Raw genomic sequence first — 56119 nt, 5'->3', positions numbered from 1 at the left:
ATCCGGCAAGTCCTCGCTGGCGGCCCGCTCGGGGCTGCCCGTGCTGCGCCTGGACGACTTCTACAAGGAGGGTGACGACCCGACCCTCCCGCTGGTCGAGGGCAGTTCGGACATCGACTGGGACTCGCCGCTGTCCTGGGACGCGGACACCGCCGTGGCGGCGATCGAGGAGCTGTGCGCGGCGGGCCGCACCGAGGTCCCGGTGTACGACATCGCGACGTCCTCGCGGACCGGGGCGGAGGCGCTGGACATCGCGCGCACGCCGCTGTTCATCGCGGAGGGGATCTTCGCGGCGGACATCGTCGCCCGCTGCCAGGAGCTGGGGCTGCTCGCGGACGCGATCTGTCTGCGCGGGCGGCCGTCCACCACCTTCCGCCGCCGGCTGGCGCGCGATCTGCGGGAGGGGCGCAAGTCGGTCCTGTTCCTGCTGCGGCGCGGCCTTCGGCTGATGCGGGCGGAGCGGGGCATCGTGGCGCGTCACATCGCGCTGGGCGCGCACGCGTGCGGCCGTGACGAGGCCCTCGGCCGCCTCGCCGCGGCCGCCGCCGGCCGCCACCGCCACACCCCCGCTCCCGCCTAGCCCCCGCCCGGCCCCCGGCTACTCCCCGCCTTCCGCGGCCAGGCGGCCGAGCAGGGCCACCGCCTCCTCGACCGGGACCGGCCCGAAGAACCGCGCGTCGACCTCCTCGACGGCCGCGATCGCGCGCGGGGCCAGCTCGGCGCCGAGGCCGGTGACGCGCAGCCGCTTGGCACGCGTGTCGGCCGGGTCCACCTCGCGTTCGATCAGGCCCTTCTTCTCCAGGGTGCGCAGCACCTGGGAGGTCATCTTCACGTCCGTGCCCGCCTGGCGGGCGACGGCCAGCTGGTTGGGCCGCTCGCCCTGGCCGTTCAGCCACCAGGTGCAGGCGAGCAGGACGAACTGCACGTGGGTCAGGTCGAGCGGGGTCAGGGCCGTGGCGATGTCGCGCTGCCAGCGCAGCGTGACGTGCCAGAGCAGGAACCCGGGGCTCTCGCCGGGCTTCAAGGCGCTCAGCCCCGCGCCGCGAGGCGTACGAGCGCGGCCATCGTCTCGGGCCAGTCCGCGGTGATGCCGGGACCGATCCCCGGCCCGGCCTCGGCGGCGCCCTCGCCGGTGATCTCCATCCGGTACACCACCCGGGTGCGCCCCTGTCCGAGCGGGACGAGCCGGTGCGTGGTGCGCAGGACGAGCGGCCCGAACCGGGCCTCGTCGGTGAAGTGCTCCCCCTCGCCGAGGTCGGTGACCGTCAGCTCCACCGGCTCCTCGCCGGGCGGGGTCATCGTGATCGCGGCGCCCTCGGCGAACGGGCCGCGGAGCTCGATCTTCTCGATCTCGCCGTTCCAGGCGCCCCAGTTCTCCACGTCGCTCCAGAGCCGCCAGATCGCCTCGGGTGCGGCGTCGGTCTCGATGTCGTGCTCGTACTCCCACATGACGGTCTCCTCGGTCCGGAATGTCTACGAGCAGATTATCTGTGCGCAGACTATCTGTCCAGAAGGTGGCCGTCGCATGCGCCGCGCCGGCGAGGGGCCCGGCTCCGGCGCGCACCGCCCCGCCCCGCACATGCGAAAAGGCGGGATCAGGCGGACCCCCCGGCCGCTTGATCCCGCCTCTTCCCCCCGCGGCCCCCGTCCCACCCCCGCGGGACGGGCCCCCCGGCCCGATGGTCTTGTGTGCCGCGTTACGCGACGAGATCCTCGAAGGACTCCGCCTCGTCACGGCCGAAGCTCAGCGCCTCGTCCTCCCGCAGGCGGCGCAGCGAGCGCCAGATGCTCGACTTCACCGTGCCGACGCTGATCCCGAGGATCTCCGCGATCTCCGGGTCCGTGCGGCCCTCGTAGTAGCGCAGCACCAGCATCGTGCGCTGCGGCTCCGGGATCCGGGTCAGCGCCTGCCACAGCACCGTGCGCAGCTCCGTACCGCGCATCGCGTCCGTGTCGGAGGCCGTCTCCGGCAGCTCCTCCGTCGGGTACTCGTTCAGCTTCCGCCGGCGCCACGCGCTGATGTGCAGGTTGGTCATGGTGCGGCGCAGGTAGCCGCCGACGGCCGCCTTGTCGCTGATCCGGTCCCAGGCGCGGTACGTGGAGAACAGCGCGCTCTGCAGCAGGTCCTCGGCCTCGTAGCGGTCGCCGGTGAGGTGGAAGGCCGTCGCGTACAGCGCGGCCCGCCGTTCCTGGACGTACGCCGTGAACTCGGCCTCCGAGGTGGAGGAGGGCGTCTGCTGGGCGGGAACCGCCTGGTACTGGTTTGCGTCAATGGCTACGACGTGGGCCGGCCGGGGACGGGCGACCGCCACCGTACGGACACCCGCCCGGCGGTTCACATCGTGCAGCCGCGTGACAACCGCGCTGGTGTTGGTGCTGTGCAGCGTGTTCATCTCGCGCCCCCCGTCGTGGAGTGTCTCTGCTTCGGTCCGTTGTGCGTTGATAGAAGACTGGCCCGCCGACTTAACCGGGGTGTCCGTCGACTGTCACAGCACTGTCACAGCGGCCTCCGCAGGATCACCTCGCTCCGACGGTCGAACTCCCGACTGTCGATGGGACAGAATGAGCCCGTGCCCTTCCTGTTGCTGATCGAGGACGACGACGCCATCCGCACGGCCCTCGAACTCTCCCTGTCTCGCCAGGGCCACCGTGTGGCCACTGCGGCGACGGGCGAGGACGGCCTGAAACTGCTGCGCGAGCAGCGGCCGGATCTGATCGTGCTGGACGTAATGCTGCCCGGGATCGACGGTTTCGAGGTGTGCCGTCGCATCCGGCGCACCGACCAGCTGCCGATCATCCTGCTCACCGCGCGCAGCGATGACATCGACGTGGTCGTCGGCCTGGAGTCCGGCGCCGACGACTACGTGGTCAAGCCCGTCCAGGGCCGGGTGCTCGACGCCCGCATCCGGGCGGTCCTGCGCCGAGGCGAGCGCGAGTCGAGCGACTCGGCGAGCTTCGGCTCCCTCGTCATCGACCGGGCCGCCATGACGGTCACCAAGAACGGCGAGGACCTCCAGCTCACCCCGACCGAGCTGCGGCTGCTGCTCGAACTGAGCCGCAGGCCCGGGCAGGCGCTGTCCCGCCAGCAGTTGCTGCGGCTGGTCTGGGAGCACGACTACCTCGGCGACTCGCGGCTCGTCGACGCCTGCGTCCAGCGACTGCGCGCCAAGGTCGAGGACGTGCCGTCCTCCCCCACCCTGATCCGTACGGTCCGCGGCGTCGGCTACCGCCTGGACTCCCCGCAGTGATCCGCGCGTTGCTCGCGGGCCGGCGCTGGACCAGCCTGCGGCTGCGGCTCCTCATCGTCTTCGCCCTGGTCGCCCTGACGGCCGCGGTCTCCGCGTCCGGGATCGCGTACTGGCTCAACCGGGAGGCCGTGCTCACCCGCGTCCAGGACGCCGCCCTCGGCGACTTCCGGCAGGAGATGCAGAACCGTGCCGCGGCCCTGCCCGCCGACCCGACGCCGGAGGAGATGCAGCGCACCGCCGAGCTGATGGCGGGCAGCAGCCCCGGCTACAGCGTGCTGCTCGTGCACGAGCGCAAGGACCGCCGTCAGGTGTTCGGTGCGGCCGGTCCCGACTCCTTCGGCCTGCAGGACGTACCGAAGTCCCTCCAGAACGCCGTGAACGACGAGCAGAAGACGACCGCGGCGAACGACGCCGAGTACCACATGTACTGGCAGCGGACGAAGCCGAACGGCAACCCGTACCTGGTCGGCGGCACCCGGATCGTGGGCGGCGGGCCGACCGGCTACATGTACAAGTCGCTCGCCCAGGAGCGGGACGACCTGAACGCGCTCGCCTGGTCGCTGACGATCGCCACCGGTCTGGCGCTGCTCGGCTCCGCACTGCTGGCGCAGGCGGCGGCCCGTACGGTGCTCAAGCCCGTGCAGCGACTGGGAGACGCGGCCCGGCGGCTCGGCGAGGGCGAGCTGGACCACCGCCTCGACGTGTCGGGTACGGACGAACTCGCCGACCTGTCGCACACCTTCAACAAGACGGCCGAGGCGCTGGAGAAGAAGGTCGCCGACATGAGCGCGCGGGAGGAGTCCAGCCGGCGCTTCGTCGCGGACATGTCCCACGAACTGCGCACGCCGCTGACCGCGTTGACGGCGGTGGCGGAGGTGCTGGAGGAAGAGGTCGACGACCTCGATCCGATGATCGCACCGGCGGTGGCGCTGGTCGTCAGCGAGACGCGGCGGCTGAACGACCTCGTGGAGAACCTCATGGAGGTCACCCGCTTCGACGCCGGAACGGCCCGCCTGGTGCTGGACGACGTGAACGTCGCCGACCAGGTCACGGCCTGCATCGACGCCCGGGCCTGGCTCGACGCGGTCGAACTCGACGCCGAACGGGACATCGTGGCCCGGCTCGACCCGCGCCGCCTCGACGTCATCCTGGCCAACCTGATCGGCAACGCGCTCAAGCACGGCGGCTCGCCGGTGCGGGTGTCGGTGACCGTGGACGGGGAGTGGCTGGTGATCGCGGTCCGCGACAACGGTCCGGGCATCCCCGAGGAGGTCCTGCCGCACGTCTTCGACCGGTTCTACAAGGCGAGCGCGTCGCGGCCGAAGTCGGACGGGAGCGGGCTGGGCCTGTCGATCGCCGTGGAGAACGCACACATCCACGGCGGCGACATCACCGCCGCCAACGCGGCGGGGGGCGGAGCGCTGTTCACCCTGCGGCTGCCGGTGGACGTGGGGAAGGTGATCGCGGGTGACCGGGATGCGTAGGGCTCTGCCGGTGGTGCCGGCCGTGGTGGTCCCGCTGGTGGCGGTCGCCCTGCTCGCGACGTCGGGCTGCGGGATCAGGGCGACGACCGTGCCGGTGGACGTGGGGCCGGCCCCGTCACGGGTGTCGTGCGACACCCCGGCGGCGCCCGCCGGGCAGAGCGGGGTGCAGGGCTTCCGGGCCACGATCGAACTGGTCTGCGGATCGCAGCTGGTGGGCGTGGACCGAGTGGTTCCGGTGCCCGAGAAGATGCCCGTACGGGAGCCAGTGGGCCTCGTCGCGCAGGCACTGCTGGAGGCGCTGGAGCAGACTCCGAGCGGGGACGAGCGGGACGCCGGCTTCACGACCGGGGTGCCGGCCGGGCTGTCGGTGTCCGCGCCGCGGGCGGGGGATCCGGCGGGCACGGTGCGGTTGAGCCGTAAGCCGGAGGATCTGCCGCCGGTGGCCCTGTCGCAGGTCGTGTGCACGCTGGCGGGCAACGAAGCGGTGTCGGCGGGGCCGGGGCCGGTGGTTCTGGGCGGGCCGGACGAGGATCCGCCGCGGGCGTGGGAGTGCACGGAGGCGGTGCGGTCGCGTCCGGAGTCGGTGCCGACCCTGGGCGAAATCGTCCGCCCGTCCTCCTCCCCGAAGGCCACCCCCCGCTGACCCCCGGGGCCCGGCCCCGCGGGTCCGGGCAGAGCCCTGGGGGCACCTCCCAGCGGTAGCTGGGGGAGAAACGGTGAAAAAGGCGGGGCGGGGGAGAGCCCCGGAGGGACCCCCGGAAACGGCGACGGCCCCCCGGGCCGGACGGGGCTCGGGGGGCCGTCGGACTGCTGGGGCGGGCTAAATGCCCGCCGCCGCTGCCAGGTCCTTCTTGATCGCGTCCAGGATCTCCTGGCCACGGGTGCGGGCCGAGGTGAGGTCGGAGGCCTCGGCGACCGGGACCACCACCTCCAGGTAGCACTTCAGCTTCGGCTCCGTGCCCGACGGCCGGACGATCACCCGGGCCTTGTAGTCGCCCTCCAGGTAGTAGCGCAGGCCGTCCGTGGGCGGGAGGGTCTCCGTGCCCTTGGTCAGGTCCTCCGCCGAGACGACCCGCAGCCCCGCCAGGGACACCGGCGGCTCCGCCCGCAGCGCGGCCATCGCCGAGGCGATGATCGACAGGTCCGAGACGCGGACCGACAGCTGGTCGGTGGCGTGCAGCCCGTGGGCCATCGCCAGGTCGTCCAGCAGGTCGGTCAGGGTGCGGCCCTGCTCCTTGAGCTCCGAGGCCAGCTCCGCCACCAGCAGCGCGGCGGTGACGCCGTCCTTGTCGCGGACGCCCTCGGGGTCCACGCAGTAGCCGAGCGCCTCCTCGTAGCCGTAGCGCAGGCCCTCGACGCGGGCGATCCACTTGAAGCCGGTGAGGGTCTCCTCGTAGCCGACGCCCGCCGCCTCCGCGATCCGGCCCAGGAGGGAGGAGGAGACGATCGACTCGGCGAAGACACCGCGCGCGCCCTTGTGCACCAGGTGCTCCGCCAGCAGCGCGCCGACCTCGTCGCCGCGCAGCATCCGCCAGCCGTCCGCGGTCGGCACGGCCACCGCGCAGCGGTCCGCGTCCGGGTCGTTGGCGATCACGATGTCGGGGTTGACCTCGGCGGCCTTCGCGAAGGCCAGGTCCATCGCGCCCGGCTCCTCCGGGTTGGGGAAGGCCACCGTCGGGAAGGCCGGGTCCGGCTCGGCCTGCTCGGCCACCAGTACCGGGGCCGGGAAGCCGGCCCGGGCGAAGGCCGCCATGACGACGTCCTTGCCGACGCCGTGCATGGCCGTGTAGACGGTCCGCACGCCCCGGGCGGACCCGGGGGTCAGGACGGCGTCCGTGCGGGCCAGGTAGGCCTCCAGGGCCCCGTCGCCGAGCTCCTCCCAGCCGGACTCCGGGCGGGGCACCGAGGCGAGGGTGCCGACGCGGGCGATCTCCGCCGCGATCTCCACGTCCGCCGGGGAGACGATCTGCGAGCCGTCGCCGAGGTAGACCTTGTAGCCGTTGTCCCGGGGAGGGTTGTGGCTCGCGGTCACCTCGACGCCGGCGACGGCCCCCAGGTGCCTTATGGCGTACGCGAGGACGGGCGTCGGCAGCGGGCGGGGCAGGACGGCGGCGCGCAGCCCGGCACCGGTCATGACGGCCGCGGTGTCGCGGGCGAAGTCCGCCGACTTGTAGCGGGCGTCGTAGCCGACGACGACCAGGCCGCCGGCGTGGCCCTGGGCCTTCAGGTAGGCCGCGAGGCCCGCCGCGGCCCGGATGACCACGCTGCGGTTCATCCGCATCGGGCCCGCGCCGATCTCACCGCGCAGTCCGGCGGTGCCGAACTGGAGGGTGCCGGCGAAGCGGTCCGCGAGCTCCGCGGTGTCGCCCGCGTCGATGAGCGCCGCGAGCTCGGCCGCCGTCTCCGGGTCCGGGTCCTCCGCCAGCCAGGCCTGGGCCCGGGTGATCAGGTCGTCCTGTTCCTGCACTACTTCCGCCTTACCTCTCGTACGGTCCCGTGCCTCAGATGCGGGCGAGGACCTGGGTCAGCAGCTTGCCCATGCGCGCGGCCGAGTCACGGCCGGCCTGGAGGACCTCTTCGTGGTTCAGCGGCTCGCCGGAGATGCCCGCCGCCAGGTTGGTGACCAGGGAGATGCCGAGCACCTCGGCGCCGGCCTCACGGGCGGCGATGGCCTCCAGCACGGTGGACATGCCGACGAGGTCGGCGCCCATGACGCGGATCATGTTGATCTCGGCCGGGGTCTCGTAGTGCGGGCCGGGGAACTGTACGTACACGCCCTCTTCGAGGGTCTCGTCGATCTCCTGGCACATCGCGCGCAGGCGCGGCGAGTACAGGTTGGTGAGGTCGACGAAGTTCGCGCCGATGATCGGCGAGGTGGCCGTCATGTTGATGTGGTCGCTGATCAGGACGGGCTGGCCGGGCTGCATGCCCGCGCGCAGACCGCCGCAGCCGTTGGTCAGCACGACGGTCTTGCAGCCGGCGGCGACGGCGGTGCGCACGCCGTGGGCGACGGCGGCGACGCCGCGGCCCTCGTAGTAGTGGGTCCGGCCGAGGAAGACCAGGGCGCGCTTGTCGCCGATCTTGTACGAGCGGACCTTGCCGCCGTGGCCCTCGACGGCGGCGGGCGGGAATCCGGGCAGCTCGGTGACGAGGAACTCGGCCTCGGGGGCGCCCAGGGCCTCGGCGGCCGGGGCCCAGCCGGAGCCCATGACGAGGGCGACATCGTGGGTCTCGGCGCCGGTGAGCTCACGCAGACGCGCGGCGGCGGCGTCGGCGGCAGCGGTGGGATCGGTAACAGTTGCGTTCACGCAGACGAGCGTAGCCGCTCCTGGCCTACGCGCGTAGATGGCACAGCTCACGGTGTTCGGATCGTTGCCTTGTCGTTTCCGCCGAATCGTCCCCGGCGGGGGCGGCGGGGGCCTGCGGGCCGGGTGCGGCGCCGCCGCCGGGGCTCCGGCCGGAGCCCGCGCCTCGGAGGAGCGGGGGCGGTGCCGGGCCGGCCGAGCGGCCCCGCAGGGGGTCAGCAGGGGCGCTTGCGGAGTTCCATCACGTAGTCGTGCGGGGCGCCCGCGGACTCGGCGGCGTCGGCGATCTCGCCCAGGTAGCGGGCCGAGGGCAGGCCGCCCTCGTAGCCGTTGAGCACGTAGCACCAGGCGGCCTCTTCGCCGTCCAGGGTGTGCACCCGGATCCGCATGCGGCGGTAGATGTCGAGCCCGACGCCCTCCCAGCGGTCCATCGAGTCCTCGTCCAGCGGCGCGATGTCGTACAGGGCGACGAAGACCTGGTGGCGCGGGGCCTCGACGACCGTGGCGAGGGCGCCCTCCCAGCCCATCTGCTCGCCGCCGAAGGTCAGCCGCCAGTCGTTGATCCAGCCCGTTCCGCGCAGCGGCGAATGGGGAGCGCGGCGCGTCATCAGCCGCGGGTCGAGGTTGCCGGCGTACGCGGCGTAGAGCGACATGACGTCGAGGGTACGGGAGGGGTGGCCGTGACCGCGTGCCCGGATGGCGCACGGATGACGGGACCGGGCGCGAAGCACCTCGAACCGTGCGGGACAATGGGGCACGGAATGCATCCCCCGGGGAGACCCCCCGGAACACCGGCCGGGGCGGCAGCCGGCCGGGTAGACGTGAGGCGGACTTTTCGTGACCCGGATCGTGATCATCGGCGGCGGACCCGGCGGGTATGAGGCTGCGCTGGTAGGGGCCCAGCTCGGCGCGGAGGTGACCGTCGTGGACTGCGACGGCCTGGGCGGGGCCTCGGTCCTGACCGACTGCGTACCCTCCAAGACTCTGATCGCGACCGCCGAGGTGATGACCACCTTCGATTCGTCGTACGAAGAGCTCGGCATCGTCGTCGCGGACGACACCCCGCACATCGAGCAGGCCGCGCGCGTCGTCGGCGTGGACCTCGGCAAGGTGAACCGGCGCGTCAAGCGCCTCGCGCTCGCCCAGTCGCACGACATCACCGCCTCCGTCACCCGGGCCGGCGCCCGCGTGGTGCGCGGCCGCGGCAAGCTCGGCGGGCCGCAGGGCATCGACGGCACCCGGGACGTCATCGTCACCGCGGCCGACGGCTCGGAGACGATCCTGACGGCGGACGCCGTGCTGATCGCCACCGGCGGCACCCCGCGCGAGATCCCGGACGCCATGCCCGACGGCGAGCGGATCCTGAACTGGACCCAGGTCTACGACCTCGACGAGCTCCCGGAGGAGCTCATCGTGGTCGGCTCCGGTGTGACCGGCGCCGAGTTCGCCGGCGCCTACCAGGCCCTCGGCTCCCGGGTGACCCTGGTGTCCTCCCGCGACCGCGTGCTGCCGGGCGAGGACCCGGACGCCGCCGCCGTCCTGGAGGACGTCTTCCGGCGCCGCGGCATGAACGTGGTCGGCCGCTCGCGCGCCGAGTCCGCCAAGCGGGTCGGCGACCGGGTCGAGGTCACCCTCTCCGACGGCCGCGTCCTGACCGGTACGCACTGCCTGATGGCGGTCGGCGCGATCCCCAACACCCAGAACATGAACCTGGAGGAGTCCGGGGTCCGGCTCAAGGACTCGGGGCACATCTGGACCGACAAGGTGTCGCGCACCTCCGCGCCCGGCGTGTACGCGGCGGGCGACGTCACCGGGATCTTCGCGCTCGCGTCGGTCGCGGCGATGCAGGGCCGCATCGCGATGTACCACTTCCTCGGTGACGCGGTGGCCCCGCTGAACCTCAAGACGGTGTCCTCGAACGTCTTCACCGACCCCGAGATCGCGACCGTCGGCTACACCCAGGCGGACGTGGACGCCGGCAAGATCGACGCCCGCGTGGTGAAGCTCCCGCTGCTGCGCAACCCGCGCGCCAAGATGCAGGGGATCCGGGACGGCTTCGTGAAGATGTTCTGCCGTCCGGGCACCGGCATCGTCGTCGGCGGCGTGGTCGTCTCCCCGCGCGCGAGCGAGCTCATCCACCCCATCTCGATCGCCGTCGACAACAACCTGACGGTGGAGCAGATCGCAAACGCGTTCACCGTGTACCCCTCGCTGTCGGGCTCGATCGCCGAGGTGGCGCGCCAGCTGCACACCCGGAAGACCGCCGGGGAGGCGTAACCGTCCCCAACCGCCCCACGCCTCAAGGGCGTTGGGGCGGCGCGCCGCCGCGTGGCCGGACGTTCACCCAGACCTCGGGCCGCGTATACCACTAGTCGCCCTGCCATATGGACAACTTCGGTATTCCGGCGCAAAGAGCTGAAAGCAGACGGTCGTTGGGGTTACTGTCAGTTTCGTGTTCGCTGCAGAACGTCGCCAATTGATCCTCGAAATGGTGCGGGCCAACGGAGCGGTATCGCTCCGGGAGCTCGCCCGCGTCGTCCAGACCTCCGAAGTGACCGTACGGCGGGACGTGCGGGCACTGGAGGCAGAAGGACTCCTCGACCGCCGGCACGGCGGTGCGGTCTTGCCGGGCGGTTTCACGCGGGAGTCCGGCTTTCCGCAAAAGTCCCATCTCGCGACGGCGGAGAAGACCGCCATCGCCGATGTCGCGGCCTCCCTCGTGGAAGAGGGCGAGGCCGTCGTCGTAGGCGCGGGCACCACGACGCAGGAGCTGGCCCGCCGGCTCGCCCGCGTGCCCGGACTGACCGTCGTCACCAACTCGCTGCTCGTCGCCCAGGCGCTGGCGCATGCCAACCGGGTGGAGGTGGTGATGACCGGGGGCACCCTGCGCGGGTCCAACTACGCCCTCGTCGGCAGCGGGGCCGAACAGTCCCTCCAGGGGCTCCGGGTCTCCCGCGCCTTCCTCTCGGGCAGCGGCCTGACGGCGGAACGCGGCCTGTCCACGTCCAACATGCTCAGCGCGAGCGTGGACCGGGCGCTGGTGCAGGCGGCGGCGGAGGTGGTCGTCCTCGCGGACCACACGAAGCTCGGTACGGACACCATGTTCCAGACCGTGCCGACGGACGTGATGACCCGCCTGGTCACGGACGAGCCCCCGCCGCACGACGACCGCGCGGCGACGGAGCTCCAGGCCCTGGCGGACCAGGGCGTCCAGATCACGGTGGCGGGCGCGGCGGCCTCCGGCGGCGGCATGGACGGCATGCAGGGCCGCCGCCCCCGCCGCGACTCCCCCCTCCCGGTCCAGCGCCGGGGCGGCCCGACGGCCCAACTCCGCAGCACGTCCCCCCTGTCGGACCCGGGCGAACGGGAACGCGCGAGGGTCGCGGACATGCGGCGGCGGTAGTCGTGGAGACGCGTTGCCCTGTGCTCCGGTGGTGGAGTTGATGGATGCGTGCAGCAAACGAGGGTCCCATCGGCGTGCGATGAAACCCTCGTTCTATGCTACGAATTATTCAGATCAGCCGATCTCAGGTGGCACCTCGCATTCCCCCGGAGTGCTCTTGTACGAGCGACTGTAATTGGCCAGCCAGTGATCCACATCACGGGCAAGGGATGGATGCCGTTCCTTCACGGAGTCGGCGAGTTCGACGAGGTCTTTCCAGGAATCCGCCATGAAGGCCTCGTCCAGCCCCATTGCCACGGCGCTCAGGAATTCGTCGCCTGACGTCAGCCATTTCTTTCCGACTTGGAAGATGCGCCCCCCTTCTTGCGCGTCAAGAATCCACGAAAGTGAAAGGAGTTGCTCCGACAGGTAGCCCGGCGGAAGATTGGGTGCTCTATGTTCCGCCAGGTGATTCATTACGTCTTCGATGTCCAAGGAATCACTTCTTTCGGTAAATCCTGGTTTCGAATTTAGCGCCTGCCGGTATTTCTCCGCCGTCCGCGCGTTTCCATTTATTCGATCTTGCTGGAGTCGCCATCAGCATGCCACCGCTCTTCATGACGCGCGCGGTCTCTGCGGAGACGGCTTGGAAGCCGAACGGGTTGATGGCGTGCACGGTGCTGAAGCTGCCATCACGGAAGGGCATCGACTCGGCGCTCGCGATGACGTCCACTCAGGGGTTCGCCTTGATGTCCAGGTTGACAGCCCCTTCCATGGGGTTGTCTCCGGATCCCAGGTTCAGATCGCAATTGTGGACCAGAACCGCTGCCGCCCCAGCCAGCACGTAGTACGTGTGCTCACTGGCGACGGTGAGGTTGCGCACCTGCTTCTGCTGGGTCCAGCGCCTGACGTCGGTGACCTGCACCCACGTGCCTGCCGACGTCTGCAGCCACTGACCAGCCGTGAGGTCGGTGGCCTTCAGCCACCTGTCCAGGGCCGGGGCCCAGAACGGGTGGCCGTCGGTCGCGGTGAGCTTTTCAGAGGCGTCACCATTGTCGCCGTCGGTGTCGATCGTGATCTCGACAAGGTTCTTCTGTCCCTCACCGATGATCTGCGCGACCACCGGCTGAGAGGAGGTAGCACCGGATTCCGCGTTGGTGGCTACGACGCGGTCGCCCAGCTGGACTTCCTCAATGGGCTTGGACGAGCCGTCCGCCATCAGGACCTTTGTGCCGGGGACGAAGCTGTTGCAGCGGTCCTTCTGCGCGGAGCCGCCACTGTCGTCGTCCTTGGCTGCAGACTTCTTGGGGCCATCGGATTTCTTGGTTTCCGAGGACTTCGAAGCCTTTCCGTCGCCGTCGGCCTTCTTGGCCTTCGTCGCCGAGGACTTGCCCTGCTTCGCCGCCATGGCCTTGGCCTCGTCGGCCTTCTTGGCGGCTGCGGCTGCCGCCTCTTGGGCTGCTCTTCTCGCCGCTGCGGCTTCCTCCTCCAGTTTTCTCGCGCGTTCGGCGGCTTCCTCTATCTGTCGTTTCCACTCGGCCAGGTCCTCGGCGTACTTGGCCATCGACTGTTGGTACTGCTCGACCCGGCGGAGGAAGTCGTGTGCCAGAGCGAGTTTTCTGTGACCAGCTGTTGAACGCTTCGCGGGAGGAGCGATCGACCGGCCACTTGGACCGCTGAAGGCCGCCGGCGAGTTGTTGGCGTAGGCGTACGGGTTCTGCTGCTTGGGCTCGTTGTAGTCGACCACGGGGTCGACCGAACAGGAACCGGCCTGTTGCCGGATCGTACTCGCGAGCGCCCAGGTGCACCGTGCCTATCGACTCGTCCAGTTCACCGCCGATGAAGCCCTTCTTGCCGGGCCACACGGTTGGAGCGGTGCCTCGGACTTCCCCGTACGGGGTGAACTTCCGACGAGTGACCGCCGAGGCTTTCGTGTCGACCGCGGTGGCGGCAGAGCCGTTCTTGTCACCCATCAGGTACGACGTGGTGACCACGCCGTCCTTCGCGGTCTTGGCCATCGTCGGACCGGCGGGGTGGGCGTAGTAGCGCGTGCCCTCCAGCTTGCCGACATCGTCGTACTTGTACGTCGTGTCGTTGATCGCGCTCAACTTCGCCACCGGCGCCAGCACGGCCTACACGTTCAAGTCCCGCACCGACGGAGGCTTCAACGCTCCTCTGAGGAGGTGGCAGGCGACGCCGGGCACCTGGTAGCGGCTCGCCCCGCACATGACAGCGGCCCCCAGGACCCGAACGGGTCCTGGGGGCCGCTTGCGTCGTGCGGGGTGCGGACGTCAGTCCTTGATCTCGCAGATCGCCGCGCCCGAGGTGACGGAGGCGCCGACCTCGGCCGTGAGGCCGACGATGGTGCCGGAGCGGTGCGCGTTGAGCGGCTGCTCCATCTTCATGGCCTCCAGTACGACGATCAGCTCGCCCTCGGTGACCTGCTGGCCCTCCTCGACCGCGACCTTGACGATCGTGCCCTGCATCGGGGAGGCGAGCGTGTCGCCGGAGGCGGCCGGGCCGGACTTCTTGGCCGCGCGGCGCTTCGGCTTGGCGCCGCCCGCGGCGGCCGTGCGGGCCAGGGTCATGCCCAGGGACGACGGCAGCGAGACCTCGAGGCGCTTGCCGCCGACCTCGACGACCACCGTCTCGCGGCCCGGCTCGTCCTCGGTGTCCTCCGCGGCCGGAGCCGTGAACGCCGGGATCTCGTTGACGAACTCGGTCTCGATCCACCGGGTGTAGACGGTGAAGGGGCTGCCGTCCGTGGGGGCGAACGCCGGGTCGACGACGACCGCACGGTGGAAGGGGATGGCGGTGGCCATGCCCTCGACCTCGAACTCGGCCAGGGCGCGCGCCGCGCGCTGGAGGGCCTGCTCGCGGGTGGCGCCGGTGACGATGAGCTTGGCCAGGAGCGAGTCCCAGGCCGGGCCGATCACGGAGCCGGACTCGACGCCCGCGTCCAGGCGGACACCGGGGCCGGTGGGGGCGTTGAACTTGGTGACCGTGCCGGGGGCCGGGAGGAAGCCGCGGCCCGGGTCCTCGCCGTTGATGCGGAACTCGATGGAGTGACCGCGCAGGACCGGGTCGCCGTAGCCGAGCGCCTCGCCGTCGGCGATGCGGAACATCTCGCGGACCAGGTCGATGCCGGCGACCTCTTCGGTGACCGGGTGCTCGACCTGCAGGCGGGTGTTGACCTCCAGGAAGGAGATCAGGCCGTCGGCGGAGACGAGGAACTCGACGGTGCCGGCGCCGACGTAGCCGGCTTCCTTCAGGATGGCCTTGGAGGCGGCGTACAGCTCCGCGTTCTGAGCCTCGGTCAGGAACGGCGCCGGGGCCTCCTCCACCAGCTTCTGGTGGCGGCGCTGCAGCGAGCAGTCACGGGTCGAGACGACGACCACGTTGCCGTGCGAGTCGGCCAGGCACTGGGTCTCGACGTGGCGCGGCTTGTCGAGGTAGCGCTCGACGAAGCACTCGCCGCGGCCGAAGGCGGCGACGGCCTCACGGACGGCGGAGTCGTAGAGCTCCGGCACCTCTTCGAGGGTGCGGGCGACCTTCAGACCGCGGCCGCCACCGCCGAAGGCGGCCTTGATGGCGATCGGCAGGCCGTGCTCCTTGGCGAAGGCGACGACCTCGTCGGCCCCGGAGACCGGGTCCGGCGTACCGGCGACCAGCGGGGCACCGGCGCGCTGGGCGATGTGACGGGCGGCCACCTTGTCGCCGAGGTCGCGGATGGCCTGCGGCGGCGGACCGATCCAGGTCAGGCCGGCGTCGATCACGGCCTGGGCGAAGTCGGCGTTCTCGGAGAGGAAGCCGTATCCGGGATGGATGGCGTCCGCACCGGAGTCGGCTGCGGCCTGGAGGACCTTGGAGAAGTCCAGGTAGCTGGCGGCCGGGGTGTCACCGCCCAACGCGAAAGCTTCGTCGGCCGCGCGGACGTGCAGAGCGTCCCGGTCCGGATCGGCGTAGACGGCTACGCTCGCGATCCCGGCGTCCCGGCAGGCCCGAGCAACGCGGACAGCGATTTCGCCACGGTTGGCGATGAGCACCTTGCGCACGATGGCTCCCTCCTTGAAACAAGCTGAGTTTAGGGACAGCCCACACGGCCTTTCGACCCTTTCCCGGTGGTGACCTTGCCCACACAGAGTGTGATGCGAGGCCCGAACCACCCGAGAACCCTTGTGGCGCCCCAGGTCAGGGGGATCCCCGACTGCACAGTAACCCCGTCATGTATCCAAGGTCTCTGTCCCCCCGGTCAGCGGCCCCGGGTGATTCTTTGTCGAGTCCCTACGAACGGCCCACATTTTCTTTGCCGGCGGAACCGGAGTTGTCCACTTGTTTACTGATTGGTAGACCCTGTGTCCCGCAGGACGAACCGGGACAACACCGTACCCACAGCGGTTCCCGTCCCCGCGGAGGAGCCGCGCTCCCGGCGGTGCGCCCCGGGCGGACGGCCCGGACGGCGAGCACCGGTGGCCCGGGGGCGCGTTGACGGCCCGTCGAACCCGGGTGGGCGGATGTCTTGCCCGCCGCTCTACCCGTTAGTAGCCTCCAGGCGTCGAACGGGCTTGTGACGCGTGGGGGGTGGGGACGTCGTGCTGCGAAGACTCGTGGCCGGACTGGCCGCGATCGTGCTTGTCGCGGAAGCGGCCGTGCTCGTGCTCGTCCACATCGTGCTGGGCCGGACCACGGCGAACCAGTCGATGTCCATCGCGGGCAGCGATCCGGACGTCATGGCCAAGGCGACCTACGCCATGGGGGCGGGCATGGGCGCCTTCCTCGTGCTGTGCGCCGTCCTCGCCGCCGTCGCCGCGCTCCGCGACCGCTCCCCGGGCCGCTTCGCCCGCATCGTGCTCATCTCCGCGGCCGTCACCCACGGGCTGCTCGGCGTCCTCGCCGTCGTCCTGATCGGCTGGGCCGCCTTCGCGGCGACGACGCTGATCCTGTGCCTCCTGGTCCTGACCCTGACGCTCTACGCCGCCCCGCGGGACGGCGGCGACGACGGCGGCGGCAACGGGAGCGCGCAGCCGCCGCAGCCGCCCGCGTTCGGGGAGCTCAAGCCCACAGGTCCGTGATGGACACGTCCAGTTCGCCCAGCAGGGAGCGCAGCAGCGGCAGCGACAGGCCGATCACGTTGCCGTGATCCCCGTCGATGCCGTCGATGAACGACGCCGACAGCCCGTCCAGGGTGAACGCCCCCGCCACGTGCAGCGGCTCGCCGCTCGCCACGTACGCCGCGACCTCGGCGTCCGTCGGCTCGCCGAACCGGACCGTCGTGGACGCCGTGGCCGAGACCTGGCGGCCGTCCGCCGTGTCGATCACGCAGTGCCCGGTGCGCAGTACGCCCGCCCGTCCGCGCATCGACTTCCAGCGCGCGGTGGCCTCCTCGGCGTCGGCGGGCTTGCCCAGCGCCTCGCCGTCCAGCTCCAGCACGGAGTCGCAGCCGATCACCAGGGCGCCCGCGGCCTCGTCCAGGCCCGCCACGACCGCCGCCTTCGCCTCGGCCAGCGCCAGGGCCAGCGCGGCGGGCTCGTCGTGGTTCAGGGTGTCCTCGTCGAAACCGCTGACGATGACGTGCGGGGCGAGCCCGGCCTGGCGCAGCAGGTTCAGCCGGGCGGGGGAGGCGGAGGCGAGGACGAGCTTGCGCGGGTTCGCGGGCTGGGGCGTGGCAGTCATGCCCGCCATCGTAGGCGCGCCGACGAGGCCCCGGAACACGCCCGGAGAGGGCCTAGAAGTGGCCCACGCCGAGGACGTAGACCACGACGAGCATGGCGAGGGCGAGCACCACGCTCAGCCGTCGGATCATCGCCTGCGCGTCGCGCATGTCCTTGGGCGGCTCGTTCTTCGGGTCGGACCAGAGCATGCTCCGATCCTGGCCCCGGGAACGGGTGCGGCGCCTGAGTACGGGTACTCAGGCGCCACCCTTCGTTCACATCATCTTCGGCTAACCCGGCCAGTACGTACGGCCCCACGCACGCGGCCCCGGCTGCGGCAGCCGCCGCCGTGCCACCCGGGCCGGCGTCGACCACTCGTCCGCGACCGGCGGGGCGCCCGACGGTGCCGAGGCCAGCACCACCGCGCGCGCTTGGACCACCGCCAGTGCGGCGGCCAGCTCCTCCGGGGTCGGATTGCCCTTGACGACCTTGATCACCACAGAGACCTCCTGGAGGGGCTAGAGGGGGATGTTGCCGTGCTTCTTCGGCGGCAGGGACTCCCGCTTGGTGCGCAGCTGCCGCAACCCCTTCACCACGTGCGCCCGGGTCTCGGACGGCATGGTCACCGCGTCGATGTAACCGCGCTCGGCGGCCGTGTACGGGTTGAGCAGCGCGTCCTCGTACTCGGCGATCAGCCGTGCCCGGGTCTCCTCCACATTGTCCGCCTCCGCGATGGTCCTGCGGTGCAGGATGTTCACCGCGCCCTGCGCGCCCATGACGGCGATCTGCGCCGTCGGCCACGCCAGGTTCAGGTCGGCACCCAGGTGCTTGGAGCCCATGACGTCGTACGCGCCGCCGAAGGCCTTGCGGGTGATGACGGTGATGAGGGGGACGGTGGCCTCGGCGTAGGCGTAGATCAGCTTCGCGCCGCGCCGGATGATTCCGTTGTACTCCTGGTCCGTGCCCGGCAGGAAGCCCGGGACGTCCACGAAGGTCAGCACCGGGATGTTGAAGGCGTCGCAGGTCCGGACGAACCGCGCCGCCTTCTCGGAGGCGTCGATGTCCAGGCAGCCGGCGAACTGCATCGGCTGGTTGGCGACGATGCCCACCGGGTGGCCCTCGACCCGGCCGAAACCGGTGAGGATGTTCGGCGCGAAGAGCGCCTGCGTCTCCAGGAACTCCGCGTCGTCCAGCACGTGCTCGATCACGGTGTGCATGTCGTACGGCTGGTTCGCGCTGTCCGGGATCAGCACGTCGAGCTCGCGGTCGGTGTCGGAGACCTCGGTGTCCGCCTCCTCCGGGAACGCGGGCGGCTCGGAGAGGTTGTTCGACGGCAGGTACGCGAGGAGCGACTTCACGTACTCGATGGCGTCCTTCTCGTCGCCCGCCATGTGGTGGGCCACGCCGGACGTGCTGTTGTGGGTGCGCGCCCCGCCCAGCTCCTCGAAGCCCACGTCCTCGCCGGTGACCGTCTTGATGACGTCCGGGCCGGTGATGAACATGTGCGAGGTCTGGTCGACCATGACCGTGAAGTCGGTGATGGCGGGGGAGTAGACGGCGCCGCCCGCGCAGGGCCCGACGATCAGGCTGATCTGCGGGATCACGCCGGAGGCGTGGACGTTGCGGCGGAAGATCTCGCCGTACATGCCCAGCGCGCTGACGCCCTCCTGGATGCGGGCGCCGCCGGAGTCGTTGATGCCGACGAGCGGGCAGCCCGTCTTCAGCGCGAAGTCCATGACCTTCATGATCTTCTGGCCGTAGGTCTCGCCGAGGGCACCGCCGAAGACGGTGAAGTCCTGCGAGAACACGGCCACCGGGCGGCCGTCGACCGTGCCGTAGCCGGTGACGACGCCGTCGCCGTAGGGGCGGGTCTTCTCCAGCCCGAAGCTGGTGGAACGGTGCCGGGCGAACTCGTCCAGCTCGACGAAGGACCCTTCGTCCAGCAGCAGGGCCACCCGCTCACGCGCCGTCAGCTTGCCCTTGGCGTGCTGCTTCTCCACGGCACGCGCGGACCCGGCGTGGGTGGCTTCGTCGATGCGGCGCTGCAGATCCGCGATCTTGCCCGCGGTGGTGTGCATGTCGATCGGCTCTGACGGATGTGACATCGGGGTCGCGGCTCCCTGCGTGGTGTCAACTGCCTGGTCAATTGATTGACTACTGCTGGCTACTGGTGCGTAGCGTATCGGCGGGCATGGCGCTCGGCAGTGCGGCGTTTGACACACCTACTGTGGGTTGCATGACGCCATCAGATGCATCAGCAGGAGCTTCCGCCGGTCGTTGGTCGAGTCTGGAGCGGCCGCCCCTGAACGCCGAGGGGCTGCGGCGGGCCCTCGTCACCGGGGGAGGCCTGTGGACCTCCCTTGACGTGGTCGCCACCACCGGTTCCACCAACACCGACCTCGCCGCCCGGGCCCCGGAGCTGCCCGAGGGGGCCGTGCTCGTCGCCGAGGAGCAGAGCGCCGGGCGCGGGCGGCTCGACCGGAGCTGGGTCGCGCCGGCCCGGTCCGGGCTCTTCTTCTCCGTCCTGTTCAAGCCGGGCGACGCGGTGCCGCAGGAGCGGTGGGGGTGGCTGACCCTGCTGGCCGGGGTGGCCACCGCGACCGGGCTGTCCCGTGCGGCGGGCGTGGACACCGCCCTCAAATGGCCCAACGACCTGCTGGTCAGCGTGGACGGCGAGGAGCGCAAGACCGGCGGGATCCTCGCCGAGCGCGTCGCCGACGGCGTGGTCGTCGGGATCGGGCTCAACGTCAGCCTCACCGAGGACGAGCTGCCCGTACCGGCCGCGGGCTCGCTGGCGCTGGCCAAGGCCGCCGTGACCGACCGGGACCCGCTGCTGAGGGCCGTCCTGCGGTCCCTGGAGGAGTGGTACGGGAACTGGCGCGCCGCGGGCGGAGACCCCGCCGCCAGCGGCCTCCAGGAGACCTACGCGGCGGGCTGCGCCACCCTGGGCCGCCACGTCCGCGCGGAGCTCCCGGGCGGACGCACTCTCACCGGAACGGCCGAAGCGGTGGACACCGATGGCCGCCTGGTGATCCGTACGGCCGAGGGACAGCACGAGGCGGTGGGGGCGGGGGACGTCGTCCACCTGCGCTCCGTGCACTGACGGGGCACGACGGGGATGAGGCCGGGCGCGCGGAGAAATGTGTGGAACCAGCATTTCGGGCGGGTACGGCCTCATGGGCCGCCCGGGCGCGCCGGAGGCGGACCGCGTCCCGAAAAGGGGAGGGGGAGTGAGCTACGGCACACCTGCCGTATGGTTTAGGCGATCCCGGTGCTCGTGGTGATCAACCGGTTCGCAGGGCAGTGCGCACGGAATGGACAGGAGGCGGCCCTTGACCGTCGACGACCCTACGTCCAGCGCGTCCGCCGGAGCCGGCGGCTCCGCGTCCGGCCCGGTCACCCCGATCGGCCGTGACCAGCACACCCCGCACCACGAGGTCGACCACACGGCCCAGCCGACGGCGGATCCCCTCGCCATCCGGCTGGAGCAGCTGATCCTCGGGGCCGAGCGCCGGTACACGCCGTTCCAGGCCGCCCGGAGCGCGGGCGTGTCCATGGAGCTCGCCTCCCGTTTCTGGCGGGCCATGGGCTTCGCCGACATCGGGCAGGCCAAGGCGCTGACCGAGGCCGACGTACTGGCCCTGCGCCGGCTCGCCGGTCTGGTGGAGGCCGGACTGCTGTCCGAGCCGATGGCGGTGCAGGTGGCCCGGTCCACCGGACAGACCACGGCCCGGCTGGCGGAGTGGCAGATCGACTCCTTCCTGGAAGGGCTGACGGAGCCGCCGGAGCCGGGGATGACCCGTACGGAGGTCACGTACCCCCTGGTGGAGCTGCTCCTGCCCGAGCTGGAGGAATTCCTCGTCTACGTGTGGCGGCGGCAGCTGGCGGCCGCCACCGGGCGCGTGGTGCAGGTCGCGGACGACGACGAGATGGTCGACCGGCGGCTCGCGGTGGGCTTCGCCGACCTGGTGGGCTTCACCCGCCTCACGCGGCGCCTGGAGGAGGAGGAGCTCGGCGAGCTCGTCGAGTCCTTCGAGACGACCGCGGCGGACCTGGTGGCCGCGCACGGCGGCCGGCTGATCAAGACGCTCGGCGATGAAGTGCTCTACTGCGCCGACGACGCGGCGACGGCGGCCGAGATCGCGCTGCGGCTGATCGAGACGATGGAGCTCGACGCGCAGATGCCCGAGCTGCGGGTCGGGATCGCCTTCGGCACGGTGACGACCAGGATGGGCGACGTCTTCGGGACCACGGTGAACCTGGCCAGCAGGCTGACCTCCATAGCCCCCAAGGACGCGGTGCTGGTGGACGGCGCGATGGCCGAGGAGCTCTCCCGGACCGGGGCCGCGCCGGTGTCGGAGAAGGAGGCGGAGGCCTCTCTCGGCGAGGTGTCCTACCGGTTCGCCCTCCAGCCGATGTGGCAGCGGCCGGTGCGCGGGCTCGGCGTGGTGGAGCCCTGGTCGCTGACCCGCAGGAAGCCCAAGAACCCCGCCTGACGCGCTCTCCCGGGCCCGGGCCCTTCCTCGACGGCCCGCCCGCTGGACGGGTCCGTCCGCGACCGGCGCGCACGGCCCGCCCGGCCCCCTTGCCTGCGGGCCGGAGCGCAGCCGTCCCCCGGACCCCCGCGGCCTTGACCCGGTGGCCTCCCCGCGCACTAGAGTGCGGCGATAACGCTCGTTAACCGGGAGGGTCGCAGGCATGTCTGAGCAGCGCTTCGGAGAGTTCGTCGCGGTACGTCGGGAGGGCGACGGGCACGTCGCGGAGCTGGCGATGGACCGCCCCAAGGCGATGAACGCGGTCTCGACGGAGATGGCCCGGTCGATCGGCGCGGCCTGCGCGGCGCTCGCCGCGGACCCGTCGGTACGCGTGGTCGTCCTCACCTCCACCGCCGAGCGGGCCTTCTGTGTCGGGGCGGACCTCAAGGAGCGGAACTCGCTGTCGGACGCCGAGCTGGTGCGGCAGCGGCCGACCACGCGGGGGGCGTACGGGGGCGTGCTGGAGCTTCCGGTGCCGACCATCGCGGCGGTGCACGGGTTCGCGCTGGGCGGCGGCTTCGAGCTGGCCCTGGCCTGCGACGTGATCGTGGCCGACGAGAGCGCGGTGGTCGGGCTGCCGGAGGTGTCGGTGGGCGTGATCCCGGGCGGCGGGGGCACGCAGCTGCTGCCGCGCCGGGTGGGTGCGGCGCGGGCGGCCGAGCTGATCTTCACGGCGCGCCGGGTGGAGGCGGCCGAGGCGCTGTCCCTGGGGCTGGTGGACTCGGTGGTCGCGGCGGGGCAGGACCGGGCCGAGGCCCTGGCCCTGGCGTCCCGGATGGCGGCGAACTCCCCGGTGGGTCTGCGGGCGGCCAAGCGGGCGCTGCGGCTGGGGCACGGGATGGACCTGGCGGCGGGTCTGGAGATCGAGGACGCGGCCTGGCGGACGGTGGCCTTCTCCGGTGACCGGGCGGAGGGCGTGGCGGCCTTCAACGAGAAGCGCAAGCCGAACTGGCCGGGGGAGTAGGCCGCCCGTCCGGCAGGGCCCGGGGGGTGTCCCCCCAGCAGCGTCACGCGTACCAAATCAGACAAAACTCCCTAACCTGGGGTGATGGGAGTCGACGGGCGGCTGCGGGCCGTGGTGAGCCTCGCGCAGGCGATGGCCGCGGCCTGCGCGCCGCGGGACAGTGTGCGGGCGGCGGCGCGGGGGGCGCGCACGGCGCTGGACGGCTCGTTCGCCGCGATCTCCGCGTGGGAGCGGGAGCGGGGGCGCCTGCGCGTGCTCGTGAACGAGGGCGAGCGGCGGGCCGGGGAGGAGGAGTTCCCCGAGGACGAGTCCTACCCCGTGCACGACTTCCCCGAGATCACCGAGTTCCTCCACGAACGGTGGGTGGGCGGCGGCGGACCGCACGCCTGGGTCGAGAGCGCCGTCGGCGACCGCCCGGGGCGGCGCGGGGAGGCCCTGCGCCACCGCGGCCGCGGGACCTGCGTGGTCGCACCCGTCGTGCTCAGCGGGCGGGCCTGGGGCGAGCTGTACGTCGCCCGGGACGAGGGGCTGCCCGACTTCGACGAGGACGACGCCGAGTTCGCCACCGTGCTGGCCGCCGTGATCGCGGCCGGCCTCGCGCAGAACGAGCGGCTGGAGGAGGCCCGGCGCCTGGCCTTCACCGACCCGCTGACCGGGCTCGCGAACCGCCGGGCCGTCGACATGCGGCTCGACGGGGCCCTGGAGGAGCACCGGCGCACCGGGGTGGTGGTCAGCCTCGTCGTCTGCGACCTGAACGGGCTGAAGAAGGTCAACGACACCCTGGGCCACGCCATGGGCGACCGGCTGCTGGAGCGGTTCGGGTCGGTCCTCAGCCTGTGCGGGGCCATGCTGCCCGGGGCGCTGGTCGCGCGCCTCGGCGGCGACGAGTTCTGCCTGGTCGGGGTCGGCCCGAGCGCCGACGAGGTGGTCCGGGTCACCGAGGAGGTGTGCACCCGGGCGGCCGGGCTGGAGCTGGGCGAGGGCGTGGCCTGCGGGGTGGCCTCCACCGGGGACCCGATCGGGCCGGTGAAGTCCTCCCGGCGGCTGTTCCGGCTGGCCGACGCCGCCCAGTACAAGGCGAAGGCGGCGCGCTCGGCCGGGCCGGTGGTGGCGGGGCGGGACACCGCGGTGGTCCGGCTCGCGGACGCCGCCGCCCAGGAGGCCCCGGGGGAGCGGCGCCGCTTCCGCGGGCGCCAGTAAGGGTTACTCGTCGGTCGCGATCGTGACAATTTCGCCTAGTGACATGAAGCGATTCAATCCGTAGGGTGCTGAATATGGATATGCACACTGTTGTGGTCGGGACCTCCGGGACCACTGCCGAGGACGTCATCGCCGTCGCCCGCGGCAACGCACGGGTCGAGCTGTCCGGCGAGGCGCTCGACGCACTCGCCCGCGCCCGCGAGATCGTCGACGCCCTCGCCGCCAAGCCCGAGCCCGTCTACGGGGTGTCCACCGGATTCGGCGCCCTCGCCTCCCGGCACATCAGTCCCGAGCTGCGCGCCCAGCTCCAGCGCAACATCGTCCGCTCGCACGCCGCCGGCATGGGCCCGCGCGTCGAGCGCGAGGTGGTCCGCGCGCTGATGTTCCTCCGGCTGAAGACCGTCGCCTCCGGTCACACCGGCGTACGCCCCTCCGTCGCCCAGACCATGGCCGACGTGCTCAACGCCGGGATCACCCCCGTCGTCCACGAGTACGGCTCCCTGGGCTGCTCCGGCGACCTCGCCCCGCTGTCCCACTGCGCGCTCGCGCTCATGGGCGAGGGCGACGCCGAGGGCCCGGACGGAACCGTCCGCCCCGCCGGCGAACTGCTCGCCGAAGCCGGGATCGCCCCCGTCGAGCTCCGCGAGAAGGAGGGCCTCGCCCTCCTCAACGGCACCGACGGCATGCTCGGCATGCTCGTCATGGCCCTCGCCGACCTCGGCAAGCTGTACACCTCCGCCGACATCACCGCGGCCCTCACCCTGGAAGCGCTGCTCGGCACGGAGAAGGTCCTGCAGCCCGAGCTGCACGCCATCCGCCCGCACCCCGGCCAGAGCGCCTCCGCCGCCAACATGGCCGCCGTGCTGAAGGGCTCCGGGCTCACCGGACACTTCCAGGAGGAGTCCGCCCCGCGCGTGCAGGACGCGTACTCCGTGCGCTGCGCCCCGCAGGTCGCCGGCGCGGGCCGCGACACCATGGCGCACGCCGCCCTGGTGGCCTCCCGCGAGCTGGCCGCCGCCGTCGACAACCCGGTGGTGCTGCCCGACGGGCGCGTGGAGTCCAACGGCAACTTCCACGGGGCCCCGGTCGCGTACGTCCTGGACTTCCTGGCCATCGCGGCCGCCGACCTCGGCTCCATCGCCGAGCGGCGCACCGACCGGCTGCTCGACAAGAACCGCTCCCACGGCCTGCCGCCGTTCCTCGCGGACGACGCCGGCGTGGACTCCGGTCTGATGATCGCCCAGTACACGCAGGCCGCCCTGGTCAGCGAGATGAAGCGGCTCGCCGTGCCGGCCTCGGCCGACTCGATCCCCTCCTCCGCCATGCAGGAGGACCACGTCTCGATGGGCTGGTCGGCCGCGCGCAAGCTCCGTACCGCCGTCGACAACCTGACGCGGATCATCGCCATCGAGCTGTACGCGGCCACCCGCGCCATCGAGCTGCGCCACGGGCTCACCGCGGCGCCGGCCAGCCGGGCCGCCATCGAAGCCGCCCGGGCGGCGGGTGTGCAGGGTCCCGGGCCGGATCGTTTCCTCGCCCCCGACCTGGCCGCGGCCGACGCCTTCGTTCGCAGTGGCGGCCTCGTCGCAGCGGTGGAGCCGGTGACGGGTCCGCTCGCCTGACCGCGGGCCGCTCCGGTGTGCGGCGAAGGGCCGCTCCGGGATCCCTCCCGGGGCGGCCTTTCCCGTTCACCGGGAGGGCGCCCCGTTCAGCGGGAGCGGGCGGGGGACGCGGAGTGGGAGCGGCGTACGGAGAAGGCCACGAACCCGGCCCCGACGCCGAGGAACAGCGTGCCGCCCAGCAGGTAAGGGGTGGTGTCGATGGAGCCGGTGTCGGCGAGCACGACGGACGGCGGCTGCGCGCCCGCCGCTTCGGCCGTTCCCGTGACGGTTCCGGTTCCGGACCCGTCGCCGCTCTCGGCGGTGTTCGCGCCGGCGGGCACGCCGGAAAGGCTCTCCGCGGCCCCTGGTGAGGTGGCGCCCGCCGAGGGCACGAACCACAGGGCGGCGAGGAGGGTGGTCGCTCCGAGAGCGGTGAGCAGCGGTCGGCGTGCGGACACGGTGCGATCCCCCTTGTGGCAGCAGCGAATTGGCCGTGTGCGGTGATGCTACGGAAAGGGGCGGGTCGTGGGAAAGTCAGGGCTTCCGCGGGCTTACTCTCCGTCGTATGAACCCTTCTGAGACATCACGTTACGTCCGGCTTCGGGTGGATTTGGTACTTGAGGTGCCGGATCCCCAGGCACTCACCGGAGCCGCGCTCGCGCACATCAAGGCCGACGAGTTCATGCCGGACGAGGAGCGCGGCCACGCCGAGTCCGCCGTCCGCGAGGACGAGTCGGAGGCCCTCGCCTACCTGGTGGACCCCACCGACCTGGTCGCGGAGATTCCCGGCGTGGAGCTGGCGCAGGCCTCGTGGAGCAGTGAGCCCGTCGAATACGACCCCGAGTCAATGGAGTGGGACCTCGACGAGGAAGATGGGGACTTCGACGAAGAACCCGACAACGCCTGACCGTGTGGTTGCCCACATCCCAACGGAATGTGGAACCGGCCGGCGCCGTTAACGCGTTGTCAGGACGAGGCAGGGGGATGCGTCCCCCTGCCCGGCCAACCCCGGGACGGCAGCCCCGGGGTATCCGGCAACGATGGAGTGACGTGTGAGGACGGACAGCAAGCGACGGAGAAGGTCCCTGGCGGCCATATCCGTCGTGCTCGGCGGTGTACTGATGCTCTCGGCGTGCAACGACGGGGGCGACGACAAGCCGAAGGGCAACGGCGAGGCCAGCAAGTCCCAGGCGGAGGCCGACGCGGCAGCGGCCAAGGATGCGTCGAAGGCGAAGATAACCATCACGCCGAAGGACGGCGCCACCAACGTCGGCCTCAACGACGCCGCCAGCGTCGCCGTCAGTGACGGCGCGCTCACCCTGGTCGAGCTGAAGACCAGCGAGGGCGCGGCCGTGGCCGGCAAGATCGCTGCCGACGGCAAGAGCTGGAAGCCCGACGCCGCCCTGAAGCGCTCCACGAAGTACGCCCTGGCGGCGACGGCCAAGGACGCGGACGGCCGCGAGGCCCACGAGAACGCCTCCTTCACCACCATCTCCCCCGAGAACAGCTTCGTGGCCTCCTTCGTCCCGGAGGAAGGCCAGACGGTCGGCGTGGGCATGCCGGTCTCGATCACCTTCAACAAGGCGATCAAGGACAAGAAGGCCGTCCAGGCGGGGATCTCGGTCTCCTCCAGCAGCGGCCAGGAAGTCGTCGGCCACTGGTTCAGCCCGCAGCGCCTCGACTTCCGCCCCGAGCAGTACTGGCAGGCGAACTCCACCGTCACGCTGAAGCTCGCACTGGAGGGCGTCCAGGGCGCTCCCGGCGTCCAGGGCGTCCAGAGCAAGACCGTCACCTTCAAGATCGGCCGCAGCCAGGTCTCCACGGTCGACACGAAGACGAAGAAGATGACGGTCACCCGGGACGGCGCGGTCCTCAAGACCATCCCGATCTCGGCGGGCTCCCCGGAGAACCCGACGTACAACGGCCAGATGGTGATCTCCGAGAAGTTCAAGGAGACCCGGATGGACGGCTCGACCGTCGGCTTCAAGAACGAAGAGGGCAAGGGCGAGTACGACATCAAGGACGTCCCGCACGCCATGCGGCTGTCCACGTCCGGCACCTTCATCCACGGCAACTACTGGGGATCGGACTCCGTCTTCGGCAGCGTCAACACCAGCCACGGCTGTGTCGGCCTGAACGACGCCAAGGGCGCGAACGACCCGAACCAGCCCGCCGCGTGGTTCTACGACAACACGCTCATCGGCGACGTGGTCACCGTGGTCAACTCCCCGGACAAGACCATCAAGCCGGACAACGGCCTCAACGGCTGGAACATGGCCTGGGCGGAGTGGAAGGCGGGCTCGGCCGCCTGACGCCGCGTGTGAACCGACCGCAGTCGACGGACGGCGGGGACCCCTCGGGGGTCCCCGCCGTCCGTCTTTGGCGGTGCCGGATGCCGGAGGCCGGGCGAGAGGGTGGCCGAAAACCGCTCAGTGCCGCGTCCGGGGCCCTCTAGGGTCGGGGGATGATGATCCACTCCCTCGGCCTGCCCCCGTCCGACGCCGAGGTGGACGCCTGGCTGGCCGTGCTGACCGCAGCCGCGGCCGCCGACCAGCCGCAGCTGCCCGCGCCTTCCCGCGGAGAGGTCGCGGGGCGGCTGTGCGTGCCGCCCGCACGCGGCCGGCCCGTGCTCTGGGCGGCGGACGGGGGTGCGGGCATAGCGGCCCTGGTCCTTTTCATGGACGAGAGCAACACGCACACCGCGTTCCTGGACGTGCTGACCGTACGGCCGCAGGAGCGGCGGCGGGGCGTGGGCACCGCCCTGTGGGAGCGGGCGCGCGAGGAACTGCTCGCGCAGGGCCGGACCTCGGTCGCGGCCCTGGTGGACCTGGGAGGCCCGGGGCAGGCGTTCGCGGAGTCGCTGGGGTTCGAGAACGTCCTGCCGATGGCCTGGTACGAACAGGAACTCCCGGCCGACGGGCCCGCGCGGTTCCCCGCCACCCCTGGGTACGAACTCCTCACCTGGCACGGCCTGGTCCCCGACACCTGGGCGCCGGCCGCCGCCGCGGCCCACGGGGCGATGGAGGACGCGCCGAGCGGGGACATGGACGAGCGGAGCCCGGTCTGGACGGCGCAGTGGCTGCACGCCATGCAGCAGGTGATCATCGACCGGGGAGGGGAGCCGATCACGGTCGCGGCGGTGACCGCGGCGGGCGAGGTGGCCGCCTACACGGAACTCGTCCTGCCGGACCCCTCCGGCCGGCGCGGCGTCCAGTACGACACGGTCGTCACCCCCGGCCACCGCGGCCACGGCCTCGGCCGCGCCGTGAAACTCCGCATGGCGGCCGAGGCGGCCGGGCGCTATCCCGCGCTGCGCCGGATCGCCACGACGGTGGCGGACGAGAACACCCCCATGCGGGCGGTGAACGAAGCCCTCGGCTACCGGCGGGAGCGCGACGCGGGCATCTTCCAGCTCAAGCTGTAGCCGGGCGGGGGACGCCGGCCGCCGCCGGCCGTCCCGCCGGCGGCCGCGCGGCCGCCGGCACGGTCGACGACTGGGCGTCCCAAGCGGCCAGCAGGCGCAGGGCGTCCGCCGACGCGGAGCCCGGCGCCGCGTGGAAGGTGACCAGGGACTGTGCCGGGTCGTCCGGGAGCGTCAGCGTCTCGAAGGACAGGTGCATCTCACCCACGAGCGGGTGCCGCAGGAACTTCACCCCGTGCGTCTTGTCCGCCACCGTGTGCGCCGCCCACAGCCGCCGGAACTCCTCGTTCTTCACCGACAGCTCCCCGACCAGCGCCGACAGCTGCTCGTCGTCCGGGTGCTGACCCGCGTACAGCCGCAGGTTGCTGACCACCTCGCACGCCCGGCACTCCCACTCCCCGTACAGCTCCGCCGTCGCGGGGTCCAGGAACACCAGCCGCACCAGGTTCCGCTCCGCCGCCGGCAGCGCCCCGAAGTCCCCGAAGACCGCGGCCGCCAGACGGTTCCAGCCGATGACGTCCTGCCGGTGCCCCACGAGGTACGCCGGTACGCCGTCCATCGCGTCCATCAGCGTCCGCAGCTCCGGCCGCACCTGCTGGGGGCGCCGGCCCTGCCGGCGCCTGCGCGCCTTCGGCCGGGCCAGGTCCGCCAGATGCGCCCGCTCGGTGGCGTCCAGCCGCAGGGCCCGCGCGATGGCGTCCAGGACCTCCGTCGACACGTTGTGCCCGTCGCGCTGCTCCAGCCGCGTGTAGTACGCGACCGACACTCCCGCCAGCTGCGCCAGTTCCTCGCGGCGCAGCCCGGGCACGCGCCGGCGGCGCCCGTAGTCCCGCAGTCCCACGTCCTCGGGGCGCAGCCGCGCGCGGCGGGAGCGGAGGAATTCGCCGAGGCAGGCTCGCTGATCAAGCTGGTCCATGCCGCCAGTATCACCGGGCGGCGCGCCGCGGTGCGGGCGCGAGCCTGACCCCGTCAGGGGTAGGTTCGCCGGTCATAGTCAGGACAGGGGGATGGGTGGACTTCGGCCGGACCGGCAGCGTGGGGTCCACCACCCGACGTCACCGCCCGAAGGAGCACCCCCATGTCCGTCACCCAGGTCGCCGCCTACGCCGCCCCCGCCCCCAGGGCCCCGCTGGAGCGCATCACCGTTCCGCGCCGCCCCGTCGGCGAGCACGACGTCCTCATCGACATCAAGTACGCCGGCATCTGCCACTCCGACATCCACCAGGTGCGCGACGGCTGGGGCGAGGGGATCTACCCCATGGTCCCCGGCCACGAGATCGCCGGCGTCGTCACCGAAGTCGGCGCTGGCGTCACCAGGTTCGCCGTCGGGGACCGGGTGGGCGTCGGCTGCTTCGTCGACTCCTGCCGGGAGTGCGCGTACTGCCTGCGCGGCCAGGAGCAGTACTGCGTCAAGGGCATGACCGGCACCTACAACGCGCTCGACAAGAACGGCGAGCCCACGTACGGCGGTTACTCGACCCACCTCGTCGTCGACGAGAACTACACCGTCCGCATCCCCGACGGCCTCGCCCTCGACGCCGCCGCGCCGCTGCTGTGCGCCGGCATCACGCTCTACTCCCCTCTCAGGCACTGGGGAGCCGGCCCCGGCACGAAGGTCGCGGTCGTCGGCCTCGGCGGCCTCGGCCACATCGGGGTGAAGATCGCCCACGCGCTGGGCGCGGAGGTCACCGTACTGTCGCAGACCCTCCGCAAGAAGGAGGACGGCCTGAAGCTGGGTGCCTCCCACTTCTACGCCACCAGCGACGAGGCCACCTTCGAGGAGCTGGCCGGGAGCTTCGACCTGATCCTGTCCACCGTCTCCGCTCCGCTCGGCCTGGACGCGTACCTGGGCCTGCTGAAGGTCGACGGGGCGCTGGTGAACGTCGGCGCCCCGGAGGAGCCGGTCGCCCTCAACCTCTTCTCCGTGATCGGCGGCCGCAAGACCCTCGCCGGATCGATGATCGGCGGGATCGCCGAGACCCAGGAGATGCTGGACTTCTGTGCCGAGCACCGGCTGGGCTCGGAGATCGAGCTGATCAGCGCCGACCGGATCAACGAGGCGTACGAGCGGGTGCAGGCGAGCGACGTGCGCTACCGCTTCGTCATCGACGCCTCGACGATCTGACCGGCCGGCGCGTCACTTCCGCCTGGTCACTTCCACCGGATCGCTTTCCGCCGGGTCACTCCGCCGCGGCCACGCCGATCGGGCAGGAGACGCCCGTGCCGCCGATGCCGCAGTAGCCGCCCGGGTTCTTGTCCAGGTACTGCTGGTGAGGGGCTTCCGCGGGCCAGAAGGGGCGGTCCGCCGCCGGGAGGACGGCCGTGGTGATCTCGCCGTAGCCCGAGGAGGCCAGGACCTGCTGGTAGGCCGTGCGGGAGGCCTCCGCCGTCGCCTGCTGTGCGGGGGAGTGGGTGTAGACCGCCGAGCGGTACTGGGTGCCGACGTCGTTGCCCTGGCGGAAGCCCTGGGTGGGGTCGTGGGACTCCCAGAACAGCTTCAGGAGGGCCGCGTACGAGACCTGGGACGGGTCGAAGACCACGCGGACGACCTCGGTGTGGCCGGTCAGGCCCGAGCAGACCTCCTCGTAGGTCGGATTCTCGGTGAAGCCGCCCTGGTAGCCGGCCAGGGTGGTCCACACCCCGGGGGTCTGCCAGAACTTGCGCTCGGCGCCCCAGAAACAGCCCAGGCCGAAGTCGGCCACTTCGAGGTGCGCGGGGTAGGGACCGGACAGCGGGTTGCCGAGCACGGTGTGCTTCTCGGGCAGGGCGAAGAGCGGCTCCGCGCGGCCCGTCAGGGCCTCCTCGCGGGTGGGGAGCTCGGGCGTACGGCGGTACGAGAACATGGATTCCCTCCTTGTGGCAATGACAACGGAAAGGGGCGGGCGGGGATTCCCCGGCCCGCCCCCGTTCCACGTGTCACAGGCCCGGCGTGACCTCGCGCACCGCCCAGTTCCGCGCGAACACGTACCTGGACCTCGGCGAGTAGTACCAGAGCATCGCCCCGATGTACCCGTCGATGTGCCGGAACTGCTCGACCGCCTCCGCGTCCCGGTCCTGCCAGAACAGGAACCAGGCGAGCATGTGCCGCAGCCGGATCGCCCGCCAGTCGGCCGGGTCGGCCGCCGCCAGGTCCACGAGGGCCGCCTCCACCGCCGCGGCGACCTCGGGCTCCTTGAAGAACGTCTCCGGCTTGAGGTCCGATTCGCGCAGTTCCTGCTCCACGTAGGCCGCCAGCGGCAGCAGGGACAGCAGCTCACCCGGCTTGCCCGAGGCGGCCGACGCCCGCGCGAAGGCCAGCGCCGTCTCGTGCGAGCCGCGCCACTTCGCGCACCAATACTGCAGGGCGTTGGTGTGCGCCGACAGCACCTTGGGGTCGCGGCCGGTGATCTGCGCCCACAGCTCGCCGTACTGCTCGTGCGAATAGCCCAGGCCCTGCCCGATGGGCTGCTCCACCATGTACGGGACCGGGTCCGCCGGATCGGCCATCCGCTGGGCCTCGTGCACGTCCGCCTGCGCCTTGGCGAGCAGCTCGTGGAAGATCCGGAACTGCTCCTGCGTGGTGCGGCTGCCGGCCTGGCTGCCGCGCACGTTCCACGCCACCAGGATGCTCGTGTCGGCCTTCACCAGTGCCGCGGTCGCGTCGGTGGGCCGGGCCGCGCGCCAGGCCAGCAGCCAGGTGTCGTCCTCGGCAGCCACCTCCGACAGGACGCGGACGCGCTGCCAGCGCTCCTCCCAGTCCGTCCCGCACGCCTCGACGTACGCGGCCCCCGCCTCCCAGTCGCCGGCGCGCACCGCGTCGAGTGCGGCCGTACGCTCGGGCGGAACGGGCAGGGCGTTCTCGGTGTCGAGGTCCTCCTCCGCCACGAAGCCCAGCGCGACGACCTCGGCCGCCTCCCGCGCCTTCCGCTCGGCCTTGACGGCGGCGGTGCGGTCGTTCGTGGCCGCGGTCTGCGCCTCCAGTACGGCGACCTCCGCCTCCAGCCGCTTCGCCTTGCGCAGGAAGTAGACCCCCCGCAGGATCTTGTACGCGCCACCCGCCAGCAGGAGGCCGAGGATGGAGAGACCGATCACGGGGCAAGCACCAGCTTTCGCAGGGATTCGGTGTCGGGCTGGTCGGAGACGGCCGCGTCCAGGGCCAGGCCGAGCTGCTCCTCGAAGCCGTCGGCCGGGTAGACCAGAGCGGCCGAGTCGGACCAGGACAGCTGCCAGCGGGCGGCGCCACGAGCCGTCAGCTCGACGCTGACCAGCTGGTTCAGGGCGCGCCGCAGGACCGGGCGGGCGAACTCGCGCGCGGTGCGGCCGGTGGCGGCCGCCGCCTGCTCGGACTTCGGGAAGCGGTCGGCGATCCGCCAGCGCACCGCCGGGTCGGCGTCGAACGCGTCGAGCAGTTCGGCGAGTCGGGGGCCCGCGCCCTCGGCGGCGAACGCCTCCCGGATCTCCTCCGCGCCCTGGTCGACGTACAGGGTCATGGACTCGTGGACGAGGTCCTCCCAGTCCACCCGCTTGAGCGCGAGGGCCTCGGGGGTGAGGACGGCCTGCTCGAGCGCGGTCAGCGCCGCGTCCGCGTCGGCCAGCAGATCCAGGGCCGGACGGGCGGCCTGCCCGGCGCGGCCGTCGTCGGGCAGCGCCTCGATACGGGTCACGCGCTCGGCGAGCGCGGGGTGGGAGTCGTACGGCGAGGTGGGCTCGGTCGACAGCTCCTCGCGCAGCTCGTCCAGATCGGCCGAGCGGGCGTCCAGCAGCCGGCGCAGCCCGCCGAAGACCTGGCCGGGGCGGGGCAGCAGGCCGGCGCCGACGCCGAGGGTGGCGTACGAGCTCATGTAGAAGCCGTGCGCCGAGTCGAGGGCGTTCAGCTCGCGCAGGGCGGAGGCGGCGGAGTCGCGGCCGGCGACGCTGACCGAGGCGAGGTCGGCGGCGAGCTCCTGACGGCGGGCGGTGGAGCGGGTGGCGCGCATGTAGAAGTTGCCGTACGCCGTGTAGATCTTGGCCATGCCGCGGTACGTCGCACCCAGGCCCGGGGTCTCGACGATCGTGGCCTTCCTGCCCTTGGCGATCCGCTTGGCGGCGTGCTTCTCCTGCCGCGCGCGCTCCTTGGCGACCTTCTTGTCGGAGCGCTCGTGGAAGTGGGCGATGGTGCGGATCAGCTGGGCGCGGCCGCGGGCGATCAGCGGGGTGAGCCGGGTGTCGAAGTTGGCGTAGTGGCCCATCTCGTGGGCGAGTACGGCGCGCAGCTGCATCTCGTCCAGGCCCATCATCAGCGGCAGGCCGAGGTAGAGGCGACGGGTACCGGGCCGCAGGCCCAGCAGCGAGGACTCCTCGCTGACGGCCGCGTTCACGTCCTCGATCAGCACGATCTCGTCGGGCGCGCGGGTGCCGACCTGCCGGGCGACGTCACGCACGGCCTCCCACAGCGCGGGCTCCTGGTCCTCGCTGACGGTGACGGTGATGCCGGCCTGCGGCTCGCTCTTGGGGGTGCGCAGCATGAACATGCCGCGCACGATCGGGATCGCGAGGACGAAGGAGAAGATGACGATCTTGTAGACGATCGCGCCCTGCAGCCAGGTGAAGACGGCGTAGTCGGCGCCCGCGAGGGCTGCCAGCAGGAAGACGCCGAGCAGGTAGAAGCCGGCGAGCAGGACGAGGGCGCGCAAGGCGCGCAGTGAAGCGCCCATTTAGGACAGATCCCCCCACGGGATGAAAGTGGCGCGAAGTGCGTGGCGGGATGAGAAGGCCGCCGCCTGCCGCATCATGCGGCTCAGTGGTCACTTACAGCAACTTTATTCGCCAGAGATTCTTCCTGGCCCGTGGGGGTCGCGGACCGGTGGGGCACCACCCCACCCCGAAGCCCCGCCCGGAGGGCTACCGCCGACCCGCCTGGAAGGCGACCGGCCTAGCTCGGGAGGGTCGCCGGCGATCCCCCGTTCGCCTCGTACCCCGCCACCGCCAGCGCCCGGTACACCGCGTACTCCGCCGCCGGGTCCGCCGTGGCCGACCACGGCAGCGCGCCCACGTAGCCGTCCACGTGCCGCACCTGCTCCATGGCCTCCGCCCAGCGCTCCATGTTGACCAGGAACTTCAGCAGCAGGTGCCGTACGTGCGCCAGCATCGGGTCGTCCTGGCGCGCGGTGTTCACCGCGTACAGCGCGCCCTCCACCGCCCGCGTCACGACCGCGCTCTGGTAGAAGCTGCCGCTCAGGACGATCTCGGGGGTGTTCTCGTACACCGCGAACAGCGGCAGCGCCGCCAGCAGCGAGCCCTGCGGCGCGCGCGCCGCGGCCGCGTGCGTGAAGGCGTCCGCCTTCTCCCGCGAGCCGTGCCACTTCGCGCACCAGTAGTGCAGCGCCGCCAGGTGCGCCCCCATGTGCTCCGGCGCCCGGTCGATGACCTCCGCCCACAGGGTGTCGAACTCCGCCTCCGAGTACGCCAGACCCCGCGCGATCGCCAGCTCCGTGATGTACGGGACCGGGTCCGCCGGCGCCAGCAGCGCGGCCCTGCGGCACGCCTCCCGGGCCTCTTCCAGGATGATCCGGTGATCGGCGGACCCGACCCCGCCCGAGTGCCGCCACGCCTGCTGCACCAGCAGCTCCGCGTGCACCTGCGCGCCGCCCGCGTCCTGCTCCGCGTCCAGCCGCCACGCCTTCAGCCACTGCGCACCCACACCCGGCTGCGCCACCAGTTCCAGCGCCGCCGCCCCGCCGAAGGCCTGCACGCGCTGCCAGCGCCGCTCGCCCTCCCGCGGGGTCCCGGCGAGCAGCTGCGAGGCGGCCTGCCACTGGCCGGTGCGCTGCACGTTGTCGAGGGCGTCCATCAGATCCTGGTCGGGCCCGGGGATCCGGATGTCGAGCTCCTCCTGCCGGTCGAATCCGTAGTTCGCCGGGTCGGCGGCGTCAGGGCTGCCCGGCGCGACCAGGCGGATGCCGCCGCGCCTGCGCAGGACGTACGGACCCAAGATGAACACGATCATGAGCATCGCGAACAGCAACCACAGAATCTCCATGCCTCCAGCGAACCAGACCGAGGGGGCCGCAGGCCAATAGGGGACCCGAACCCGGGCGGGGCATAGCATCTGACCATGAGCGACGACAGCCACGAGCACCAGAGCTTCGAGACCCGCGCGATCCACGCGGGCAACACGGCGGACCCGCAGACCGGCGCGGTCGTACCCCCGATCTACCAGGTCTCCACGTACAAGCAGGACGGCGTCGGAGGACTGCGCGGCGGCTACGAGTACAGCCGCAGCGCCAACCCGACCCGCACCGCGCTGGAGGAGAACCTCGCGGCGCTGGAGGGCGGCCGTCGCGGGCTCGCCTTCGCGTCCGGACTGGCCGCGGAGGACTGCCTGCTGCGTACGCTGCTCTCCCCGGGCGACCACGTGGTCATCCCCAACGACGCGTACGGCGGCACCTTCCGCCTCTTCGCGAAGGTCGTCTCCCGCTGGGGCGTGGAGTGGTCGGTGGCCGACACCTCCGACGCGGACTCCGTACGGGCAGCCCTCACCCCGAAGACGAAGGTCATCTGGGTCGAGACCCCCTCCAACCCGCTGCTCGGCATCACGGACATCGCCGTGGTCGCCGACATCGCGCGGACGGCGGGCGCCAAGCTGGTCGTGGACAACACCTTCGCCTCCCCCTACCTGCAGCAGCCCCTCGCGCTGGGCGCGGACGTGGTCGTGCACTCGCTGACCAAGTACATGGGCGGGCACTCCGACGTGGTCGGCGGCGCGCTGGTCACCGCGGACGCGGCGCTCGGCGAGGAACTGGCCTACCACCAGAACGCGATGGGCGCGGTGGCCGGTCCGTTCGACTCCTGGGTGGTGCTGCGGGGCATCAAGACCCTCGCCGTACGCATGGACCGGCACGCGGAGAACGCGGGCAAGATCGTCGAGGTGCTCAAGCGGCACCCGAAGGTCACCAAGGTCCTCTACCCGGGCCTGCCCGAGCACCCGGGTCACGAGGTCGCCGCCAAGCAGATGCGGAACTTCGGCGGCATGGTCTCCTTCCAGGTCGCCGGTGGCGAGGAAGAGGCCGTCGCGGTCTGCGGCCGCACCAAGATCTTCACCCTGGCCGAGTCGCTGGGCGGCGTCGAGTCCCTCATCGAGCACCCGGGGCGCATGACGCACGCGTCGGTGGCCGGCTCGGCGCTCGAGGTGCCGGCGGACCTGATCCGGGTCTCGGTCGGCATCGAGAACGCGGACGACCTCATCGCGGACCTCACCCAGGCCCTGGGCTAGCCGCCCCCGTCCCCGGCGGGGCGTGCGCGCCGGCCGCGCCGCCACTGCCGGGCCCCCGCCCCGGACCCCCGCGCCTCAAACGCCGGCGGGGCTTGGTTCGGCCCGCCGCCTGGGTCGGACCATTTCAGCCCCTCGGGTGTTTGAGTGGGGGTCCCCACGGATGAAGTCTGGGGGAGGTCCGGGCGGAGCCCGGTGCCCGGCGGAGCCGGGTTCCCTGGGGCTTCGCCCCAGACCCCACGCCTCAAACGCCGGCGAGGCTGGGTTGGGCCGGCCGAAGCCGGGCTCCGCCCCGACCCCCACTCAAACGCCGGCGAGGCTGAAATGGCAGGGCTGTGTCGGCGCCGGGGATGGGTTTGGCCGGCGAAGCCGGGTCTGGCCCGGCAAGGCCGAGTTGCGCCCGGCAGGTGGGGTCAGCGGCGAGGCTGGGGAGGGGGCTACCAGCCCTCCAGGGGTGGGGAGATGCCGCTCGGCGGGGCGGCCCAGGGGCGGGTCAGGGAGGCCCAGACCGTGAAGGCCACCGCGGCAGCGAAGAGCACCGCCCACCCCAACCGCCGCAGCGCCCGCCGGCGCCGCAGCAACCGGTCGCCCCGGGCCGCCGCACCGGCCGCGAGGCCCGCCGGCACCGCCGGGTACGGACCCTCCAGCAGCTGCTTGACCTGGGCTTCCTTCCGGTCCGGGACCCCGCTCACGCCACCTCCCGGGACCTCAGCGCGGCCACGGCCCCGTTGCACAGCACCCGTACCCGCTCGACCGTCAGCCCGAGCTGCGCCGCCGTGACCTCCTCCGCGACCCCTTCGTAGAGCCGCAGGACGAGGACGAGCCGCTCCGGCGGGCTCAGCCGCGCCAGTACGCCGGAGCCGCCGTGGTGGCGCCAGCCGGTCCGGGCGAAGGCCGCGCACAGCTGCTGGCGGGTGAAGTCGTACGGGTCGTCCCCGCGCAGGCGCAGCCAGCTCGCGTACGTACGGGCCAGTGCGCCCGCCAGCAGTCGCCGTGCCGCTTCCGGCTCACCGGTCAGCAGCACCGCGACATGCAGGAGCCGCCCCGCCGCGCCCGCGACGAAGGCCTCGAACTCCGCGTAGGAGCCAGCCTGTTGATCAACCACCCGCATAGTCCACATAGTGCGGGCAGCGGGACCGTCCAGGTCAATAGGACGGACGGACTCCGCTCAGGATGCCGGGCCGGCTTCGGCCACGGCCGCCATCAGTTCCGAGAGCGACAGGTTGAAGCGCGTCAGCAGTCCGGTGAAGGATTCCCGCTCGTCCTCGCTCCATCCCTCCGTCACCCGGGCCATCAGCTCGCGCCGCGAGGAGCGGACCTCCTCCAGCCGCGCCAGCCCCCGCGGGGACAGCGCGAGCACCACGGCCCGCCCGTCCTCGGGGTGCGAGGTCCGCTTGACCAGACCGCTGTCGACCAGCGGCGCGACCTGCCGGGTCACCGTGGAGGAGTCGATTCCCATGCCGCCGGCGAGCGCCTTGACGCCCATCGGGCCCTCCAGGTCGAGCCGGTTCAGCAGCAGGTAGGCGGCGCGGTCCATGGAGTTGCGGGCCTGGCCCACACCGCCCAGGCGGGTCTGCTCGGCGCGGCGGGCGAAGACGGCCACCTGATGTTGGAGCGCGTCGAGGAGACCGCCTCCGGCGGGCGCGTCGGCCGCCGCGGGCAGGTCGGAATTGGCCGGGGTGGAAGGCATGGCCGTGGGCTCTCTTCGCGTGGGTCCGACAAGGATGGGGGACAGAGTACGCGGCCGTGCGGCGGCTCGTACGCCTCGTACGAGAACTGATACGGCCCGTCCGGGCCGCCGTCCCGCACGCGTCCCGGATGGCGAGATTTCGCCCCTCCGCAAGGTCCTCCGCGAGGTCCTCCCCGAGGTCCTCCTCCAGGTCCTCTCCGAGGCCCGCCCGCGCCCCTGCCGGAGCCTCTTCCTCCGCTTCGAGCTGCCCCGCCCGCGGGCTGCGAGACTGGCGGCATGAACTACCGCGTGCCCGAGCCCGTCCCGCAGGTCATCCTCGACGACGTCCGGGGGGCTCAGAAGATGCTCTCGGGCGTCTCCCGGGTCACGCCGATGGAAGGCAGCCGGCACCTCTCCTCACTCACCGGGTCCCCGGTCCACTTCAAGTGCGAGAACCTCCAGCGCACCGGCTCCTTCAAGCTGCGCGGCGCCTACGTCCGCATCGCGGGCCTGCGCCCCGAGCAGCGGGCCGCCGGCGTCGTCGCGGCCAGCGCCGGCAACCACGCGCAGGGCGTGGCGCTGGCCTCCTCCCTCCTCGGGGTCCGCTCCACCGTGTTCATGCCGGTCGGGGCGCCGCTGCCGAAGGTGGCCGCGACCCAGGAGTACGGCGCCGAGGTGCGCATGCACGGGCAGGTCGTCGACGAGACCCTCGCGGCCGCCCAGGACTACGCGGACCGCACCGGCGCGGTGTTCATCCACCCCTTCGACCACCGTGACATCATCGCGGGCCAGGGCACGGTGGGCCTGGAGATCCTGGAGCAGTGCCCGGAGGTGCGGACCATCCTCGTCGGGATCGGCGGCGGCGGGCTCGCGGCCGGTGTCGCGGTCGCGGTGAAGGCGCTGCGGCCCGACGTGCGGGTCGTCGGGGTCCAGGCGGCTGGCGCGGCCGCGTACCCGCCCTCGCTCAGGATCGGGCACCCGGTCTCGATCGACGACCCCAACACGATGGCGGACGGCATCAAGGTCGGCCGCCCCGGCGACGTCCCCTTCAAAATCATTGGCGAGCTGCTCGACGACGTGCGTACGGTCTCCGAGGACGCCCTCTCCAGCGCTCTGCTGCTCTGCATGGAACGGGCGAAGCTGGTGGTCGAACCGGCAGGGTGCAGCACGGTCGCGGCCCTGCTCAGCGAGCCCGAACTGTACGGCGGCGGCCCGGTGGTGGCCGTCCTGTCCGGCGGCAACGTCGACCCGCTGCTGCTCCAGCGGATCCTGCGGCACGGCATGGCGGCGGCGGGCCGGTACCTGTCCCTGCGGCTGCGCGTGGCCGACCGCCCCGGGGCCCTGGCCGGGCTCCTGGCGGTGTTGTCAGTGGTGGATGCGAACGTACTTGATGTGAGCCACGTACGGACCGACCCGCGGCTGGGGCTCACGGAGGTGGAGGTGGAGCTGCACCTGGAGACCAAGGGCCCGGAGCACTGCGCGGAGGTGGCGCGGAAACTGCACGCCGCGGGATACAAGGTGATGAGCTAGACGGCGGACGCCGTCGGGGTGCCGGCATCACCCGTTCGGCCGGGCGAGACCCATTCGGCGCTCATAGGATTTGCGTAGCAATGCCCTGAAAGCCTCGATTCTACTGGCCCGATTCACACTGGGAGAATCCATATGCCAGGCGCTATCTACGCCGAAGGTCTGGTCAAGACCTTCGGCGATGTACGGGCTCTGGACGGCGTGGACCTCGATGTCCCCGAAGGCACCGTCCTGGGTCTGCTCGGCCCCAACGGTGCGGGCAAGACCACGACCGTGCGCGTCCTGACCACCCTCCTCCAGCCCGACAGCGGCAAGGCCGTCGTCGCCGGCATCGACGTGCTCAAGCACCCCAACGAGGTCCGCCGGGCCATCGGCCTCTCCGGCCAGTTCGCCGCCGTCGACGAGTACCTGACCGGCCGCGAGAACCTCCAGATGGTCGGCCAGCTCTACCAGATGAAGGCCAGGGCCGCGAAGGCGAGGGCCGCCGAACTGCTCGAACGCTTCAACCTCGGCGACGCCGCCGACCGCACCGCCAAGACCTACTCCGGCGGCATGCGCAGGCGCCTCGACCTCGCCGCCGCCCTCGTCGTCAGCCCGCCCGTCATGTTCATGGACGAGCCGACCACCGGCCTCGACCCCCGCAACCGCCAGCAGCTGTGGGGGATCATCCAGGAACTGGTCGCCGGCGGCACCACCCTGCTGCTCACCACCCAGTACCTGGAGGAGGCCGACCACCTCGCCCACGACATATGCGTGGTCGACCACGGCAAGGTCATCGCCCGCGGCACCTCCGACCAGCTCAAGGCCCGTACGGGCGGCGAGCGCGTGGAGGTCGTCGTCCACGAGCGGGACCACATGGCCACCGCACGCGAGGTGCTCGCCGGCTTCGGCAAGGGCGAGACCACGGTCGAGGAGCACACCCGCAAGCTGACCGTGCCGGTGTCGGGCGGCGCCAAGCTGCTCGCCGAGGTCATCCGGGAACTGGACGGCCGCGGCATCGAGATCGACGACATAGGCCTGCGCCGCCCCACCCTCGACGACGTGTTCATCTCCCTCACCGGCCACGCGGCCGAGCAGGCGGCGGAAGAGAACGGCGACGGCGCGGCCGGTGCCGAGGCCAAGGGCCGCAAGGCGGCCCGGAAGGAGGCGGCGAAGTGACCCTCACCTCCCCGATACCGGACATCACGGCACCCCGCCCGCGCGGCGGCATCGTCCAGAGCGTCAACGACTCCCTCGTCGTCGCCAAGCGGAACCTGATCCGGATGTCCCGGATCCCCGAGATGATCATCTTCGGCGTGATTCAGCCGGTCATGTTCGTCGTCCTCTTCAGCTACGTCTTCGGCGGCTCGATCAGCGTCGGCGGCAGCACCTCGCCCGCCGCCTACCGCGAGTTCCTGATGGCGGGCATCTTCGCCCAGACCGTCACCTTCGCCACCGCGGGCGCCGGCGCGGGCATCGCGGACGACATGCACAAGGGCCTGATCGACCGGTTCCGCTCACTGCCCATGGCACGCGGCGCGGTCCTCACCGGGCGCACCCTCGCCGACCTCGTCCAGACCACGCTCACCCTCTTCGTCCTGGCGGTCGTGGCCCTGATCGTCGGCTGGCGGACCCACACCAGCTTCGGCGAGGTCCTGGCCGGCTTCGGCCTGCTGCTCCTGCTCGGCTACGCCTTCTCCTGGATCGGCGCCCTGATCGGCCTGTCGGTGCGCACCCCGGAGGCGGCCACCTCGGGCGGGCTGATCTGGCTCTTCCCGCTGACGTTCATCTCGAACGCCTTCGTCCCCTCCGAGAACATGCCGCCCTTCCTGCGGACCATCGCGGAGTGGAACCCCTTCAGCGCCACCGTCCAGGCGTCCCGCGAGCTCTTCGGCAACCTCCCGGAGGGCTACCCGGTCCCGGACGCGTGGCCCATGCAGCACCCGATCACGGCGTCCATCCTCTGGTCGCTGCTGATCATCGTGGTCTTCCGGTCCCTCGCGGTCCGCAAGTACCGCTCGGCGACGGTGTAGGCCGGCCCGTACGCGGGGTGCCCGTTCGAGGGGTGCCCGTACGCACGTCCCGTACACACGCGCCCGTACACACGACGATGCCCGGCCGGAGAACCGAACCCGGCCGGGCATCGTGCGTGAAGCGGAAAAACGGAGGGCGGAGACCGAGGGTGATCAGCCGGTGAAGGGCTTGACGTCCAGGATCTTGACCGAGGCCTTCTTGCCGTTCGGCAGCTCGTACTCGGCGTCCTCGCCGATCGCCTTGCCCAGCACACCGCTGCCCAGCGGGGACTGCGGGGAGTACGTCTCGAAGTCCGAGGACGCGTACTCGCGGGAGGCCAGGAGGAACTCCATGGTGTCGTCCTCGTCGCCGTCGAAGGCGATCTTGACGAGCGTGCCCGGGGCGACGACGCCGTCGGACGCGGGAGCGGTGCCGACCTTGGCGTTCTCCAGGAGCTGCGTGAGCTGGCGGACCCGGAGCTCCTGCTTGCCCTGCTCCTCCTTGGCCGCGTGGTACCCGCCGTTCTCGCGCAGGTCGCCCTCCTCGCGGGCGGCTGCGATCTTCGTGGCGATCTCCGTGCGGGCGGGACCAGAGAGGTAGTCCAGCTCCGCCTTCAGCTGGTCGTACGCCGCCTGGGTCAGCCAGGTGACGCTTTCGCTCGTCTGGGTCACGGGTGCTCCTCGTCGGTACAGGGGACTACAAAGCCGCCAGCGGCGGACGAAACCACGAGCCTAACAATTCGGGAAGAAAAGGGGGAGGACCCCAGAGGCTCATTGCCCCGTCGGCCGCGTCGTCAAGCCTCAGCGGGCGGAAGCCGCCGGCTGGCAGCCGATCAGCTCGATCATCGTGGCACGGCTCGTCGTCCTGAGGGAGACGACCTCGTCCACCCGGCTCTCGGGCTGGGCGAAGGTGAAGTCGGCACGGCCCACCTCGCCGTGCCCCTTGTCCTGCGAGCTCAGGGAGCAGACCCCGGTGACCGAGGCATCCTTGCGGACCTCCAGGTGCACCTTGACCTCGGTGTCCGAAATCACCTGGAACTTGATCACCTCGGCGCTCACGCTCTGCCCCGCGACGTAGTCCCAGCCGATCCAGCCGACCACACCCAGCAGCACGGCGCCCAGCGCCGATCCGACGATCTTGAGCTTCCGGTCCGTACGCTCGTCCGCCGACCGGCCGTACCGGCCCTCGGGCAGTCCCTCGCGCACCGCGCTCATGATCGTTTCCTCTCTGCGGGGAGGGTGGGCACCCCTGGAATTTTCCGTCCCCCAGTTCGGTCACTATAGAAGCCGACCGTCGCGCCGAATCGCAGAGGATCCTGTCTTGACCGAGCAGCTTCGACTGATGGCCGTCCACGCCCACCCCGACGACGAGTCGAGCAAGGGCGCGGCCACCATGGCCAAGTACGTGTCCGAGGGGGTTCCGGTGCTGGTCGTCACCTGCACCGGTGGCGAGCGCGGCTCCGTGCTGAATCCCAAGCTCCAGGGCGACAAGTACATCGAGGAGAACATCCACGAGGTGCGCGCCAAGGAGATGGACGAGGCGCGCGAGATCCTCGGCATCGAGCAGGAATGGCTCGGCTACGTGGACTCCGGGCTTCCGGAGGGTGACCCGCTGCCGCCGCTGCCCGAGGGCTGCTTCGCACTCGCGGACGTCAACGAGGCCGCCGGGGAACTGGTGAAGAAGATCCGCGCCTTCAAGCCGCAGGTCGTCACCACGTACGACGAGAACGGCGGCTACCCGCACCCCGACCACATCATGACCCACAAGATCACGATGGTGGCCTTCGACGGCGCGGCCGACACCGAGAAGTACCCGGAGGGCGAGTTCGGCCCCGCGTACCAGCCGCAGAAGCTCTACTACAACCAGGGCTTCAACAAGCCGCGCACCATCGCCCTGCACGAGGCACTGCTCGCCCGCGGCATGGAGTCCCCCTACGGGGAGTGGCTGGAGCGGTGGAAGGAGTTCGAGCGCAAGGAGCGGACCCTGACCACCCACGTGCCCTGCGCGGACTTCTTCGAGATCCGTGACAAGGCGCTCATCGCGCACGCCACGCAGATCGACCCGGACGGCGGCTGGTTCCGCGTCCCCATGGACGTCCAGAAGGAGGTCTGGCCCACCGAGGAGTACGAGCTCGCGAAGTCGCTCGTCGACACTTCGCTCCCCGAGTCCGACCTCTTCGCGGGCATCCGGGAGAATGCGTAGCTATGAGCGCTACGCAGGCAGCACTGACCCAGCTCCTCCCGCTGGCGGGTGACACCTTCGACAAGAACAAGGTGACGCCCGGCATCCTGGGGTTCATCGTGTTCGCGGCCCTCGCCCTGGGGGTGTGGGCCCTGATGAAGTCCATGAACCGGCACATGGGCCGGGTGAACTTCCAGGAGGCCCCCGAGCCGGCGGCCCCGGCCGCCGCCCGCGGCGAGGACGCCTCCCGGGCGTAGCCCCGCCCTCCCGCCCACTGGGCACGAACCGCCGCCCCGCGGAAAGCGCGCGGGCGGCGGGGCTCGCGGTGCGCATCGCCTGGCCGGGCGTACCGGCCGCCGCGCGGACTGCCTTGCCGTGCGCACCCGCCTCGCCGTGGACGGGCCTTCCGGCCCCGTGAGGCCCCCGGCGCCGCGGCGGACCCCGCGGCGCAGCGGGGTCCCGCACGGACCCCGGCGGGACCCGGCGGCGAGTCGGCGTCAGTGGGGTCCGGGTCCGGTCACCCGGCCGGCGGGACGCCCATGATTTCCCGCGAGTGCAGGTTCGGGACCAGGCCGAGGCGCCACGCCTGCCAGCCCTCCGCCGGGTCCACGCCCCGGCCCAGGATCACCCCGTACGTCTCCAGGCAGTCCACCAGCCGGCCGTCCCGTGCGGGATGCGCCGACTGCGCCAGCCGGGCCAGCTCCGCCCGCGCCTCCTCCGGGGCGCCCGGCACCGCGTACGGCAGCATCGTGCACCGCAGGAAGCGGGCCCAGTCCTCCCCGCGCCGGTCCCCGTACGAGATGAACAGCCGCACCGCCTCCTCGCACAGGCCGAGCGCCTGCGACAGCCGCCCGTTGCCCGCGTCGATCACCGCCAGCTCCAGGCAGGTCCACGCCTCGCCGTGGGCCAGCCCGATCCGCCGGAAGTCCGCCCGCGCGTCCACCAGCAGCTGGCGGGCGAAGCCGGAGTTGCGCAGGTTGCCCGTCTGCGCCGCACGCTGGTCGCGCGTCACCCGGCCCGAGTGGTGGCGGGCGTGGGCCAGCCCGTACACGTCCCGCATCCGCGAGAACATGGTCCGGGCCCGCTCCAGCTCCCGTACCGCCCGGTCGCGCTCGCCGCTCTCCTCCAGCGCCTGCCCTAGGTAGTACTGCGTCCACGCCTCGCCGCGCGCGTCCTCCGCCTCCCGGTGCCGCGCCAGCGCCTCCCGCAGCCGCTCCACCGCCGGCCCCGGATCCCCGTCCACCACCCGCGCCCGGCCCAGCTGGGTCAGCGCCCAGGCCTGGCCGCGGTCGTCGCGGGTGCGCCCGTACAGGTCGAGGGCCAGCCGCAGCTCCTCCTCCGCCCGCGCCACGTCCCCGAACCGCAGGTGCACCTGGCCCAGCTGGAAGTGCGCCCACGCCTCGCCGTGCACGCTCTCGCTCTCCCGGTGCAGCGCCAGCGAGGCCTCCAGCAGCCGCGTCGCCTCCGCCAGGTGCGCCAGGTCCCGCTCCACCGCAGCCAGCGCGTGCAGCCCCCACGCACGGTCGCCCGCCAGCTCCGCCGGCTCCTGCAGTACGAGCGCCTCGCGGATGCGGGCCGCGGCCTCCGGCAGGTTGCCCTGGTGGTGCAGGGTGATGCCGAGGGAGACCAGGGCCATCGCCGCCCCCGCCTCCTGGTGGGCCTCCATGTACTGGTCCACCACCGAGGTCAGCGTGGTGCGCGCCTTGTCCAGCTCGCCCAGCTGGCGCGCCGCGATACCGGTACGCCACTGCACCGACCGCACCAGGCGCCCCTGCTGCCCCGTCTGTCCTTCCAGCCCCTTCTGGCCCGCCTCCACGGCCTGGGTGAGCTCGTCGATCTCACCGAGCCGGTACAGGTCCCCGCGCAGCAGGCAGAAGTCGCACAGCGCGCCGAGCAGGTCGAGCACCGCCTGCTGGTCCACCCCGTCCGAATGCCGCAGCGCCGCCGTGATGAAGCTCGACTCGTCGTCCAGCCAGCGCAGCGCCGCGTCCAGCGACACGAAGCCGTGGCCGCCGAACTGGTTCGCCCGTGTCGACATCTTCCCGTCGACCATCCGGATCACCGAGTCCGCGAGCTGCGCGTAGTTGCGGATCAGCCGTTCGTGCGCCGCCGCTGCACCGGCCCGGTCCTCGTCCTCGGCCGGCCGCCGCGCCGCGTACGCCCGCACCGCGTCGTGCATCCGGAAGCGCTGGCCGCGCACCCGCTCGATCAGCCCGGCCTCCCACAGCTCCTCCAGCGTGCGCAGCGCCGCCTGCTCCGGTACGTCGGCCAGCGCGGCCGCCGCCGCACCGCCGAGGGAGGCCCGCCCGGCCAGGGGCAGTCGCCGCAGCAACTGCCGGGCCGGCTCGGCGAGGCGGGCGTCGGCGGCGCGCAGGGCGGCCTCCACCGGGTGCGCGGCGCCGCCCGCTGCCGGGACCGCGCCGTCGCGGACCAGCGGGGCCAGCATCCGCAGGGCGAGGGGGAGCCCGCCGCTCAGCTCCACCACCTCGGCAGCGGCGAGGGCCCGCGACTCGGCGCCGGCCGGGGCCGCCCCGACCAGCTCGGCCCCGACGAGCTCCGCCGCCTCGTCCGCCGCCAGCCGCTCCACCGGCAGCTGGTACACCCAGGCCGCCAGGTCCGCGGGCAGCTCCAGCGGCTCCCGCGCCGTCACCAGCACCAGGCTCTCGGAGCGCTCCGGAACCAGCACCCGCACCTGCGCCGCGTCCACCGCGTCGTCCAGCAGGACCGTCACCGGCAGCCCCTGGAGGTGCTGGTGGTACAGCTCGCCCAGGCGCCGCACCTGCTGCTCCGCCGAGGCGCCCTCGCGGAACAGCAGCTGCTCGCGGGGCGCCCCCAGCCGGTTCATCAGGTGCAGCAGGGCCTCCCGCGTCGACAGCGGGGCCTCGCCGGGCTCCCCGACGGTGGACCCGCCCCGCAGGTCCACCACGCACGCGCCCCGGAACTGGTCCCGCAGCGCGTGCGCCGCCCGCAGCGCCAGGCTCGTGCGGCCCACCCCCGGCTCGCCGTGGAGCACCACGACCACCGGGCGGGTCTCCGTACTGGCCCGCGCCGCCTGCACCCACTGCGCGATCCGGGTCAGCTCGGCACGCCGGCCCGCGAACGGGCCCGCCGGTTCCGGGAGTTGCCCGAACGACTGCTCCAGCGCACTGCGCCGCCGGGCCTCCGCGCTGCGGTCCGTGCCGCGCAGCAGCGGAGTGGCCAGGGCCGCGGGCCGGGCCACCGGCCGCGCCGCGCGGGCCGCCGTGGCCACCGCGCGCTGCTGCTCCAGGAAGGGACGGATCCCGCGTACCTCCAGCGCCGACAGCCACTGCAGTTTCAGCTGCTCCGGCCCGCCGGGACGGCCCAGTTCACCGGCCCGCCGGTTCGCGGCCGGCAGGTGCAGGGCCGTCACCTTCGCCACCGTCGCGACCGCGCCCGCGATGCCCACGACGGCGCCGACGGTCAGGGCCGTGCCGGCCGCGACGCCGAAGGACAGGTCCGCCCCGATGGCGGCCGCCGCCGCGACCGCCGTCACGAGCGCCGCCGTCGAGGTGTTGCCGCGGCGGAAGGCCTCGCCGAGCGACTCGTCCCCGGCCGCCGCTTCGTCCAGGGCCCGTACGTACGCCTCGTACTCGGGCGCCGCACTCGCGGCGAGCGCGTCCAGGGCCTCCTTGCCCCGCGCCAGCAGCGCGGCTCTGTCCACCGCCGCGCCCGCCGCACCCTGGGCACCCGCCGCCCGGCGGGCCGCCTCGTCCACGGCTCGTCCCAGCAGCTGCTCGGCCTCACCTCGATGGCTGTCCCGCATCGGCATCCCCCTCAGAGAGCTCCGGTCGGTCGATTCCCAAGTGTCGTGCGTGAAGGACGCCAACGCGAGGGAATCTGAGCGAGATCAGAGCTAACCGGAGTGAACGGGACCGTAATTGACGGACCTTGAGAAGGCTCGGGCGGCCGGCGCGGGGCCCGTACGCTGGCCCGATGACCCTACGGTGGAGGACCCTGGCGCTGTGCGCGGCCGCGCTGGTGCCGGTGACGGCCGGATGCGCGCCGCAGGAGCCGGCGCCGGCGGACGGTTTCGCACTCCGCTACGAGAAACCGGCGGCCGCCGACCGGGCCGGGTACCGCTTCCTGCGGAACCGGGCCGTCGCCGACCTCGTACTCGCCGACCTCAACGGCTACCTCGCCCTCCCGTACGGGATCACCGTCGTCGCCCGCTCCTGCTCCGGCGAGGGCACCGGCTACGACCCCGCCGAACCGCGCATCGAGCTCTGCTACGACGACCTGGCCGAGGAGCGCGCGCTGTTCGAGCAGGCGGGCTCCCACACCTCCGACGAGCAACTCGCCGAGGTCGTACGGGAGACGCTCTACCACGAGGCCGGCCACGCCCTCGTGGACGCGCTGGACCTCCCGGACAAGGGGGCCCGCGCCGAGGAGGACGCCGCCGACGACTTCGCCCGGCTGATGCTGCTGCGCGGTCACCCGGAGGGCGAGGAGACCCTCCTGACCGCCGCCCGCGCCTACGACCTCGCGGCGGCCGCCGACCCCGTGCCGGACCCGGAGGTCCCGATGGACCTCGAGGGCCTCGAGGCCGCCGAGGACGAACACGCCCCGCCCGCCGCCCGCGCGGAAGCCCACCGCTGCGCCGTCCAAGCCGAGGCCCCCACCCGCCACCCGTCCCTCGCCACCCCGTCCCGCGCGGCGTGCGCAGCCACCTGGACCAAGGCCCGCGACGCCTGGACCCGCGACCTGGCTCCGTTCCTGCGGCGGTGATCCGATCCCGTGCGGCAGGATGGGATCATGCCGAATCGCCTCGCGAACGAGACCTCGCCGTACCTGCTCCAGCACGCCGACAACCCCGTCGACTGGTGGCCGTGGTCGCCCGAGGCCTTCGCCGAGGCGCGGGAGCGGGGTCTGCCCGTGCATCTCAGCGTCGGCTATTCGAGCTGCCACTGGTGCCACGTGTTCGAAGCCGAAAGCTTTACTGATGAACTAACCGCCGCGTACATGAACGAGCACTTCGTCAACATCAAGGTGGACCGCGAGGAGCGCCCCGACGTCGACGCCGTCTACATGGAAGCCGTGCAGGCCGCCACCGGGCAGGGTGGGTGGCCCATGACCGTCTTCCTCACCCCGGACGCCGAGCCGTTCTACTTCGGGACCTACTTCCCGCCCGAGCCCCGGCACGGGATGCCCTCCTTCATGCAGGTCCTCGAAGGCGTGCGGACCGCCTGGGTGGGGCGGCCCGAGGAGGTTGCCGAGGTCGCGCAGCGGATCGTACGGGACCTGGCCGGGCGGCAGTTGGACTACGGGAAGGCCGGCGCCCCCGGGCCCGAGGAGCTCGCGCAGGCGCTGCTCGGGCTGACGCGGGAGTACGACGCCGTGCGCGGCGGATTCGGCGGCGCGCCGAAGTTCCCGCCGTCCATGGTGCTGGAGTTCCTGCTGCGCCACCACGCCCGCACCGGGTCCGAGGGTGCGCTGCAGATGGCCGCCGATACGTGCGAGGCCATGGCCCGGGGCGGCATCTATGACCAGCTCGGCGGCGGGTTCGCGCGGTACTCCGTGGACCGGGAGTGGGTCGTGCCGCACTTCGAGAAGATGCTCTACGACAACGCGCTGCTCTGCCGGGTCTACGCTCACCTGTGGCGGGCCACCGGGTCGGACCTCGCCCGCCGGGTCGCGCTGGAGACCGCCGACTTCCTGGTCCGGGAACTGCGCACCGACCAGGGTGGCTTCGCCTCCGCGCTGGACGCCGACAGTGAGGACCCGGTCAGCGGCGCGCACGTGGAGGGCGCGTACTACGCCTGGACCGCCGCCCAGCTGCGGGAGGTGCTCGGTGAGGCGGACGGCGAACTGGCCGCCGCCTACTTCGGGGTGACGGAGGAGGGGACCTTCGAGCACGGGAAATCCGTGCTGCAGCTGCCGCAGGACGGGCCCGTGGTGGAGGCGGGCAGGCTCGCCGGCATCAAGGAGCGGCTGCTGGCCGAGCGGGGCGGGCGGCCCGCGCCCGGCCGCGACGACAAGATCGTCGCCGCCTGGAACGGGCTGGCGATCGCCGCGCTCGCCGAGTGCGGGGCGTACTTCGAGCGGCCGGACCTGGTGGAGCGGGCGACCGAGGCCGCCGATCTGCTGGTGCGCGTGCACATGGACGGCAAGGCCCGGCTCGCCCGGACCAGCAAGGACGGTCACGTCGGCCCGAACGCGGGGGTGCTGGAGGACTACGGCGACGTTGCGGAGGGCTTCCTCGCGCTGGCGTCCGTGACGGGCGAGGGCGTCTGGCTGGAATTCGCCGGGTTCCTCCTCGATCTGGTCCTGGACCAGTTCACCGCCGAGGACGGGTCGTTGTACGACACGGCGCACGATGCGGAGCGGCTCATCCGCCGGCCGCAGGACCCGACCGACACGGCCGCCCCGTCCGGGTGGACGGCGGCCGCGGGCGCGCTGCTGTCGTACGCCGCGCACACCGGGTCGGAGGCCCACCGGACGGCGGCCGAGCGGGCGCTCGGGGTGGTGCACGCGCTCGGTCCGCGCGTGCCGCGTTTCATCGGGCACGGGCTGTCGGTCGCCGAGGCGCTGCTGGACGGGCCGCGCGAGGTGGCGGTCGTCGGGCATCCGGAGGATCCGTTGCTCGCGGTACTGCACCGGACGGCGTTGCTGGGGACGGCTCCTGGTGCGGTGGTGGCGGCGGGTCTGCCGCGTGCGGCGGACGGCAGCGGCGGTGAGTTCCCCCTTCTTGCCGAGCGCACACTCGTACGCGACCTTCCGACGGCGTATGTCTGTCGACATTTCGTCTGCGCGCGGCCTACGACGGATCCGGTCGAGCTGGCGGAGCAGTTGGGCACGCTTCGTCCCTGATCCGGTCGGAGTACCGTCAATTCCGGTTGTCGTACACCAGTCCAGAAACGCGCTATTTATCTGTGCTGCGGCTGAATGTCATGTTCACTGCCTAGTCTCATGTCGTTGGTGAGTCACTGTTTCGGGAGTCACCGGAATGGCGCACTGGGGGTGCGCGCAAGGGGGAAGCGGGAGCAGCGGGCCGGGGGGCCCGCCGTGCGCTCCCGGGGGGTTTGCTGATCGCCGCCGGGGGGCGGCGGGTCTGTGGGGGACATTTTGTACACATCTGTGTTCATTGTTGTCATTTCGCTGGCGCTCTTCTGGATGGCCGCTTTCACGCTCTGGTGGCAGATGCACGCGTGGCGGACCCCCGAGGTACTCGCCTCCACCCGCTTCGACCGTCCCGACGGGGAGGGCCGCCTGGCCTTCTCCCTGCTGCTGCCCGCCCGCCACGAGCAGGCGGTCCTGGAACACACCATCGACCGGCTCCTGGAGTCGAGCCACACCGACTACGAGATCATCGTGATCGTCGGGCACGACGACCCCGAGACCGCCGCCGTCGCCGAACGGGCCGCCGCCCGCGCGCCGGCCCGCGTCCGGGTCGTCGTCGACCGCCACGAGACGAAGAACAAGCCGAAGGCCCTCAACACCGCCCTGCCGTCCTGCCGCGGTGACATCGTCGGGGTCTTCGACGCCGAGGACCAGGTCCACCCCGAGCTGCTCGCCCACGTCGACCACGCCTTCCGCTCCACCGGCGCCGACGTGGTCCAGGGCGGGGTCCAGCTCATCAACTTCCACTCCAGCTGGTACAGCCTGCGCAACTGCCTGGAGTACTTCTTCTGGTTCCGCTCCCGGCTGCACCTGCACGCCGAGAAGGGCTTCATCCCGCTCGGCGGCAACACCGTCTTCGTCCGCACCGAGGTGCTGCGCGAGGCCGGCGGCTGGGACCAGAACTGCCTCGCCGAGGACTGCGACCTCGGGGTGCGGCTGTCGTCGGTCGGCAAGAAGGTGGTCGTCGCGTACGACTCCGACATGGTGACCCGCGAGGAGACGCCCGGCTCGCTGATCAGCCTGCTCAAGCAGCGCACCCGCTGGAACCAGGGATTCCTCCAGGTCTACCGCAAGAAGGACTGGCAGCAGCTGCCCGGGCGCGGCCAGCGCTGGCTCGCCCGCTACACGCTGATGACGCCCTTCATGCAGGCCGCGTCCGGTGTGATCATCCCGCTCAACTTCGCCGTCGCGGTCTTCCTCGACGTACCGGTCGGCATCGCGATCATCACCTTCCTCCCCATGATCACGGCGATGGTGACCTTCGTGTTCGAGATCGTCGGCCTGCACGACTTCGGCCGGCAGTACGGCCTGCGCGTCCGCTTCGTGCACTACCTCAAGCTCGTCGTCGGCGGCCCCTTCTACCAGGTGATGCTCGCGGGCGCCGCGATCCGCGCCGTCTGGCGCGAGCAGCGCGGCCGCAACGAGTGGGAACTGACGAGCCACACCGGCGCCCACCTGACGGCCGCGACCGCCGCGACCGCCGCCATCCCCGCCGCAGTCTCCGCCTCCGCCTCCGCTTCCGCCGCGATCCGAGAGGACAGCCACCAGTGACCGCCACCCTGCCCACGGCCACTGATCCCAAGCCCGAGACCGAGACCCCCACCGTCCCCGCCCAGCGCAGCCCCGTCGGGGGACTCGGCGTCCGCCCCGCCGCTCCCGTCCGGCCGCTCGTGCGGTTCCGCTCCTCCCGCCCCGACCTGCTGCTGTGCGGGGCGCTGCTGCTCGTGATCCTGCTGGTCCAGGGCTGGAACATCACCAACTTCCCGACGCTGAGCGACGACGAGGGCACCTACCTCGCCCAGGCGTGGGCCGTCCAGCAGGGCGACGGCCTCGCCCACTACACGTACTGGTACGACCATCCGCCGCTCGGCTGGATCCAGGTCGCGGGCCTGACGTACCTGCCGTCCCTCTTCGTGCCCGACTGGATGACCGTCGCGCCGATGCGGTTCTCGATGCTCGCCGTCTCCGCCGTCAGTTCCGTGCTGATGTACGTCCTCGCGCGCCGGCTGTGGCTGCCGCGCTGGGCGGCCGGGCTCGCGATGGCGCTCTTCGGGCTGTCCCCGCTCGCCGTCGTCCTCCAGCGCGAGATCTTCCTCGACAACCTCGCCGTGATGTGGATGCTGCTGGCCTTCTGCCTCGCCGCGTCACCGAGCCGGCACCTGTGGCACCACTTCGGGTCCGGGCTGGCGGCCGCCACCGCCGTCCTGACCAAGGAAACGATGCTGGTGGTGCTCCCGGCGCTGCTGGTGACGATGTGGCGGCACAGCCACCGTGACACCCGCAAGTTCGCCGTCACCGGAGCCGTCACCGCCTGCGCGCTGATCGGGCTCTCGTACCCGCTGTACGCCCTCCTCAACAGCGAACTGCTGCCCGGCTCCGGGCACGTCTCGCTGATCGACGGCATCACCTACCAGATGAGCCGCCCCGGTTCCGGCTTCGTCCTCGACGCCGGCACCGGCTCGAACGGCGTGCTGCGGTCCTGGCTGTACTACGACACCGTCCTGCCCCTCGGCGGGCTGGCCGGCGCCGTCCTGCTGCTGGCGACCCTGCGCTGGTCGGTCACCGCCCGCGCGCTCGCCGGCCCCGCGCTCGCCGCCGTCATCCTCGCCGCCGTCGCGATGCGGCCCTCCGGCTACCTCCCGGCGATGTACGTGATCCAGGCGCTGCCGTTCCTCGCCCTCGTCCTCGCCGGGGGCGCGGCGAGCATCACGCACGCCGTGCTGCGCCGCCGCCGCGGCCCGGGGGAGCGCAGGGCACAGGTGTGGGCGCGCCGGGCGGTGCTCGGCGTACTCGCCGTGTCCGCCGCGGTGTACGTGCTGCCGCGCTGGTACGACGGCAACCGCACGGCGCTCACGGTCGACGCGAACGCCCCGTACTGGCAGGCCGCGGCCTGGCTCGGCAGCGAGGTCGAGGATCCGGCGCGGACCCGGGTGCTGCTCGACGACGCGCTCTGGCTGGACGCCGTGCACCACGGCTTCGAGCCGGGTCCGGGCGCCATCTGGTTCTACAAGGCCGACCTCGACCCCGCCGTCACCAAGACCCTGCCGCGCGGCTGGCAGGACATCGACTACGTGGTCTCCTCGCCCACGGTGCGCCGCGACGCGGTGGACCTGCCCACCGTGAAGGCCGCGCTGGAGCATTCGAGCGTGGTGGCCGTCTTCGGGTCGGGCGAGGACCGCATCGAGATCCGCCGGACCGACCGCACGAGTGGGAGCTGAGTCACCATGAGCGAGGACCTGTGGTCCCTCCATGCCCCGATCGATGCGGAGCTCGCCGCTCCGCAGGCCCTGACCGGCAGCGTCACCCTCATCATCCCGACCTTCAACGAGTCCGGGAACGTGGCCGAGTTGCTGCGCCGGCTCGGTGACGCGCTCCCCGGCCACCTGTCCTGCGCGGTGCTGTTCGTGGACGACTCCACGGACGACACCCCCGCCGCGATCGAGAAGGCCGCCGCCGACCACCCCTTCCCGGTGTCGGTCCTGCACCGGGAGGTGGCCGAGGGCGGTCTCGGCGGAGCCGTCGTCGAAGGGGTGCTGGCGATGGGCGAAGGGTGGGCGGACACCGACTGGATCGTCGTCATGGACGCCGATCTCCAGCACCCGCCCCACCTGGTGCCCGAGCTCGTCGGCGAGGGCGAGCGCACCGGCGCCGACCTGGTGGTCGCCTCCCGCTACATCAGCGGCGGCAGCCGGGCCGGACTCGCCGGGAGCTACCGCATCGCCGTCTCCCGCGGCGCGACCTGGCTGACCAAGGGGCTCTTCCCGCGGGCGCTGCGCGGGATCAGCGACCCGATGAGCGGCTTCTTCGCGATGCGCCGCTCGGCCGTCACGGCGGACGCGCTGAAGCCGCTCGGCTACAAGATCCTGCTGGAGCTGGCGGTGCGCTGCCGCCCGGGCAAGGTCGCCGAGGTGCCGTTCGTCTTCCAGGACCGCTTCTCGGGGGAGTCCAAGTCGACCGCGCGCGAGGGCATGCGCTTCCTCGCCCACCTCGCCTCGCTGCGCTCCGCGACCCCGCTGGCCCGCATGATCGGTTTCGGGCTGATCGGGCTCTCCGGTTTCGTCCCGAACCTGGGCGCGCTGTGGCTGCTCACCCGCGCCGGGATGCACTACCTCCCCGCCGAGATCGTCGCCAACCAGGCGGGGGTCCTGTGGAACTTCCTCCTCATCGAGACCCTGCTCTTCCGTGACCGCCGCCGGCACCGCCACTGGGCGGACCGGGTCGGGCGTTTCGCCCTGCTGGCCAATGCCGATCTGCTGCTGCGCATCCCGTTGATCGCGGTGTTCGTCGCGAGGTTCGGCATGGAGGTGCTGCCCGCCACCGCTCTCGCGCTGGTCACCACCTTCGTGCTGCGCTTCGCGGCCACCGAGGCCCTCGTCTATCTGCCGCGCAGGTCGCGCAGGTCGCGCAAGTCGCGCGGCCGGCGCACGCCGGGCCGGTCGCGCACCCCGGGCGCCCCGCTCAAGGCGGGCCGCCACTCCAGGAGTTGAGCCGCACAGAAGGGATCCTTTCCATGCGTCTGACGATCCGGCGGAGGGCCGGGCGGCGGGCCGCCCTGCTCGCCGTCGGGGCGATGACCGCGGGCCTGCTGCTCACCGCACCGCAGCAGGCCACGGCCGGTCCGCCCAATCTGCTCTCCAATCCAGGCTTCGAGACGGCCGGTCCGGCCGGCGCCGACATGCCGTCCTGCTGGTCCAAGTCCGGCTGGGGCGACAACGACTTCTCCTTCGCCACCGTGGCCGAGGCGCACACCGGCACCAAGGCGATGAAGGTCTCCCTCACGCGCCGCGTGGAGGGCGACCGCAAGGCCCTGGTCACCGAGAACAGCACCTGCGCCCCGACCGTCACGCCGGGGAAGCAGTACGACCTGTCAGCCT

55 protein-coding genes (2 of these 55 running past the window's edge) are annotated in these 56119 nt (G+C 72.1%); 29 read left to right on the top strand and 26 right to left on the bottom strand.

Annotated features, from left to right (window positions below):
* Nucleotides 1–580 carry the 3' portion of a uridine kinase gene (locus RIU97_RS15480; protein ID WP_404957188.1) on the top strand. It extends 56 nt beyond the left edge of the window, so only the last 580 of its 636 coding nucleotides appear in the window; the start codon falls outside the window, past its left edge; its stop codon occupies nt 578–580.
* 18 nt (nt 581–598) lie between these two features.
* On the opposite strand, the gene RIU97_RS15475 is transcribed toward RIU97_RS15480, so the two are convergent.
* From RIU97_RS15475 to RIU97_RS15465, 3 genes are all read right to left on the bottom strand, one after another.
* Nucleotides 599–1024: a MarR family winged helix-turn-helix transcriptional regulator gene (locus RIU97_RS15475; RefSeq protein WP_404957186.1), complete on the bottom strand. Its 426-nt coding sequence runs from the start codon at nt 1022–1024 to the stop codon at nt 599–601.
* 5 nt (nt 1025–1029) lie between these two features.
* Nucleotides 1030–1449 (bottom strand): SRPBCC family protein, encoded by a 420-nt coding sequence (locus RIU97_RS15470; RefSeq protein ID WP_404957184.1) that lies wholly within the window; start codon nt 1447–1449, stop codon nt 1030–1032.
* Between the two features lie 248 nt (nt 1450–1697).
* Nucleotides 1698–2393, bottom strand: coding sequence for a SigE family RNA polymerase sigma factor (locus RIU97_RS15465; RefSeq protein WP_404957182.1), 696 nt, complete (start codon nt 2391–2393; stop codon nt 1698–1700).
* Nucleotides 2394–2570: 177 nt separating this feature from the next.
* Between RIU97_RS15465 and afsQ1 the strand changes: the two genes are divergently transcribed.
* The 3 genes from afsQ1 to RIU97_RS15450 are packed head-to-tail and all read left to right on the top strand — an operon-like array spanning nt 2571 to nt 5375.
* Nucleotides 2571–3248: a two-component system response regulator AfsQ1 gene (gene afsQ1, locus RIU97_RS15460; RefSeq protein WP_063754818.1), complete on the top strand. Its 678-nt coding sequence runs from the start codon at nt 2571–2573 to the stop codon at nt 3246–3248.
* Entirely contained in the window at nt 3245–4732 is a 1488-nt protein-coding gene (locus RIU97_RS15455; protein ID WP_404957180.1) for an ATP-binding protein, read from the top strand. Before afsQ1 ends, RIU97_RS15455 begins: the two co-directional genes overlap by 4 nt.
* Complete coding sequence (locus RIU97_RS15450) at nt 4725–5375, top strand: hypothetical protein (protein ID WP_404962845.1); 651 nt, start codon at nt 4725–4727, stop codon at nt 5373–5375. Before RIU97_RS15455 ends, RIU97_RS15450 begins: the two co-directional genes overlap by 8 nt.
* Before the next feature lie 177 nt (nt 5376–5552).
* On the opposite strand, the gene RIU97_RS15445 is transcribed toward RIU97_RS15450, so the two are convergent.
* The 3 genes from RIU97_RS15445 to RIU97_RS15435 all read right to left on the bottom strand — a co-directional run bounded on the left by RIU97_RS15445 (nt 5553) and on the right by RIU97_RS15435 (nt 8690).
* Nucleotides 5553–7199: a phospho-sugar mutase gene (locus tag RIU97_RS15445; protein WP_404957178.1), complete on the bottom strand. Its 1647-nt coding sequence runs from the start codon at nt 7197–7199 to the stop codon at nt 5553–5555.
* A 34-nt stretch (nt 7200–7233) separates the two neighbouring features.
* Nucleotides 7234–8040, bottom strand: a complete 807-nt coding sequence (locus RIU97_RS15440; RefSeq protein WP_404957176.1) for a purine-nucleoside phosphorylase — start codon at nt 8038–8040, stop codon at nt 7234–7236.
* Between the two features lie 212 nt (nt 8041–8252).
* Complete coding sequence (locus tag RIU97_RS15435; protein ID WP_356845208.1) at nt 8253–8690, bottom strand: gamma-glutamylcyclotransferase; 438 nt, start codon at nt 8688–8690, stop codon at nt 8253–8255.
* A 184-nt stretch (nt 8691–8874) separates the two neighbouring features.
* On the opposite strand from RIU97_RS15435, the gene RIU97_RS15430 reads away from it, so the two are divergent.
* A complete protein-coding gene (locus RIU97_RS15430) occupies nt 8875–10314 on the top strand; it encodes an NAD(P)H-quinone dehydrogenase (RefSeq protein WP_404957174.1) in 1440 nt (479 codons plus the stop codon).
* Nucleotides 10315–10489: 175 nt separating this feature from the next.
* Nucleotides 10490–11440, top strand: coding sequence for a DeoR/GlpR family DNA-binding transcription regulator (locus RIU97_RS15425; RefSeq protein ID WP_404957171.1), 951 nt, complete (start codon nt 10490–10492; stop codon nt 11438–11440).
* Between the two features lie 114 nt (nt 11441–11554).
* Here RIU97_RS15425 and RIU97_RS15420 read toward each other — a convergent pair whose 3' ends face one another.
* From RIU97_RS15420 to RIU97_RS15410, 3 genes are read right to left on the bottom strand one after another with little or no spacing between them, the layout of a single operon-like run.
* On the bottom strand, nt 11555–11914 hold the full coding sequence (locus RIU97_RS15420; protein ID WP_404957169.1) for a hypothetical protein: 360 nt from the start codon (nt 11912–11914) through the stop codon (nt 11555–11557).
* A 4-nt stretch (nt 11915–11918) separates the two neighbouring features.
* Nucleotides 11919–12152, bottom strand: coding sequence for a hypothetical protein (locus tag RIU97_RS15415; protein WP_404957167.1), 234 nt, complete (start codon nt 12150–12152; stop codon nt 11919–11921).
* A complete protein-coding gene (locus RIU97_RS15410) occupies nt 12153–13166 on the bottom strand; it encodes a polymorphic toxin-type HINT domain-containing protein (protein ID WP_404957165.1) in 1014 nt (337 codons plus the stop codon).
* 341 nt (nt 13167–13507) lie between these two features.
* Between RIU97_RS15410 and RIU97_RS15405 the strand changes: the two genes are divergently transcribed.
* Nucleotides 13508–13630 (top strand): hypothetical protein, encoded by a 123-nt coding sequence (locus RIU97_RS15405; protein ID WP_404957163.1) that lies wholly within the window; start codon nt 13508–13510, stop codon nt 13628–13630.
* 80 nt (nt 13631–13710) lie between these two features.
* On the opposite strand, the gene RIU97_RS15400 is transcribed toward RIU97_RS15405, so the two are convergent.
* The gene (locus RIU97_RS15400; protein WP_404957161.1) at nt 13711–15474 is read right to left on the bottom strand and encodes an acetyl/propionyl/methylcrotonyl-CoA carboxylase subunit alpha; all 1764 of its coding nucleotides are present in this window, start codon (nt 15472–15474) and stop codon (nt 13711–13713) included.
* A 537-nt stretch (nt 15475–16011) separates the two neighbouring features.
* On the opposite strand from RIU97_RS15400, the gene RIU97_RS15395 reads away from it, so the two are divergent.
* Nucleotides 16012–16491, top strand: a complete 480-nt coding sequence (locus RIU97_RS15395) for a hypothetical protein (protein WP_404957159.1) — start codon at nt 16012–16014, stop codon at nt 16489–16491.
* Here the strand turns inward: RIU97_RS15395 and RIU97_RS15390 are convergent.
* The 4 genes from RIU97_RS15390 to RIU97_RS15375 form a co-directional block, all read right to left on the bottom strand.
* Complete coding sequence (locus tag RIU97_RS15390; RefSeq protein WP_404957157.1) at nt 16472–17101, bottom strand: Maf family protein; 630 nt, start codon at nt 17099–17101, stop codon at nt 16472–16474. The genes RIU97_RS15395 and RIU97_RS15390 overlap by 20 nt on opposite strands.
* Nucleotides 17102–17144: 43 nt before the next feature.
* Nucleotides 17145–17279, bottom strand: a complete 135-nt coding sequence (gene mmpB / locus RIU97_RS15385) for a morphogenic membrane protein MmpB (RefSeq protein ID WP_319725117.1) — start codon at nt 17277–17279, stop codon at nt 17145–17147.
* Nucleotides 17280–17360: 81 nt separating this feature from the next.
* A complete protein-coding gene (locus RIU97_RS15380; RefSeq protein ID WP_404957155.1) occupies nt 17361–17570 on the bottom strand; it encodes an acyl-CoA carboxylase epsilon subunit in 210 nt (69 codons plus the stop codon).
* An 18-nt stretch (nt 17571–17588) separates the two neighbouring features.
* Nucleotides 17589–19175 carry an acyl-CoA carboxylase subunit beta gene (locus tag RIU97_RS15375; RefSeq protein ID WP_404957153.1) on the bottom strand — a complete coding sequence of 529 codons (1587 nt, stop codon included), beginning with the start codon at nt 19173–19175 and terminating at the stop codon, nt 17589–17591.
* A gap of 131 nt (nt 19176–19306) precedes the next feature.
* On the opposite strand from RIU97_RS15375, the gene RIU97_RS15370 reads away from it, so the two are divergent.
* From RIU97_RS15370 to hutH, 5 genes are all read left to right on the top strand, one after another.
* Nucleotides 19307–20173 (top strand): biotin--[acetyl-CoA-carboxylase] ligase, encoded by an 867-nt coding sequence (locus RIU97_RS15370; protein WP_404957151.1) that lies wholly within the window; start codon nt 19307–19309, stop codon nt 20171–20173.
* Nucleotides 20174–20402: 229 nt separating this feature from the next.
* Nucleotides 20403–21566 (top strand): adenylate/guanylate cyclase domain-containing protein, encoded by a 1164-nt coding sequence (locus tag RIU97_RS15365; protein WP_404957148.1) that lies wholly within the window; start codon nt 20403–20405, stop codon nt 21564–21566.
* A 202-nt stretch (nt 21567–21768) separates the two neighbouring features.
* Nucleotides 21769–22569 carry an enoyl-CoA hydratase-related protein gene (locus RIU97_RS15360; protein WP_361770138.1) on the top strand — a complete coding sequence of 267 codons (801 nt, stop codon included), beginning with the start codon at nt 21769–21771 and terminating at the stop codon, nt 22567–22569.
* Nucleotides 22570–22653: 84 nt separating this feature from the next.
* On the top strand, nt 22654–23769 hold the full coding sequence (locus RIU97_RS15355) for a diguanylate cyclase domain-containing protein (protein ID WP_404957146.1): 1116 nt from the start codon (nt 22654–22656) through the stop codon (nt 23767–23769).
* Nucleotides 23770–23849: 80 nt separating this feature from the next.
* Nucleotides 23850–25391, top strand: a complete 1542-nt coding sequence (hutH, locus tag RIU97_RS15350; RefSeq protein ID WP_404962844.1) for a histidine ammonia-lyase — start codon at nt 23850–23852, stop codon at nt 25389–25391.
* A gap of 86 nt (nt 25392–25477) precedes the next feature.
* Here hutH and RIU97_RS15345 read toward each other — a convergent pair whose 3' ends face one another.
* Entirely contained in the window at nt 25478–25828 is a 351-nt protein-coding gene (locus RIU97_RS15345; RefSeq protein WP_404957143.1) for an LPXTG cell wall anchor domain-containing protein, read from the bottom strand.
* 164 nt (nt 25829–25992) lie between these two features.
* On the opposite strand from RIU97_RS15345, the gene RIU97_RS15340 reads away from it, so the two are divergent.
* The 3 genes from RIU97_RS15340 to RIU97_RS15330 all read left to right on the top strand — a co-directional run bounded on the left by RIU97_RS15340 (nt 25993) and on the right by RIU97_RS15330 (nt 28794).
* On the top strand, nt 25993–26277 hold the full coding sequence (locus tag RIU97_RS15340) for a hypothetical protein (protein WP_404957141.1): 285 nt from the start codon (nt 25993–25995) through the stop codon (nt 26275–26277).
* 145 nt (nt 26278–26422) lie between these two features.
* On the top strand, nt 26423–27682 hold the full coding sequence (locus RIU97_RS15335) for an Ig-like domain-containing protein (RefSeq protein ID WP_404957139.1): 1260 nt from the start codon (nt 26423–26425) through the stop codon (nt 27680–27682).
* 152 nt (nt 27683–27834) lie between these two features.
* Nucleotides 27835–28794, top strand: coding sequence for a GNAT family N-acetyltransferase (locus tag RIU97_RS15330; protein ID WP_404957137.1), 960 nt, complete (start codon nt 27835–27837; stop codon nt 28792–28794).
* Here the strand turns inward: RIU97_RS15330 and RIU97_RS15325 are convergent.
* Nucleotides 28784–29707 carry a helix-turn-helix domain-containing protein gene (locus tag RIU97_RS15325; protein ID WP_404957135.1) on the bottom strand — a complete coding sequence of 308 codons (924 nt, stop codon included), beginning with the start codon at nt 29705–29707 and terminating at the stop codon, nt 28784–28786. The genes RIU97_RS15330 and RIU97_RS15325 overlap by 11 nt on opposite strands.
* Nucleotides 29708–29869: 162 nt before the next feature.
* Between RIU97_RS15325 and RIU97_RS15320 the strand changes: the two genes are divergently transcribed.
* The gene (locus RIU97_RS15320) at nt 29870–30916 is read left to right on the top strand and encodes an NAD(P)-dependent alcohol dehydrogenase (RefSeq protein ID WP_404957133.1); all 1047 of its coding nucleotides are present in this window, start codon (nt 29870–29872) and stop codon (nt 30914–30916) included.
* Nucleotides 30917–30971: 55 nt separating this feature from the next.
* Here the strand turns inward: RIU97_RS15320 and msrA are convergent, their stop codons facing one another.
* The 4 genes from msrA to RIU97_RS15300 all read right to left on the bottom strand — a co-directional run bounded on the left by msrA (nt 30972) and on the right by RIU97_RS15300 (nt 35788).
* Nucleotides 30972–31634 carry a peptide-methionine (S)-S-oxide reductase MsrA gene (msrA, locus tag RIU97_RS15315; RefSeq protein ID WP_404957132.1) on the bottom strand — a complete coding sequence of 221 codons (663 nt, stop codon included), beginning with the start codon at nt 31632–31634 and terminating at the stop codon, nt 30972–30974.
* Between the two features lie 73 nt (nt 31635–31707).
* Nucleotides 31708–32862, bottom strand: coding sequence for a hypothetical protein (locus RIU97_RS15310; RefSeq protein WP_404957130.1), 1155 nt, complete (start codon nt 32860–32862; stop codon nt 31708–31710).
* On the bottom strand, nt 32859–34463 hold the full coding sequence (locus tag RIU97_RS15305; RefSeq protein ID WP_404957127.1) for a M48 family metalloprotease: 1605 nt from the start codon (nt 34461–34463) through the stop codon (nt 32859–32861). The genes RIU97_RS15310 and RIU97_RS15305 overlap by 4 nt, the downstream gene beginning before the upstream one ends.
* 218 nt (nt 34464–34681) lie before the next feature.
* Nucleotides 34682–35788: a hypothetical protein gene (locus RIU97_RS15300; protein WP_404957125.1), complete on the bottom strand. Its 1107-nt coding sequence runs from the start codon at nt 35786–35788 to the stop codon at nt 34682–34684.
* Between the two features lie 75 nt (nt 35789–35863).
* Between RIU97_RS15300 and RIU97_RS15295 the strand changes: the two genes are divergently transcribed.
* Nucleotides 35864–37021, top strand: coding sequence for a cystathionine gamma-synthase (locus RIU97_RS15295; protein WP_404957123.1), 1158 nt, complete (start codon nt 35864–35866; stop codon nt 37019–37021).
* A 434-nt stretch (nt 37022–37455) separates the two neighbouring features.
* Here RIU97_RS15295 and RIU97_RS15290 read toward each other — a convergent pair whose 3' ends face one another.
* From RIU97_RS15290 to RIU97_RS15280, 3 genes are read right to left on the bottom strand one after another with little or no spacing between them, the layout of a single operon-like run.
* The gene (locus tag RIU97_RS15290) at nt 37456–37710 is read right to left on the bottom strand and encodes a hypothetical protein (RefSeq protein ID WP_404957121.1); all 255 of its coding nucleotides are present in this window, start codon (nt 37708–37710) and stop codon (nt 37456–37458) included.
* Complete coding sequence (locus RIU97_RS15285; RefSeq protein ID WP_404957119.1) at nt 37707–38129, bottom strand: sigma factor-like helix-turn-helix DNA-binding protein; 423 nt, start codon at nt 38127–38129, stop codon at nt 37707–37709. Before RIU97_RS15285 ends, RIU97_RS15290 begins: the two co-directional genes overlap by 4 nt.
* A 57-nt stretch (nt 38130–38186) precedes the next feature.
* A complete protein-coding gene (locus RIU97_RS15280; protein WP_404957117.1) occupies nt 38187–38708 on the bottom strand; it encodes a MarR family winged helix-turn-helix transcriptional regulator in 522 nt (173 codons plus the stop codon).
* Between the two features lie 276 nt (nt 38709–38984).
* On the opposite strand from RIU97_RS15280, the gene ilvA reads away from it, so the two are divergent.
* The 3 genes from ilvA (at nt 38985) to RIU97_RS15265 (ending at nt 42226) form a co-directional block, all read left to right on the top strand.
* Nucleotides 38985–40217, top strand: a complete 1233-nt coding sequence (gene ilvA, locus RIU97_RS15275) for a threonine ammonia-lyase (protein ID WP_404957115.1) — start codon at nt 38985–38987, stop codon at nt 40215–40217.
* 132 nt (nt 40218–40349) lie between these two features.
* Nucleotides 40350–41372, top strand: coding sequence for an ATP-binding cassette domain-containing protein (locus RIU97_RS15270; RefSeq protein WP_404957113.1), 1023 nt, complete (start codon nt 40350–40352; stop codon nt 41370–41372).
* Entirely contained in the window at nt 41369–42226 is an 858-nt protein-coding gene (locus RIU97_RS15265) for an ABC transporter permease (protein ID WP_404957111.1), read from the top strand. Before RIU97_RS15270 ends, RIU97_RS15265 begins: the two co-directional genes overlap by 4 nt.
* A 153-nt stretch (nt 42227–42379) precedes the next feature.
* On the opposite strand, the gene greA is transcribed toward RIU97_RS15265, so the two are convergent.
* Together greA and RIU97_RS15255 are read right to left on the bottom strand one after the other, a co-directional pair.
* Nucleotides 42380–42877 carry a transcription elongation factor GreA gene (gene greA / locus RIU97_RS15260; RefSeq protein ID WP_030009952.1) on the bottom strand — a complete coding sequence of 166 codons (498 nt, stop codon included), beginning with the start codon at nt 42875–42877 and terminating at the stop codon, nt 42380–42382.
* Nucleotides 42878–43006: 129 nt separating this feature from the next.
* Entirely contained in the window at nt 43007–43420 is a 414-nt protein-coding gene (locus RIU97_RS15255; RefSeq protein WP_404957108.1) for a DUF4307 domain-containing protein, read from the bottom strand.
* Nucleotides 43421–43526: 106 nt separating this feature from the next.
* Here RIU97_RS15255 and mca point away from each other — a divergent pair, with 106 nt between their 5' ends.
* Both mca and RIU97_RS15245 read left to right on the top strand, forming a co-directional pair.
* On the top strand, nt 43527–44408 hold the full coding sequence (mca, locus tag RIU97_RS15250) for a mycothiol conjugate amidase Mca (RefSeq protein WP_404957106.1): 882 nt from the start codon (nt 43527–43529) through the stop codon (nt 44406–44408).
* Between the two features lie 2 nt (nt 44409–44410).
* Nucleotides 44411–44644, top strand: coding sequence for a hypothetical protein (locus tag RIU97_RS15245; protein WP_383565472.1), 234 nt, complete (start codon nt 44411–44413; stop codon nt 44642–44644).
* A 260-nt stretch (nt 44645–44904) separates the two neighbouring features.
* Here RIU97_RS15245 and RIU97_RS15240 read toward each other — a convergent pair whose 3' ends face one another.
* The gene (locus tag RIU97_RS15240) at nt 44905–48171 is read right to left on the bottom strand and encodes a tetratricopeptide repeat protein (RefSeq protein WP_404957103.1); all 3267 of its coding nucleotides are present in this window, start codon (nt 48169–48171) and stop codon (nt 44905–44907) included.
* A gap of 170 nt (nt 48172–48341) precedes the next feature.
* Here RIU97_RS15240 and RIU97_RS15235 point away from each other — a divergent pair, with 170 nt between their 5' ends.
* From RIU97_RS15235 to RIU97_RS15210, 6 genes are all read left to right on the top strand, one after another.
* Nucleotides 48342–49133 carry a DUF4344 domain-containing metallopeptidase gene (locus tag RIU97_RS15235; protein WP_404957101.1) on the top strand — a complete coding sequence of 264 codons (792 nt, stop codon included), beginning with the start codon at nt 48342–48344 and terminating at the stop codon, nt 49131–49133.
* A gap of 27 nt (nt 49134–49160) precedes the next feature.
* Entirely contained in the window at nt 49161–51215 is a 2055-nt protein-coding gene (locus RIU97_RS15230) for a thioredoxin domain-containing protein (protein WP_404957099.1), read from the top strand.
* A gap of 255 nt (nt 51216–51470) precedes the next feature.
* Nucleotides 51471–52796, top strand: a complete 1326-nt coding sequence (locus tag RIU97_RS15225) for a glycosyltransferase (protein WP_404957097.1) — start codon at nt 51471–51473, stop codon at nt 52794–52796.
* Complete coding sequence (locus RIU97_RS15220) at nt 52793–54463, top strand: ArnT family glycosyltransferase (protein ID WP_404957095.1); 1671 nt, start codon at nt 52793–52795, stop codon at nt 54461–54463. The genes RIU97_RS15225 and RIU97_RS15220 overlap by 4 nt, the downstream gene beginning before the upstream one ends.
* A 6-nt stretch (nt 54464–54469) precedes the next feature.
* A complete protein-coding gene (locus tag RIU97_RS15215) occupies nt 54470–55732 on the top strand; it encodes a glycosyltransferase (protein ID WP_404957093.1) in 1263 nt (420 codons plus the stop codon).
* Nucleotides 55733–55755: 23 nt separating this feature from the next.
* A protein-coding gene (locus RIU97_RS15210) for a galactose oxidase-like domain-containing protein (protein WP_404957091.1) crosses the window boundary here: on the top strand, nt 55756–56119 show its 5' end (the start). 2078 nt of this gene lie beyond the right edge of the window; 364 of the gene's 2442 nt are visible here — the first part of the coding sequence; its start codon is at nt 55756–55758; the stop codon falls past the right edge of the window.

It is taken from the genome of Streptomyces sp. 147326, assembly GCF_045000215.1.
GTDB lineage: Bacteria > Actinomycetota > Actinomycetes > Streptomycetales > Streptomycetaceae > Streptomyces.
This window is presented reverse-complemented; position numbering and strand designations above follow the sequence as displayed.

What these genes read in the sequence shown, in the direction of transcription:
- RIU97_RS15470 (WP_404957184.1), bottom strand. Translation starts at nt 1,449, where the DNA reads ATGTGGGAGTACGAGCACGACATCGAGACCGACGCCGCACCCGAGGCG.
- RIU97_RS15465 (WP_404957182.1), bottom strand. Translation starts at nt 2,393, where the DNA reads ATGAACACGCTGCACAGCACCAACACCAGCGCGGTTGTCACGCGGCTG.
- RIU97_RS15450 (WP_404962845.1), top strand. Translation starts at nt 4,725, where the DNA reads ATGCGTAGGGCTCTGCCGGTGGTGCCGGCCGTGGTGGTCCCGCTGGTG.
- RIU97_RS15435 (WP_356845208.1), bottom strand. Translation starts at nt 8,690, where the DNA reads ATGTCGCTCTACGCCGCGTACGCCGGCAACCTCGACCCGCGGCTGATG.
- RIU97_RS15390 (WP_404957157.1), bottom strand. Translation starts at nt 17,101, where the DNA reads ATGGCGGGCATGACTGCCACGCCCCAGCCCGCGAACCCGCGCAAGCTC.
- mmpB (WP_319725117.1), bottom strand. Translation starts at nt 17,279, where the DNA reads ATGCTCTGGTCCGACCCGAAGAACGAGCCGCCCAAGGACATGCGCGAC.
- RIU97_RS15375 (WP_404957153.1), bottom strand. Translation starts at nt 19,175, where the DNA reads ATGTCACATCCGTCAGAGCCGATCGACATGCACACCACCGCGGGCAAG.
- RIU97_RS15370 (WP_404957151.1), top strand. Translation starts at nt 19,307, where the DNA reads ATGACGCCATCAGATGCATCAGCAGGAGCTTCCGCCGGTCGTTGGTCG.
- RIU97_RS15360 (WP_361770138.1), top strand. Translation starts at nt 21,769, where the DNA reads ATGTCTGAGCAGCGCTTCGGAGAGTTCGTCGCGGTACGTCGGGAGGGC.
- RIU97_RS15355 (WP_404957146.1), top strand. Translation starts at nt 22,654, where the DNA reads ATGGGAGTCGACGGGCGGCTGCGGGCCGTGGTGAGCCTCGCGCAGGCG.
- hutH (WP_404962844.1), top strand. Translation starts at nt 23,850, where the DNA reads ATGCACACTGTTGTGGTCGGGACCTCCGGGACCACTGCCGAGGACGTC.
- RIU97_RS15330 (WP_404957137.1), top strand. Translation starts at nt 27,835, where the DNA reads ATGATGATCCACTCCCTCGGCCTGCCCCCGTCCGACGCCGAGGTGGAC.
- RIU97_RS15325 (WP_404957135.1), bottom strand. Translation starts at nt 29,707, where the DNA reads ATGGACCAGCTTGATCAGCGAGCCTGCCTCGGCGAATTCCTCCGCTCC.
- RIU97_RS15320 (WP_404957133.1), top strand. Translation starts at nt 29,870, where the DNA reads ATGTCCGTCACCCAGGTCGCCGCCTACGCCGCCCCCGCCCCCAGGGCC.
- msrA (WP_404957132.1), bottom strand. Translation starts at nt 31,634, where the DNA reads ATGTTCTCGTACCGCCGTACGCCCGAGCTCCCCACCCGCGAGGAGGCC.
- RIU97_RS15305 (WP_404957127.1), bottom strand. Translation starts at nt 34,463, where the DNA reads ATGGGCGCTTCACTGCGCGCCTTGCGCGCCCTCGTCCTGCTCGCCGGC.
- RIU97_RS15300 (WP_404957125.1), bottom strand. Translation starts at nt 35,788, where the DNA reads ATGGAGATTCTGTGGTTGCTGTTCGCGATGCTCATGATCGTGTTCATC.
- RIU97_RS15295 (WP_404957123.1), top strand. Translation starts at nt 35,864, where the DNA reads ATGAGCGACGACAGCCACGAGCACCAGAGCTTCGAGACCCGCGCGATC.
- RIU97_RS15285 (WP_404957119.1), bottom strand. Translation starts at nt 38,129, where the DNA reads ATGCGGGTGGTTGATCAACAGGCTGGCTCCTACGCGGAGTTCGAGGCC.
- RIU97_RS15280 (WP_404957117.1), bottom strand. Translation starts at nt 38,708, where the DNA reads ATGCCTTCCACCCCGGCCAATTCCGACCTGCCCGCGGCGGCCGACGCG.
- ilvA (WP_404957115.1), top strand. Translation starts at nt 38,985, where the DNA reads ATGAACTACCGCGTGCCCGAGCCCGTCCCGCAGGTCATCCTCGACGAC.
- RIU97_RS15270 (WP_404957113.1), top strand. Translation starts at nt 40,350, where the DNA reads ATGCCAGGCGCTATCTACGCCGAAGGTCTGGTCAAGACCTTCGGCGAT.
- RIU97_RS15255 (WP_404957108.1), bottom strand. Translation starts at nt 43,420, where the DNA reads ATGAGCGCGGTGCGCGAGGGACTGCCCGAGGGCCGGTACGGCCGGTCG.
- RIU97_RS15245 (WP_383565472.1), top strand. Translation starts at nt 44,411, where the DNA reads ATGAGCGCTACGCAGGCAGCACTGACCCAGCTCCTCCCGCTGGCGGGT.
- RIU97_RS15240 (WP_404957103.1), bottom strand. Translation starts at nt 48,171, where the DNA reads ATGCGGGACAGCCATCGAGGTGAGGCCGAGCAGCTGCTGGGACGAGCC.
- RIU97_RS15235 (WP_404957101.1), top strand. Translation starts at nt 48,342, where the DNA reads ATGACCCTACGGTGGAGGACCCTGGCGCTGTGCGCGGCCGCGCTGGTG.
- RIU97_RS15230 (WP_404957099.1), top strand. Translation starts at nt 49,161, where the DNA reads ATGCCGAATCGCCTCGCGAACGAGACCTCGCCGTACCTGCTCCAGCAC.
- RIU97_RS15215 (WP_404957093.1), top strand. Translation starts at nt 54,470, where the DNA reads ATGAGCGAGGACCTGTGGTCCCTCCATGCCCCGATCGATGCGGAGCTC.